Origin of the sequence: Actinomyces sp. HMT897, from assembly GCF_016626125.1 — a bacterium.
In the GTDB taxonomy this organism is placed as follows: Bacteria; Actinomycetota; Actinomycetes; order Actinomycetales; family Actinomycetaceae; genus Actinomyces.
Genome location: NZ_CP067336.1, coordinates 1,378,908 through 1,436,578 on the forward strand (window position 1 = coordinate 1,378,908; position 57,671 = coordinate 1,436,578).

Genomic DNA, 57,671 nt, shown 5'->3' on the forward strand with positions numbered 1-57,671 from the left:
CAGGTCCCGGCGCCCACCAGCACCCCCACCCCGGTACCCGCCCGCCCAGGGGCCGCGCCCGCGGACCAGCCGACCGGCCCCAGCCCAACCGGACCCGCCCCCAGCCCCAGCGGTCCCGGCCCGGCCAGCCCAGGCGGCTCAGGCCCCGCTAACACCAGCCCGACCGGCCCCGACCCAGACGGCGCCACGGCTACCGGCCCGGTACCTCAGCGCGTCGAGGAGTGGAAGCAGAGCCTCCTCGACCTGAGCACATACAACCCTCTTATACATATTCCATCATACAATAACAATATTCCATCTGCCGGCAATATACCCAAGGACGTCGTCGAGCTCCTCATGCCCGGGCACCTCGTCAGCCAGCTGGAGGACCGGGTCAACGCCAAGGACCTCATCGCCCTGGTCCCGGCCGACTCGGACGTCCGGCAGGGCACCCCCCAGGCAGACGCCCTGGCCACCACCCTGCTCACCGAGCACAGGACGGTGCAGGTCAACCTGGCCACCAGGCACTACCAGCCCGTCCTCGCCTCCCTCACGGACCGTTCCCAGAGCTCCATGAGCGAGACCGGGGCCAGCAACCTCTACCTGGCTATCGGGACCCTGAGGTGGCAGACGTCCGAGAAGCAGGTGCGCTCACCGCTCATCCTCATCCCGGTCACCCTCGGCCTCACCGATGAAGGCTACGTCCTGACCCCTGACGAGACGGTGGTCTCCACCCCGAACTACTCCCTGGTCACCCGCTTCAAGGCCGACACCGGCATCGAGCTCACCGAGCTGGTCAACCCGCAGCGGGACAGGCACGGCATTGACGTGGACGCCACCATGAAGGCGATCCGCCTCAGGCTCCACCAGGCGCACAAGGACAAGGAGGTCACCCTCGCCCCCACCGTCCACCTCGGGCTGTTCCGCTTCTCCCCCTACCGGATGTGGCAGGACCTGGAGGACTCCTGGCGCACCCTCGCCGCCAACCCACTGGTGTCCCACCTCATTGAGGCCCCCGGGCACGACTTCGCCGACCCGGCAGGAGTACCCGCCAGCGAGCCCGGCCTCGACGCCGTCGTCGAGGACCTGCCCCTGACCGCCGACGCCACCCAGGCCCGGGTCGTGGCCGAGGCCGTGACCGGGCACAGCCTCGTGGTGGAGGGGCCGCCGGGGACGGGCAAGTCCCAGACGGTCGCCAACCTTATCTTCCGGGCCCTGGCCACCGGTAAGACCATTATGTTCGTGGCGGAGAAGCAGTCGGCGCTCGACGTCGTCGCCCGCCGCCTGCGCCAGGAGACCGGCATCGGCCCGCTCCTGCTCAACCTCCACGACAACAGCGTCAGGTCCGCCGAGGTGCGCGACACCCTGCGCACGGCCTACAGCCTGGACCCCGGGACCGTGGACGCGGCCCGCCTGGCAGCCGACCGCGAGCGCCTCCGAGCACTGCGCTCCCAGCTGGAGCGCTACCGGACCGCCCTGCACAGGCCCAACGGGTCGGTGCGCTCCTACTACGACGCCCGCGCCCGGCTGGTGGCCCCCCGCGCGGACGGCCCCCAGGACGAGGCGTTGAGGCTCTTCAAGGAGCTCTCCCACCGCACCGGGCTCGACGCCTTCGACCCGGCCGCGCACCGCGACCTGGTGGAGGACTACCGTCAGGCGCAGGCCCGGGTGCGCGCCGCCCTGAGCCAGGAGGCCCTGGCCGCCGTGGTCCGGCGTCGCGACAAGGTGCTGACCGAGGCGGGTCGCAGGGCCCAGGAGCTGCGCCAGGAGATCCTCCACCGCAAGGGCATGAGCATCCAGGAGCTCATGGGCACCTACGGGGACCTGGTCACCGCGCTGACGCCCTGCATCCTGGCCTCCCCCGACTCGGTGGCCCACTTCCTGCCCGCCCGGCGCCGGTACGTGGACATTGTCGTCTTCGACGAGGCGTCCCAGATCCGGGTGGCCGCCGCCGTGGGGGCCATAGGGCGGGGGCGCTCGGCGGTCATTGTGGGCGACCCCCGGCAGATGCCGCCCACGGCCACCGCCAGGCCCCGCGCCGCTGGCGGGGAGGTGGCGGACGAGACCTCGGTCCTCACCCGGTGCCTGGACGGTGGGGTGGCCAGCTACCGGCTCGGCTGGCACTACCGCAGCCGGGTGGAGTCGCTCATCGCCTTCTCCAACCAGCGCTACTACGACGGGACCCTGGCCTCCTTCCCCAGCCCGCTGGCCATGGCCGCCCGGCCCGACGACTCCCCGGACGGGTACGGGATCTCGCTGCGCCGCGTCCAGGGCACCTATATCAGCCCCGAGGAGCGCCACCACCACCCCCAGGCGCGCCCGCGGACCAACCCCCGTGAGGCCCGGGAGATCGTCAACGAGATGCTCCTGCGCCTGAGGGCCTCAGAGCGCACCCCCTCCCTGGGCGTCATCACCTTCAACGCCGCGCAGAGGGACCTTATTGAGCGCTTCCTGCGGGAGGGGCCCGACGCCGACCGGGTGGCCAGGGCCCTGGAGGAGCCCGACGGGCTGTTCGTGAAGAACCTGGAGAACGTGCAGGGTGAGGAGCGGGACACGATCCTGTTCTCGGTGACCTTCTCGGCCGACTCCAGCGGCAGGGTGCCCCTGAGCCTGGGCCCCCTGTCCCAGGCCGGAGGGGAGCGCCGCCTCAATGTGGCCGTCACCCGGGCGCGGCGGCAGGTCCTGGTCTTCTCCAGCTTTGACCCCGAGGACCTGCACGCTGAGCGCTCCAGGCACCAAGGCCTCAAGGACCTGCGCGCCTACCTGGAGCTGGCGCGCGACGGCGGGGTGCCGCCCTGCCTGTCCTCCCCGGCCTTCGCGCTGCCCGTGGACTGGCACCGCCACGAGATCGCCGAGGCGCTGCGCTCGCGGGGGCTGACGGTCCACGTCGGGGTCGGGCACTCGTCCTTCGCGGTCGACCTCGTGCTGGCCCGTCCTGACCAGCCCGACCGGCCGCGGGTGGCGGTGCTCCTGGACGGGCACGAGTGGAACCAGCGCGGCACGGTCACGGACCGCGACCTGCTCCCGGTCGACGTGCTGCGGCAGATGGGGTGGGAGCGGGTCGAACGGATCTGGATGCCGGAGTGGGTCAGGGACAGCCGGGCCGTCACCGACCGGCTCCTGGCGGCGGTCGGGTGGGACGGGGGCGCCGGGGCGGGCGACGCTACCGGGGCCGGCACCGCTACCGGGGCCGCTCCGGCCGCCCCACCGGCCGGGGCGGGCAGCGCCGTCGGCACCACCCCGGCTACTGCTGGCCCCGACGCCCTCGGTCCTGCCTCTGCCCACGCGGCACCGGCTGGCCGGGTGCCGGAGTACGTGGCGTGGAGGCGCACCCAGGTACGGCCCCGGAAGGTCCTGGACCGCGCCGAGGCGGGGCCGGGTCAGGACCCCCAGGCCCGTGCCGAGGTGATCAGGGTGGCCAAGGAGATCTGCGCCGTCGAGTCGCCGCTGAGCTACCCCCGCCTGGTACGCAAGATCTGCTGGGCCTTTGACCTGTCGCCGGTATTCGCCTCCCGCGAGCGGAAGGTGCGTCGGATCCTGGGCAGCGCCTTCGCCTACGTCGACGAGGAGGACTTCGTGTGGGCCAGCATGGACAGTGTGCGCACGGCACCGCCCTGGCGGCGCAACGCCCTGGACCACGTGGAGCGGATCGAGAACATCCACCCCCGTGAGCTGATGGCCCTCATGTCCCAGGTCCGCTCCGCCAGCCCCGCCTGGATCTCCAAGGACGACCTGTTCCTGGAGGTACTCAAACGTCTTAGCACCAAGAAACGCAAGCTTACTCCTAGCAGGCGCGAACATTTGGAAAACATATTGATACTACTTCAAAATGATGAGACGGAAATGAGTAGTATTGTTTAATATGACAACCAGGTAGGCGGCGTCCCGGGAGGAGGCCGGACGCCAGCAGGCCCCTGAGCGCGTTCTCGCACGACGTCGGCCCGGCCGATTAGGCTCGGGGCGTGACCACCGCCCTGTACCGCCGCTACCGCCCCGACACCTTCCAGGACGTGATCGGCCAGGAGCACGTGACCGCCCCGCTCATGGCGGCGCTGCGGGCCGACCGCGTTACCCACGCCTACCTCTTCTCCGGCCCGCGCGGCTGCGGCAAGACCACGAGCGCCCGCATCCTGGCGCGCTGCCTGAACTGCGAGCGCTTCCCCACCGACACCCCCTGCGGGCAGTGTCCGAGCTGCCGGGACCTGGCCACCGGCGGGCCGGGCAGCCTGGACGTGGTGGAGATCGACGCCGCGTCCCACAACGGCGTGGACGACGCCCGTGACCTGCGCGAGCGTGCCGCCTTCGCCCCGGCGCGGGACCGCTACAAGATCTTTATCCTCGACGAGGCCCACATGGTCACCGCCCAGGGCTTCAACGCCCTGCTCAAGCTGGTCGAGGAGCCCCCGGCGCACGTGAAGTTCGTCTTCGCCACCACCGAGCCGGAGAAGGTGATCGGCACCATCCGCTCACGCACCCACCACTACCCCTTCCGCCTGGTGCCGCCCGACGTCCTGGAGAGCTACCTGGACCACCTGTGCTCCGCCGAGGGCGTGAGCGTGGGGGCCGGGGTCTTCCCCCTGGTGGTGCGTGCCGGCGGTGGCAGCGTGCGCGACACCCTGTCGGTCATGGACCAGCTCATGGGCGGGGCGACGGAGGGCACCGTGGACTACGCGCGCGCCGTCGCCCTCCTGGGCTACACCGACGTCACCCTGCTGGACTCCTGCGTGGACGCCATTGCGGCGGCCGACGGGGCCGGGGTCTTCCGGGTGGTGGACCGGGTGGTCACCTCCGGGCACGACCCGCGCCGGTTCGTGGAGGACCTGCTGACGCGGCTGCGGGACCTGCTGGTCATCGCCCTGGCCGGGGAGGAGGCCGGGCCCGCCCTGGGCTCCCTGCCGCCCGGGGAGCTGGAGCGCATGGAGGTCCAGTCCCGCACCATCGGCGCCGCCGGCCTGTCCCGGGCGGCGGACATGACCGCCCAGGCCCTGGGGCAGATGGTGGGCGCCACCTCACCACGCCTCCAGCTGGAGCTGCTCATGGCCCGTCTGCTGGTCCCCGCCCAGCCCGCCCCGGCCCGGACAGCGGGCGCCCCGGCCGGCGGGGCTGCGGGGACACGCGGCACGCCCGCCAGGACCGGGACAGGCGCGGGCGGGGACGCAGGCCCCACCGGCACCTCCGGACGGGCGCGGGCGGCCCAGATCGCCCAGCGCTCCGCCAGCGCCACGGGACCGGCGACCTCCTGGCGGCCCGACGCCGCCCCTACCCGCATTGACTGGGACGCCGCCCCGGGGGCGGGCGATCAGCAGCGCGCGACCGGCCCGCAGGCGGCCCCCGGCGCCCAGGCCGCACAGGGAGCGCCCCCGGCACCCCCGCGGGGCCAGCAGTCCTCCCAGGAGGGGCGGCCCCCGGCGGCCACCTACCAGGACCGGCAGGGCCCGCGGACCCGGCCCCCGGCCCCTGGTGGGCCCCCGGCTGCCGGTGGGCCTCCAGCCTCCGGCGGGATTCCGACTGCTGGCGGGACCGCGACCTCTAGCGGGCTGCCAGCTGCTAGCGGTCCCGCGGACCCGGCCCTCCGGCGGGGCGAGCACCAGGGGCAGCGCACAGCGCCCGCGCAGGGGCCGACCGGCCCAGGCGCCGCTGACGCCGAGATGCTGCGCGCCCGCTGGGAGGAGGTGCTGGACTCCGCCAGACGGAGCCGCCGCGCCACCTGGGCCCTGGTCAAGCCCAACGCCCAGCCGGGCCCCCTCCGCGAGGGTGTCCTCACCGTCCTGTTCACCGCCCCCGGGCTGGTCAACGCCTTTGAGAACGGCGGCCACGGCCCGATCCTCGCGGCAGCGATCCACCAGGCCCTCGGCCTGAGGGTGGAGGTCCACGCCGTCCTGGCCGGAGGGGACGGACCGGCAGGCCCCAGTGGGCCCGGCGGGAGGTCTCCGGGTGACGGCCCCGGCCGCTTCCGCGGTCCCGGAGGTAGTGGCCCCGGAGGCGGGGGTATCAGTGGAGGCGGCGGCCCCCGCCCCGAGCCCGGGGCCGCTGGCGAGGAGGCCGACCCCTTCGCCCACTACGAGGAGCAGCCGCCAGCCGCTGTCGCGAGTCCTGCGGGGCTGGCGAGCCAGCCTGTCCCCACGGGCCCTCCAGCCCCTCCCCCGGCCTCACCCGCGGCCCTCCAAACAGCCTCACCCGCGGCCCCTCCAGCACCTCACCCGGAGGCAACCTCACCAGCCCCTCCCCCGGAGGCGGCCTCACCGACCTCCTCCTGGGAGGCCACTCCAGCACCTCCAGCGGCGGCCCAGGCGGTCTCACCGGCAGCAGCATCCCAGGAGGACCCTCCGACGACCCCCCAGGAGGACGGCTGGGGGCCGGTGGCCGTCCCTGGCCAAGGCCCCGCCACCACCGGGCATGACGCTACCAGGCACAACACTACAGAACATGCGCCATCGGTACATACCGATGCTTCTGAGGCACCATCCCTGTCTCAACCTATTAAATCACCCGCATCTGCATCTCCAGCACCTCCTCCTGCCTCAGCGCACACCCCCTCCGCAGCACACGCCGTCACCCCGGCGGCCCCTTCCACCTCGGCGCACGCCGCCTCGGCTGCCACCCCACCACCGGGGTCAACCGCCCCGGCCCCAGGCCCCAGGCCCGGCTCCTGGTCACCCCACACCTCACCCCAGCGCGCCGCCGTCGCCTGGGATCCGGGGCCTGCCGTCGAGCAGGCACCCCCCGAGCCGGCCACCCAGCAGGAGCCGCACCTGGCCACCGTCCACCGGCTGCACCCCCTGCCCCCCCTGCCCGCTCCCGACCCGGCCCCGGGTCCCGTGCGCCGTCTGGCCCCGGTCTCCTGGGACGGCCCGGACGCCTCCCCGGACCTAGGCGCCCCCCAGCAGGCCGACTCGGGCCGCCCTGACGAGGACGCCCCCGCCAGCCTCCCCGACGGCGTGCCCGAGCCCGGCAGGACCGAGGGACCGGCGCCGGAGGCGGGCACATCCCCGCCGAGCGCGCACATGAGCGCCGCCGAGCGCGCCGCCCGGGCCGCGCGCCAGTCACGCCCCGGCCGGCGGGGGGCGCGCTCCGTCGTCGCCCTCGAGGACGACGTGCCCAGTGAGGACGACGAGGACGCCGAGGAGGCGGGCGCCGTCGGGCTGGACGTGGTCATCCGCCTCCTGGGGGCCACGGTCATTGAGAACGTCACCGTGACGCAGGAAGGACGCTAATGCCAGTCATCTACGAGGGGGCCGTGCAGGATCTCATTGACGAGTTCGGCGAGCTGCCCGGGATCGGCCCCAAGACCGCCCAGCGCCTGGCCTTCCACGTCCTGTCCTCCGACTCCGCGGCCGTGGAGCGGCTGGTGGACGCCCTGCACGCGGTCAAGGCCCGGGTGCGATTCTGCGAGCAGTGCGGCAATATCGCCGAGGACACCCTGTGCGCCGTCTGCAAGGACCCGCGCCGGGACGCCTCGGTCATCTGCGTGGTGGAGGAGCCCAAGGACGTTGTCGCCATTGAGCGCACCCAGGAGTACCGGGGGCTCTACCACGTGCTGGGAGGGGCTATTGACCCCATTAACGGCGTGGGGCCCGACGACCTGAGGGTGCGGGAGCTCCTGACACGCCTGGGCAGCGGGAACGTCGTCGAGGTGATCCTGGCCACGGACCCGAACGTGGTGGGTGAGGCGACGGCGGCCTACCTGACCCGCATGCTGCGCACCCTGGAGGTGCCGGTGAGCCGGCTGGCCTCCGGTCTGCCCGTGGGCGCGGATCTGGAGTACGCCGACGAGGTGACCCTGGGACGCGCCTTCGAGGGACGCCGTCGCGTGGAGTGAGCACGCCCAGCGGCCGCCGACCACCGTCCTGCTTGACCCTCACGCGGCGTGAGGCCCCATGGTCCCGCCTATGAGAGACGCTGGGACCGTGAGCAGGACAGACCACCCACGCACCGACGCCCGTCCGGAGGCACCCGACGCCGTCGCCTGGGGGCAGGACGCCGCCAGCACAGGGGAGGCTCCTGACCTCACCGTGGGGGCGGTCGCCGCCCTCGTGGGAGTGAGCGTGCGCACACTCCACTACTGGGACACCATCGGGCTGGTCCGCCCCTCCCAGCGCTCCTGGTCGGGCTACCGGCTCTACTCCCCGGCCGACGTCACCCGCCTCCACCAGGTGCTCGTCTACCGTGAGACCGGACTGCCCCTGGCCTGCATCGGCGAGCTCCTGGACGACCCGGGGACGGACGCGCTGGCCCACCTCAGGCGCCAGCGCGACCTCCTGACCGAGCAGCTCTCACGCACCATGCGGATGGTCCGCGCCGTCGACACCCTTATTAACAGGACGCTGAGCACCGTAGGCACCTCACCGCGGTCCGGGCCCTTAAGCCCTGCCGAGCAGGCCGAGATCCTGGGGACGGACTGGAGCCCGCAGTACGTCGCGGAGGCCCAGGAGCGCTGGGGGGACACCCCGGAGTGGGCTGAGGCCACCGCCCGGCAGGCCGCCATGACCCGTGAGGACTGGGAGCAGGTCAAGGCCCGGACGCTGGCCCTGGAGGCCGACCTCGTCGCGGCCATGGCCCGTGGCGTGGAGCCGGGCAGCCAGGAGGCCAACGCCCTGGCCGAGCGCCACCGCGCCGACCTGGGCCAGTGGTTCACGGTGACCTACCCCAAGCAGGTCCTCATTGCCCGCGGCTACACCGCCGACCCGCGCTTCGCCGCGCACTACGACCGCCAGGCACCCGGCCTGGCCGCCTGGCTCCAGCAGGTGGTCAACGCCAACGCCACCGCCCACGGCGTGGACGTGGAGCACGCCACCTGGTGCTGAGCGGTCCCGCACTCCCTGCAGGTTCTCGCGCCCCGTCGTCGGCACCACTGTCCGGAGCCAGGCAGGGAAGGCGGCGGTGCAGGGTGGGGCCGCGCAGCAGGGCCGCGACCAGCCCCCGGCGGCGTCGCTCAGGCCAGGCGCACCCCCTGGGGCAGCTGTCCTACCGGGACGTCCAGGCGGCGGGAGGCGGTCCACACGCCCCCGGCCCCAATGCCCAGGAGCACCAGCAGGCTCACGGGCCAGAAGGCCAGGTGCTGCAGCTCGTCGCGGCTACGTCGGTCGGACTCATTCTTATTCTTACTTGATTCCTCGCAGTACCTGATGACAATCTCTCTCGGCTCAGGCGTACGCATTGCGTCCATAGCCCACCCCGAGGCCTCGAGGAAGGACTTCCCTCCGTACCTGTACTCGCTCTTCGGCAGGGGGGCGCGCGCTGAGACGTCACTGAGGATAATGTAGGGGTTGGGCGCGAGCATCCACCAGATCCACTCGCCGTGGACGATCTCCCGGCTGTCGATATCAGGCTTTTCCTTGCACACCCTGCTGTTGTTGTTGGACTTGTCGTAGTCTATATGGTAGACAACGCGGGTCTGGGTCGTCGTCACCGAGTTGGAGGCTATGAGCGCGCACAGGGGCGTCCCGATAGTCAGCATGACGACCACGAGGTAGGACAGGACCGCCGACGCCGAGGTCCGCGCCGTCATGGCGGACAGGCCCAGCCCGACGCCGCACACCGAGCCCAGGGTGACGACGAGCACCAGGACGTGCCCCAGGAAGGCGAGCCACGAGGCGCCACCCGCCAGGGTCAGTACGAGCAGGAAGGGCAGCGCCACCGCCAGGAAGGCCACGGCCGCCACCCAGGCGGCCAGGAGCTTGCCGACGGCGATCTCCCGGCTGCGCAGCATGGTGGCCTGCAGCAGGGCCAGGGTGGCGTCCGCCCGGTCGCCGTTGACCGACATGGCCGACAGGGTGGGGGCCACAATGAGACCGATCCCCAGGACGAAGCACAGGATGAAGTTGTACAGGGCCTCCGAGGCGTAGTCGTAGCCGTCACCGGGGTTGAGCAGCGACGTCAGCCCGAGACACACCAGGACCAGGACCAGCGCCCAGATCCCCAGCATGACCTTCCAGCGGGTGGCCCTCACCCGCTGACGCAGCTCCAGCACCATGACCGTGCGGATCCCTGACCAGCTCATCGGCGCTCCTCCTCCATTGACAGGTAGGTCTCCTCCAGCAGCCCGGTCACCGGAGCGAAGGAGACCACCTTGACTCCGGCCTGTACCGCCTCACCCAGGATCGCGCAGGCCGAGGCCTGGTCAGGGACCGTCAGCCGGAAGGACTCGGGGTCCTCCTCCTTCAGGGGCGTCCGGTCGCCCTGGCTCCAGGCCCTCATGGCGGCGTGGGAGTCCTCACCGGGCAGGATCCTCATGCGCCAGACGGTGCGCACCGAGGTCGGCCGCACCGGGACCACGGTCGGTACGGGCGGCACCCCGGTCGCAGGGAGGCCGGGCTGGCCCAGGGACGCGCCCTCTGAGGCCGAGCCTGCCGACGGCTCCGCGGGAGCGGTGCCGGGTGGGGCCGACCCGGCAGCGTCCGGCGAGGAGGACGAGGCTCCCGACCCCTGGCCCAGGCCGTAGGGGGCTGTGCGGGAGGGGGCCTCGGCCTCCTCGCCAGTGCGCAGCGCCTGACCCCTGGAGACGAAGACGGCGCCGTCGATCATCTCCTCCAGCTCGCCCAGGACGTGGCTGGAGATGAGCACGGTGACGCCCCCGTCGGCCAGCGAGCGCAGGAGCTGGCGCAGGTCGGCCCGTGAGCGCGGGTCCATCCCGGCGGCAGGCTCGTCGAGCAGGAGGACGCTGGGGTAGTGGATGAGCGCGCGGGCCAGGCCCAGGCGCTGCTTCTGGCCCCGGGACAGGACCCGAGCGGGGGCGGCCGCCATGTCCTCCAGGTGGACGACGGCCAGCATCTGGGCGGCGCGCCCGGCCGCCTCCTGGGTCTCAACCCCCTGGGCGACGGCGAAGGTCTGGAGGATCTCGGTGCAGGTCAGGGAGTCCCAGGTGCCGAAGCTGTCCGGCATCCACCCGACGACGCGGTGGACCTCCCGGGGCTGGGTGACCGGGTCGAGGCCGTTGACGCGGATGGTCCCGGTGTCGGGGCGCAGGAGGGCTGCGAGCATGAGCAGCAGCGTGGTCTTGCCAGCGCCGTTGGGACCCACCAGGCCCGTGACGGCGCCGCTGGGTACGGACACGCTCAGGCCCCGAACCGCAGGGGCGCCGCGGAAGGTACGGGTCACGTTGATGACCTCAACACTCATAGAAAGATGCTACCGGAGAGAACAGGTTACGTACAGGACCCGTCCGCAGGTGTCGTAGGGGTTCTGCGTTGCGTCTGCCCTGGGCTCGTCGAGCGGGCGTGTCGTAGGGGCCGGGGACGAGGCTCGGCCGTGCCGGGGCCAGCCGCGCAGGCGTCGTAGGGCTGGCGGCGGGACCGTCCATGTCGGGGCCGACGGCCGCCCTCCTGTTCACCGGCACCGTCATCTGGGCGGTCCTCGTTCATGCCGGGGCAGCGGCGGGGCCGCGCACCCGGCGCCACGAATTACATAAGGCTCACCTCAGTAAGAGTGGGAGACTGACCCCATGACTGGCCCCATGACACCGCCCTCCCCGACCGCCGTCTCCACCGCCCACGTCAAGACGGACAGGCCCGCCCGCTACGGCCGCCAGCTGACCAGCCACATGGGACGGAAGATCTCGGCCGCCTGGGACGAGGCGTCGTCCACCGGGAGCCTGGACATGAACCGGGGCGGGACCTCCACCGGGGTCTGCGACCTGTCCTGCCAGCCCGGGACACTGGTGCTGAGGCTGAGCTCGGACGAGGAGCACCTGGCCCACCTGGAGGAGGTCATCGGCATCCACCTGGCCCGGTTCGGGAGCAAGGACGCCCTGCGTGTCTCCTGGGTGCGAGCGGACGGCTCCGCCGGCACCACGCAGGGCCCGCTGACCGCCGAGGACCTAGCCGCCCGCGCCCGGCGCCGCGAGACCGCCTAGACCTGCCCGCCCTGGGCACCGCGAGACCGCCTAGGCGCGTCGCGTGAGGCCACTAGTGCCCTCACGGCCTGCCCCGGGGACCGCGAGACCGCCTAGACCTGCCCGGGGCCGCCCCCGACCATCTCCGGACAGGTTGGTAGGAACACGCACCTAGCCCTGCCCCCGGGCCCGCCCCTCCTGCCTGCCCTGGGGACCGCCCGCTTGGGTACTGATCAGCCCTGGCCCAGGTGAACGCGCTCTCGTGTAAGTAAACACGCTCTGGCCCTGGTGGACGCGCTTCCACGCATATGGACGCCACTTAAGGCGACGTTCACATACGCTAAATGGCGTTCACACGCACGAAACGGCGTTCGTATACGCGAGGGCGCGTCCAGCCCCAGGCCGGTAACGCCCAGGCTCAGGCCGCCCGGCCCGCCAGCAAGTGGGCGAACTCGGTAAGAGCCTGTTAGCCACGGTCCTGGCCGCACCCGGTCCCACCAGCACCGCTCCACGGCGTCCGGGACCACCTGGGCCCGTTCACCGGCCTCGGCCAGGGCACTGTGGACCGCCTGCCCGCAGAGACCGTTGGCTGCCAGCCCGGCCCCGGACGAGGCGGTGAACCACCTGCCCGCAGGCCATTGACCACCAGGCGCTCGCGTATCCCGGGACCAGGGCGCTCTCCTCCAGACCCCCAGGGCCGCGACAGCCTCACGTGTGACGCTGCGAGGCGTCAGGACGCACCCAGGTCCAGGAGGAGTCGGTGTACTCCTCCTCGGTAGGCTCCAGGAGGTCCAGGACCATGGCGAGCGCCTCCGGGCCGCCTAGACACGCCTGCATATCAGGGCGGTTGCCAAGAGCACCCAGGAGCCGCTCCAGCTGCCGGCAGGAGACCGGCAGGTACCACACAGAGAACTGCACCGGCCCACGACCCTGGGACTCAATGCGCACACGCCCCGAGACCACCGTCACCCGTGGTTCCCGGCCCCAGGGGAGGAAGTCGCCGGAGGAGTCGGTGCGCGTGACCTGCACCCCCATGGGGCTCAGGAGGATCCCCGGTCGTACCGGGCCACCACGGTAGATGATCCTCACCAGGTAGAAGGCCGCCTCCAGGCCGAGGACCCCGATCAGACCCCCGGCCAGGACCGGCACATGGTCACCAGCCAGGAGCGCCGCAAGCACGGTCAGCGGCACCAGGGCTGCTATGAGCCTCAAGGCCAGGCCCTAGGCAACGAGCTCACGGGAGCCCAGCATCCTCACGCCCTCAGGCGACGCCGTCCAGGCCGTACGCCCTCGGGCGCGGCAGCGGCGCAGGCGCACCATGCTCAGCAGGTAGGTCCCGCAGAGGCAGCCGAGCCAGACCACCACCGCGACCAGGAGCACGCCCGCACCAGCCCACCAGGCCAGGGCCGCACCCATGGCGGCCGCCAGGGACAGCAGCGCGAAGACCCACATCGTCCGGTGCTGGCGGCGGTCCTCCCACGTGCACCCGGCCGACGGGACGTGTGGCGGGGCAGGGGGCAGGCCGTACAGGGCGGACATAGTGACGATAGTACGTTCCCGGTCAGCTGCCTGACGCACCCGAGTCCCTCCGAGCGCCAGGCTCGGCGCGCCCGGCTCGGTGGGGCCCCAGGTCCTGACCACCCAGGCCCTGGGCCCGGCTCGCGGTGTACCCGGTGCTCGCGGCGCCCCGGTTCGGTACCCCGGATCTTGGTGTACCCAGCTCGGTGCCCCGGCTAGGCGTCTCGCGCCCCGTCCCATGAGGACAGCGGAGGCTTACGCCATGCCGTCCGCTCAGAACCGCCTCTGGGCCTCGGGCCCGGAGGTGGGGTCCCCGCAGGGCCTGGCGGGTCTCAGCTGACCTGCTCGGGGGTGACCCCGGGGCAGTCGGGATCCCTGCAGCGCCTGGCGGGCCTCAGCTGGCGTCTCCGCCGTCGACGTCGTCCTGCCGGAGCCGGGCCTCGACCCGCTCGACCTTGGCGCTCAGCTGTCCCGTCCAGCCGGGGCGGATGTCGGCCTTGAGGACGAGGGCCACGCGGGGGCTCACCTCGGCCACGGCCTGGCAGGCGGCCTTGACTACCGCCATGCACTCGTCCCACTCCCCCTCAATGGTGGTGAACATGGAGGTGGTCTCACTGGGCAGGCCGGAGCTGCGCACCACGCGCACGGCTCGGGCCACCGCCTCGGACACCGAGCCGTCAGGCGCGTCGGTAGTGGCGGGGGACACGGAGAAGGCGACGAGCATGCCCTCAGGTTAGCCGGACCAGCCGAGCTGGTGTTGGCTGGCCGACCAACCGAGTTGGCCGACCAACCAGACTAACCAGAGCAACCGGGCTGGCCCGGCGCGCCCTGCCACGTACTGCGGCAGCTCGAAAAGGCAGCCGGGCTGGCGCAGGGCGCACCCCGCCCCCACGACCAAGGGGACCAGCATTGATCTCAGCGCGAATGGGCACTCTCATTCACCCCTGCTCCCACGGATGAGGGGACCAGCATACGGAGCACTACGGAGAACTGCGTGTAGGGGAACATTCTGTGCACAGGAGAACATTTTGTACAGAGAGTAACCGATTGCGCACAAAGTAACCAATCCAGGTCACTTTGTGCGCAAAACGTCCCGCTCTGCACAAAATGTTCCCCTGTGCGTGGTAGCCGCCAGAGGACTAGGTCCCGGCCTGTTCGAGCCCTTTGAGCTGGTCACCGTGGTCCGCCCGTGAGGTGGTGAGCTGGTGACGCAAAAGTGCGGGGTGGCCCCTGACCGCCCGTGCCCGCGCGTGGATGCGCCGGGCCGGGGGGTCTTAATGCACCTAGCGGTGCGGGGTGCTCCCTGACAAGAGGAAGAGGAGAGCTAGAGGTGTCTCGCACCCAGGTCTTAATGCACCTAGCGGTGCGGGGTGCTCCCTGACTTTCAGGAGATGAAATGTCTTCTCACGGCATTTTGTCTTAATGCACCTAGCGGTGCAGGGTGCTCCCTGACCCTGCCCCTGGGAGCCGCGTGGTTGCAACGTTTCCAGGGGCTGGATCGCCACCGGCCTGTGGAGGCCCTTCCGGAGGTGGCCGGAACGGGTCCATTTTTACCACCTTTCGCTGGTATGACGCCACTCGCCACCGACGGCCCCGGGAGCAGATCCGGCGCCGGCTTTGGACGAGACCATGCGGAAAAGTGGCGGTCGGGAGGGGTGTCCTGCACCACATCGATGGTGACCAAGACCACAGATTCGGTCAGCCTCAACCGTGGCTCTCAACCCCGCGAGCACCCGCACGTGCGCCCTCTCCCCTAGATCCCCCCGGCACAGACCCCGTCGTCGAGCGCGGGCGCCGTGCCGTAGACCTCCATCCGTCCCGCACAGGACGTGCACAACAGACAGAGATGGACCACGTCGTCGGACTCCTTAATAATATTCCCGATCCTACCACGCAGGATCTCAAGACTCGCAGCTCTAAACCCGCCTCCGAAAGATCGATTGCACTATATACCAGTGGAGCCGTTCTGGCCGCGTGCGCCCTGGCATCACCCACGCCTCGGCCTTCATGCGCCGCCCTGCGAGGCTTCAGGGCGCGCCCAGGTCCAGGAGGAGTTGGCACGCTCCTCCTCGGTGGGCTCCAGGACGTCCAGGACCGTCCGAAGAGCGTATGGTCCGTCAAGCCGGTGACGCTTTGAGACGCTGCGAGAAAAGGTGTCCAGCAGACGCTGGAACTGACGGCATGACACTGGAAGGAGAGACATGGGGAACCGCATCTCATCAACTCTTCCTTTTGTGTTAATAAGCAGGTCCCCGCCGTTTACGTGCGAGGCCGAGGGCTTCTGCGACCAGGGAATGAAACTGTTTTGTCCCGTGATTCGGGTAAGCCGAATGCCCTCGCCTGTAACGAGGATGCGCTCTCTCGCAGGCAGACTCCTCCAGAAACAACGTATAGCGCCCACGGAAGACAGTACGAACGCGACGCCAAGGAAAGATCCTGGAAGATAATCGCTGCAAATCATTTCGAGTGCGCCAGAGAAAGCAAATGACAAATACAGCACCCACGGCGCCAGGTCAAGCACTATCAGTTCCCGTGGCACCTCCATGATGACTCCACTTTCAGTTGTCGACCACAGAGAGCGGCCCGCCCTCATATAGTGTCTCAAACGGATCAGCGACACCGCGTAGATCGTGAACAGCCCGCCCAGGGGAAGATAAGCCAAGAGTATTACTGGATCCTCTAGCACGGCCAGCAGAAGAAGCGGGGACGATAACGCCGCACCCCCGGAGAATATAATTGTATTCTTACGTCGCCCTCGATCCGCCTCGGCGCAGGTCCCAATGCGTCTGCTCCTCAGCCAAAAAGGCCACATAAGTTCATATTCTTCTAACATTAAGATTCCTCAGGAACCCCACGACAGTGCGGTCGAATTACCTTCCAATGTTCCCCGCAGGCCGCACTGGGCCTGCCTGGCCGCGTGAACCCTGGCATCACTTCCTCTTCCTGTCGCCCAGATTCTGAGGGCCTCGCCTGGCGGCCGCGTGTGACCCCTGGCATTACCCACGCCCCGGCCTCCATGCGCCGCCCTGCGAGACCTCAGGACGCGCCCAGGTCCAGGAGGAGTCGGAGTACTCCTCCTCGGTGGGCTCCAGAACATCCAGGACCGTCTGAAGAGCGTGCGGCCCGTCAAGCCGACGTCGCCACTGCCTCGAGGAACGGGGCGAGAAGGCATCCACCAGACGCTGGATCTGACGGCTCGACACCGGCACATAGGCCATAGGGAACTGCCAACCCTCATATAGGTCGCTTGTCCCGATAAAAAGGGACGGCCCTCTGCCTCCCTGGACGACCGGCTCCTGGGACCAGTCAAAGGACACCTGCTCGCCATTGATCCGGGTAAAACTGATCCTCTTACCGTCAAGGAGGATACGCTCAGCCTCCTGCCCCCCTTCCCAGAACATAAGCACAAGATATACTGACCCGCAGATCCCGGCACCGCCGACAGCTCCTCCGGCAACAGCGGGAGCCCCTAGGGCATGAACCAGGGCCGCCCCTGGAAGACCGAGCACCATGAGCCCCCACGGAACCAGTTCCCAGACAATGATCTCCCGGGGAACCACCATGGTCACACCACGATCGGTGCCACGCCAGAGGCATCGGCCTTCACGTATGTACGACCTGATCCGGGCAAATGAGATGCTGTAGACCAGGAAGATGGTGCCGATCCACAGGAGGACAATCATTATCCCGTACGCCCCGAACACTGACAGGATCGCGCCCAGAAAACACGAAGCCGTCATGACGCGCAATATCGTCAAAGTATTGACGCGCTTACGGTCATACTTATCGCAGGTCCACAGCTCATCATCTTTCTTCAACAACACAGGCTCCCATCGCTGCAGGGCGAGCGCACCGCCTCGGCGCAGCTGCCACCAGATCCCCGGCCATAACCTCACCACCACTTTATCTCCCCAATATTACGCACGGTGCCGCGAGGCGTCAGGAGGCGCCCAGGTCCAGGAGGAGTCGGAGTACTCCTCCTCGGTGGGCTCCAGGACGTCCAGGACTGTCCGAAGAGCGTACGGCCCGTCAAGCCGGTGACGCTTTGAGACACTGTGAGAGAAGGTGCCTAGCAGACGCTGGAACTGACGGCACGACACCGGAAGGAGAAATATGGGGAACCGCATACCGCCAACCTTTCCTTTTGTGTTAATAAGCAGTTCACCACCGTTTACGTGCGAGGCCGAGGGCTTCTGCGACCAGGGAATGAAACTGTTTTGCCTCGTGATTCGGGTAAGCCGAATGCCCTCACCTGTAACGAGGATGCGCTCCCTCGCAGGCAGACCTCTCCAAAAACAACATATAGCACCCACGAGAGACAGTGCGCCCACGATGCCAAGGAAAAATCCTGGAAGATCATCACTAAAAATCATTTCGAGCGCGCCAGAGAAAGTAAATGACAAATACAGCACCCACGGCGCCAGATCAAGTACTATCAGTTCTCGTGGCACCTCCATGATGACTCCACTTTCAGTTGTCGACCACAGAGAGCGCCCCGTCCTCATATAGTGTCTCAAACGGATCAACGACACCGCGTAGATCGCGAACAGCGCGCCCAGGGGAAGATAAACCAAGAGTATCGATGGAGCCCCTAGTTCGACCAACAGAAGAAGCGGGACCGATAACGCCGCGAGCCCGGAGCACATCACTGTATTCCTACGTCGTCCTCGATCCACCTCGGCGCAGGTCCCAATGCGCCTGCTCCTCAGCCAAAAAGGCCATGCGGGCCCTTCTGTCATGAAGATTCCTCCAGCACCCCACGACAGTGTGGCTGGACTACCTTCCAATGTTCCTCGCAGGGCGCACTGGGCCCGCCTGGCCGCGTGAGCCCTGGCATCACTTCCTCTTCCTGTCGCCCAGATTCTGAGGGTCTCGCCTGGCGGCCGCGTGTGAGCCCTGGCATCACCCACACCCCGACCTCACGCGCCACCCTGCGAGACCTCAGGACGCGCCCAGGTCCAGGAGGAGTCGGAGTACTCCTCCTCGGTAGGCTCCAGGACGTCCAGGACCGCGGTGAGGGCCTCCGGACTGCGCAAAGACGCCTGCAGTCCAGGGTCGTTGCTGAAGGCGTCCAGCAGCCGCTGGAGCTGACGGCACGACACCGGCACATAGCCCATGGGGAACTCCAATCGTCCGGGGTAGTATGCTGCCTCGATAAGAGCACCTTGCCAGCTGGCACCAATGACCGCTGGCCTCTGCAGCCAGCTAATGGATACGTGCCCGCCGGTGGACCAGGTAAAACGGACGCCTTCATCGTGAAGGAGAATCCGTTCTACCTCCATGCCTCCGTTCCAGAGAATGCGCACAATGTGCATGGAACCGTAGATCCCAGCACCAGCAAAAAAGCCTACGGCAACCGCATTCCCTCCCAACGCACGCACCAAGACCGCCCCGGGAATACCGAGCGTCATAAGCACCCACTCGACCAGCTCCCACATAACGAGATCGCGAGGAACCTCCATGACCACGCCCAGGTCATTAGCATGCCAGAGACGCCTGCCTCCAAGCAGGCACGACCTGACTCGGGCCAGCGACACGCTGCCGGACAAAAAGGCTATGCTGGCCCATAAGCTGATAACCATTATGTAGTACACGCCCAGCGCGAACAGGCAGGCAGCCAGAAAACTGAGAGCCGCCATAACACGACATGACATTAGCCCTCTTCTGCGCCTGCGATCAAACTCGCCACAGGTTAACACCTTATTCGTTTTCTTCTTCAGCACGACCTCCTCCCGACACCCAGCCCACATACGGGCGGGACAATGGTCTGCGGCCTCTCAGAGGATCTTCCTGCGGGAGCCGGGCGGGAGGCGTCATAGCCGGGTCGGGGAACCATACGCAGAGCCTACTCCTCCCGCCCTCGGTGGGGAACACCCTTTTATGTACCCGTTTTGTGCGCCCAATTCCCTGCGTCGGACACACCGCCGCCATACGGGCGCACCGCACCGGCACCTTGCCGCGCCACCCGCCTGCCCCGACGACCTCTGGAGCCACACCCGGAAGGACGTCCCGCGCTTGTCGCCCAGCTGAGCCCCCGGGTCACGTCTGGAGCCGCGCCCGGAAGGACGTCCCAGGCTAGGTGGGTTGGGAGCGACAGGGGCTTTCTCGGGGGCTGGGTGGTGGGCATGCCGACCGCCCGCGCCACGGGCCCGGGAAGGCCAGGGCCCGTACCACCGGCCGCTGGCCGTTTACCCCGTCTCATACAGGCTCCTCGCTTCGCCACCGCCCCCGCGGATCCGTATGCTGGGCGGCGATGTCACGCCGGTGTGGGCCGCCGCCAGCCAGGCGACGCCCCGGTGCGGCACCGCAGCCGGGGCCTTAGACCCCCAGAACCGCAATGAGGAGAGCCTATGGCCCTGGTCGTGCAGAAGTACGGCGGTAGCTCCGTCAGTGACATTGAGGCGATGCGCCGCGTCGCCAGGCGGGTGGTGGCCACGCGCCAGGCCGGTAACACGGTCGTGGTGGTGGTCTCCGCCATGGGTGACACCACCGACGAGCTGCTCGACATGGCCGACGCCCTGACCGACGCCGCCCCCGCCCGCGAGATGGACATCCTCCTGAGCGCCGGGGAGCGCATCTCCATGGCGCTGCTGGCCATGGCGGTCAGCCAGCTCGGCGTCCCCGCCCGCGCCTACACCGGCGCCCAGGCCGGGGTCCTGACCGACTCCAGGTACGGGCGGGCCTCCATCGTGGGCGTCATCCCCGAGCGAGTGGCCCGCACCATCCAGATGGGGGCCGTGGCCATCGTGGCCGGCTTCCAGGGGATCAACGAGGTCGAGGACGTCACCACCCTGGGCCGCGGCGGCTCGGACACCACCGCCGTCGCCCTGGCCGCCGCCCTGAACGCCGACGTCTGCGAGATCTACACCGACGTGGACGGCCTGTTCACCGCCGACCCGCGCATTGTGCCCACCGCCCGCCGCGTCGAGATCCTCTCCAGCGAGGAGACCCTGGAGATGGCGGCCCACGGCGCCAAGATCCTCCACCTGCGCGCCGTGGAGTACGCCCGCCGCTTCGGGGTGCCCCTGCACGTGCGCTCCTCCTTCTCCGACAAGACCGGCACCTGGATCTACGACGGCCGTCGCAGCGGCCCCTTCGTCCCCCCCTACATCCCGGCCGCCGATGACGACGACGTCGCCTCCACGCCCCTAGCCCCCTCCCTGGGAACGGGCGGGGCCGGGGCGGCGGCCGGCGCCAGCACGCCTGCCGCCGCCCCCACCACTAGCACGCGCCCCGCCTCCAGCGCCCCAGCTACCAGCACCCCGGCCACAGGCACGACCCCCGCCTCCGGCTCCACCACCCCGGCCACAGGCACCAGTGTCCCGGCCTCCGCTGCCCCCACCCCCGACTCCCATGCGGACCCCGCCGTCCGGCCGCGAGTCGACGCGGTCACCGGGCGGGTGGTGGCCCCCCAGGGCACGGCCGCGCCGACGGGCCCCTCGGTGCACCACTCCCACATGTCCGCCATCAGCCACCGCGCCCGCTCGCGCCCCCGCCCCACCTCCAAGGAGGAACACGTGGAAGCCCCTGTCATCACCGGAATCGCGCACGACCGCAGCCAGGACAAGATCACCCTCGTGGGCGTCCCCGACGTCCCCGGCGCCGCCGCCCGCATCTTCGCGATCGTGGCCGGACAGGACACGAATATCGACATGATCGTCCAGGACGTCTCCGCCGAGGGCACGGGACTGACCAATATCTCCTTCACCTGTCCCGACGGCGACTCCGCGGCCGCCATGGAGGCCCTGGAGAAGGCGCGCGGCGAGCTCGGCTTCCGCTCCCTGCACTTCAACCCCGCCATCGGCATCCTCTCCCTGGTGGGCGCGGGCATGCGCTCCCACCCGGGGGTGTCCGCCCGACTCTTCGGCGCCCTGAGCGACGCCGGGGTCAATATCCACATGATCTCCACCTCCGAGATCCGCATCTCGGTGGTGGTGGACGACGCCGTACTCGACGAGGCCGTACGCGCCGTCCACACCGCCTTCGGCCTCGATGCCGCCTCCGCGGAGGCGGTCGTGTACGGAGGGACCGGACGATGAGCAACACCGTCAACACGTTCACCGGGCAGGCCGACGGCGTCACCGTCGCCGTCGTGGGCGCCACAGGACAGGTGGGCCGCGTCATGCGGACCATGCTGGCCGAGCGCGGGTTCCCGGCGCGCGCCGTGCGCCTCCTGGCCTCGTCCCGCAGCGCCGGGACGGTCGTGGACTTCCGCGGCGCCCGCATCGAGGTCGAGGACGTGGCCACCGCCGACCTGGACGGCATTGACGTCGCCGTCTTCTCCGCCGGGGCCACGGCCTCGCGTGAGTACGCACCCCGCTTCGCGGCGGCCGGCGCCGTGGTGGTGGACAACTCCTCGGCCTGGCGTCGGGACCCGCAGGTCCCCCTGGTGGTGGCCGAGGTCAACCCCGAGGCCCTGGCCGAGCGCCCCAAGGGGATTATCGCCAACCCTAACTGCACCACCATGGCCGCCATGCCCGCCCTCAAGGTCCTCCACGACGAGGCCGGGCTGGTCCGCCTCATTGTCTCCACCTACCAGGCCGTCTCCGGCTCCGGGCGCGCCGGGGTGACCGAGCTGGCCACCCAGGTGCGTGCCGCCGCCGATCAGGACATGGAGGGCCTCGCCCTGGACGGTCGCGCCGTCACCTTCCCCGCGCCGCAGGTCTACGTGGACACCATCGCCTTCAACGCCGTCGCCTGGGCCGGTTCCGACGCCGGGGACGGCAGCGGGGAGACCGACGAGGAGCAGAAGCTGCGCAACGAGTCCCGCAAGATCCTGGGGATCCCCGACCTGGCGGTCTCCGGCACCTGCGTTAGGATCCCGGTGTTCTCCGGCCACGGCCTGAGCGTGAGCGCCGAGTTCGACCGGGAGATCAGCGTGGAGCGGGCCCGCGAGCTGCTGGCCGCCGCCCCCGGAGTCACCTACGCCGACGTGCCCAGCCCCCTGAAGGGCACGGGGCGCGACGGGACCTTCGTGGGCCGCCTGCGCGCCGACCAGGCCTACGCCCCCGGTCACGGCCTGTCCATGTTCGTGGTGGGCGACAACCTGCGCAAGGGCGCGGCCCTCAACGCCGTCCAGCTCGCCGAGCTGGTGGCCGCCGAGCTCCGTTCCTGAGCGCCCGCTGGCAGGACCTCGCGTTCTGCTCAGTAGGGACCTCGCGTTCTGCTCAGTAGAAGGGGTCTGCCTACCGTAGACTGGCCCCATGTCCTACCTTCGTCGGGCGCTGGACGACGTCCTTGACGACCTCTTCCCCGCGGCCCGCGCCGTCGCCGTTGACGGCGCGAGGGCCGTGGGCAAGACCGAGACGGCACAGCGACGGGTCCGCCGGGTCGTCCGCCTCGACGACCCGGCAGTGGCCGCCGCGGTCGCCGCCGGCCCCGGCGAGTACCTGGACGGCGCCCCCACCGTCCTCCCCCTGGCCCTTCTCGGCTGACCCAGGCGCCGCCCGGTTTTTCCAGACGTCGGCCGCACTTGCTAGGGTGCCCCCATGGACTTCGCGGAGGTATGGACGGTGAGCTACCGGCTCAGTGGCGCACGGCCCGACCTGCTCAACGACCTGCCCACCGTGCGACGGGCCCTCCAGGACTCCGCCCAGGCCGCCGGGCTGCACGTCCTGTCCTGCGCCCACCACACGTTCACGCCCCAGGGGGTCAGCCTGGCCCTCATCCTCTCGGAGTCCCACCTGGCCGCCCACACCTGGCCGGAGGCGGGTGGCGCCTACGTCACGGCGACCAGCTGCTCACCCGCCAGCAAGGAGGCCGTCACGGCGGTCGCGGACGTCCTCACCAGGGCCTTTGACGCCCAGGAGGTCACGAGCACGGTGGTGTCGCTGTGAGCGGGTCCCCGACCAGGGCCAAGATCGCGATCGGTGACGTGCTGGGCGGCGCCGAGCCGGGACTGCGCGTCCAGGCGTGCCTGCTGTACCGGGTGCTGGACGAGGACGAGGAGTTCAACCGAGCGGCCAGGCTCCACGCGCAGAGTCAGGACGAGGACGAGGAGGACGAGGAGCCCAGCCTGTCCGACTACTGGGAGTGGTGGGAGCTGGTGGGCCCCGACCGCCACGACTACTGGGTGGAGGTGGACCACGGCTCCTGGCGGACCAGCGTCTACGAGCCCCTGCCCGCGACGGACGTCATTGACCCGACCGGGCTCCAGGTGGGGCAGCACGTCACGCTCACCGGCACCATGGCGGGCCAGCAGGCCGTGGTCACCGAGCGCAGACTCGGCCGGGTCTCGCAGGTGACGGGACAACCCACCTACCCGGCAGCCCCCGACAAGCCCGTGACCTACGTGACCGTCAGGACCACGGGCGGGGACAAGGTGAGCCTCACCTTCAGATCCTGCCCGGGACGCCCGCTGCGCGCCTACCGCAGGCAGGTCCTCTCCCCCCGGAAGCAGAAGCGCCGGTTCGGCCGGGTCCTCTTCTCAAACACCTTCTTCAATATCATTGACATAGTCTTCGAGTCCGTCGCGCGGGTCATCAAGATCCTCCTGTGGTTCATCAGGTAGACATCCATGAGTACACCGGATACAAAGGCCAACCTCAAGATCGGCGACGTGCTGGACGGCGCCGAGCCGGGACTGCGCGCCCAGGCGTGCCTGCTGTACAAGGAGTGGGACGAGGAGGACGGCGAGCTCTACTACTGGGAGGAGTGGGAGCTGGTCGGCCCCAACCGGTACGAGTACTGGGTGGAGGTGGACCACGACTCCGGGCAGACCAGCCTCTACGAGCTCCTGCCCGCAACGGACGTCATTGACCCGGTCGGGCTCCAGGTGGGGCAGTACGTCACACTCACCGGCACCATGGCGGGCCAGCAGGCCGTGGTCACCGAGCGCGGGCTCGGCTACATCGAGAAGGTCATGGGCCGGACCACCTACCCCGCCTCCCCCGGTGAGTCCATGATCTACGTGACCGTCAGGACCAAGGGGCAGGGCAGTACGGAGATCACCTTCGAGAACTGCCCGGGACGCCCGCTGCGCGCCTACCGCAAGCGAGCCGTCTCCTCCGCCGAGCAGAGGCGCCGGTTCGGCCGGGTCATCCACGCGAGCGGCTCCGCCAGGGCCTGGTACCTGCTCCTGTGGGTCGTCGTGATCGCCGTCGTCATCTCGGTCATGGCCACCTGCGCCACAAGAGGCAATCGCTGCGACCCCACCAAGGAGGACTGCAGCAGTAGCAGCTACCGCCACCGCGGCCCCTACGGCGGCGGCGGGGGCGGCGTCGGAAAGTAAAGGAGCCCGCATGCGCCCACTCACTGCTCCCACCCAGTCCGCGGACATTGCGGGCCTGGCCTGGCAGCCGCTCCTGAGCACCGTGGTCTACGCGGTAATAGGGGTGGTGCTGCTCATGCTCTTTGCCTGGGTCGTGAACGTGGTCTTCAAGCTGGACCTGCGCCGCGAGCTCATTGAGGACCAGAACCCCGGTCTGGGCCTGGCGTTCGCCGGCACGGTGATCGCCATCGCCATTATTATTGCCGGGACGATTATCAGTTGACCGCCTCAGCCACGACCCCGGGGGCGTCGGCCGTGCGTACCGCCCACGGCACCCCTGGCCCCGTCACGCCCCCTCACGGCGCCTGCGAGGAGGCGGGCCCCTGCCGTGCCCGCCCCGCCCGCCCCGGCACGCCCCTGCCGGGAGGTCGCCCGTGAGCCGCGCCGGGGCCCGTCGGCGTGAGGACGCCACGCTGTTCGCGGCCGCGGCCCTGGTGGCCGTGGGCGGGCTCATCTACGAGCTCATCCTGGGTACGGCCGCCTCCTACCTCGTCGGGGACTCCGTCCTCAGCTTCTCCCTGGCCACAGGCGTCACCCTGTTCGGTATGGGGCTTGGCTCCCTGCTGGTGAACCACCTGGGCTGGGAGCCCGCCACCAGCTTCGCCGTCAACGAGGTGCTGCTGGGGCTGGTGGGCGGCAACTCGGTGCTCGTCCTGTACCTGGCCTTCGGCTACACCCGGCTGCACTGGGTGGTGTTCTGCGCCATGAGCCTGGTCATCGGGGTGCTCATCGGCCTGGAGATACCCCTGCTGGTCAAGACCTTCGCCGCCTTCGGGCGGGGCTCCTCGGTGGAGCTGTTCAGCCGGGTTCTCGCCATTGACTACTTCGGGGCCCTGGTGGCCTCCCTGGTGTTCCCGCTACTCCTGCTGCCCCAGCTGGGTCTTATGCGGGGCGCCTACCTGGTGGGGGCCGTCAACACGCTCGTGGCCGTGCTCATGCTCGTCCAGCTGCGCAGCTCCCGCAAGGCGCTGGCGGCCGCCGTCGCCGCCCTGGTGGCGCTCACCGGCCTGTTCCTGGGGGCCAACCAGCTGGAGCACTCAGTGGGCGCGGCCACCTACCGCGACCCGGTCATCTACTACGACCAGTCCGCCTACCAGAAGATCGTCATCACCAAGTACGGCGCCGACCTGCGGCTCTACCTGGACAACCAGCTGCAGTTCTCCTCCCTGGACGAGAGGCGCTACCACGAGACCCTGGCCGGCAGCGCACTGACCTCCGTGGAGGGGCCCGCCCACGTGCTCATCCTGGGGGGCGGGGACGGGCTCCTGGCGCGCGAGGTCCTGCGCTACCCCAGCGTCCAGGACATTACCCTGGTGGACATCGACCCCGCCGTGACCACACTGGCACGCGACAACCACCTGCTGCGGGAGGTCAACGACGGCTCCCTGTCCAGCCCCCGGGTGCACGTGGTCAACGGGGACGCCTTCCAGTACGTCTTCGACACCACCGCACGCTACGACGCCGTCCTCGTCGACCTGGTGGACCCCTCCAACGAGAGGCTGGCCAAGCTCTACTCCCAGGAGTTCTACACCCAGGCGGAGAAGGTCCTCACCGACAAGGGGGTCATGGTCACGCAGGCGACCTCCTCCTACTTCTCACCGTCGGCCTTCGCCACGGTGGCGAGCACGGTGCGCGCCGCCCAGCCGGGGCGCACCGTGGTCCCCTTCAGCGTCAACGTACCCTCCTTCGGTGAGTGGGGCTTCGTGCTGTCCACGACGGCGCCCGAGGCCCTGGCCAGCCAGCCGCTGCCCGCGGGCCTGGACTACCAGAACCACAGGCTCCTGGACTTCATCCTGGTGCAGGACCCGGCGCGGACCCCGGAGGTGGAGCCCTCGACCCTCCTGCACCCGCGCATCGTGGAGCGCTACAACAGCGACATGCGGCAGTGGCGCTACTACTGAGCGGAGTCGCAGGCGGACCGAGGGGTGGTCCCGGGGACGGCGCGACGGCCCCCGCGCCCCACCCGGGCCCGCGCGTCAGGCGAGCTCGCCGTAGGCCGGCTGCCACATGGCGTCCTGCACCGCCTGGACGAGGTTGTCGTGGCTGGCGGTGGCCACGCCGTCGGCCTGGGCCTGGCGCGCCACGGCCACCGCGACGGTCGCCGAGGAGGCCCGCAGGTTCTCCACCGGCGGCAGCAGCGAGGCGCCGGGCTCGGTGGGGTCCACCTGGCTGGCCACGGCCTGCGCGGCGGCCAGCAGCATCCCGTCGGTGACCCGCGAGGCCCCCGAGACAATGACGCCCAGCCCCAGGCCCGGGTAGAGCAGGGCGTTGTTGCCCTGGCCGATGGTGAAGGTCGTGCCCTCGTAGTCGAAGGGGGCCACCGGGATGCCCGTGGCCACCAGGGCCTTCCCTCTTGACCAGGCGATGACGTCCTCGGGCATGGCCTCAATGCGCTCGGTGGGGTTGGACAGCGGCAGGATAATGGGACGCTCCACGCCGGCGCTCACGGCCTCGACGACCTCGCGGGTGAAGGCGCCGTGGTTGGTGGAGGTACCAATGAGGACGGTGGGGCGGGCGCGGCGCACCACCTCCAGGAGCTCGACGGCGCCGCGGGAGGAGCGCTGCCAGTCGGCGACCTCGGCGGCGGGGCGGGCGTAGGCGCGCTGGTAGTCGGGCAGGTCGGTCATGTCGTCGGTGACCAGGCCCGCCCGGTCCACGAGCCAGATGCGGGCGGTCGCCTCCTCGGGGGAGAGGCCGTCGCGCACCATGCCGGCGTGGATCTGGTCGGCCATACCGGTGCCCGCGGTCCCGGCCCCGTAGACCACCAGGCGCTGGTCGGCGAAGGTCTGGCCGGTGACCCGCATACCGGAGACGACGGCGGCCATGACAATGGCGCCGGTGCCCTGCATGTCGTCGTTGAAGACGCGGTACCTCTCGCGGTTGGCCTGGAGGATGCGGCGGGCGTTGGCCGGCCCGAAGTCCTCGAAGTGCAGCAGCGCGTTGGGGAAGAGCTCACTGGCCACCGCCAGGTACTCGTCGATGAGGGCGTCGTAGCGCGCCCCGCGCACGCGCGCGTGGCGGTTGCCCAGGTAGGCGGGGTCGTTGAGGAGGAGCTCGTTGTCGGTGCCGCAGTCCAGGTTGACGGCGACGGCCCGCTCGGGGTGGATGCCGGCGGCCGCCGTGTAGACGGCGAGCTTGCCCACCGAGATGTCCGTGCCGTTGACCCCCCAGTCCCCGATGCCCAGGATCTCCTCAGCGTCGGAGACCACGAGCAGGTCGACGTCGTCGGGGCCCAGGCCGAGCCCCTCGAAGGAGGGGCGCACGTCCTCGATACGGTCGACGGACAGGTAGACGGCCCGGGAGCGACGGTAGTCCCGGCTCCACTTCCTAATGGCCTCCCCCACGGTGGGGTCGTAGACGATCGGGAGCAGCTCGACCAGGTGGTCGGTCAGGAGCCGGTAGTAGAGCACCTCGTTGCGGTTGTGGAGCTGGTCGAGGAAGACGTACTTGTCCAGGTCGGTGGTAAAGGAGCGCAGCTGGGCGTAGGAGCGGGCGGCCTGCTGGTCCAGGGTCTCCACGGCCGCGGGGAAGCGGCCGACCAGGCCCAGGCGACGGCGCTCCTCGAGCGTGAAGGCGGTACCGCGGTTGGTCAGGGGGTTGGTAATGACGGACGGCTTGGCGCGCATGTGCTCTCCCGGGGTGGTGCTGGTGACATCAGGAGCGTCAGTCAACTGACGCCCACTGCCTGATACCTCGAGAGAAGTTACTTCCGGTACCTGGGCGGAACCTGGGTGCCCGCCGGGCCGGTCAGCACGTGATGTAGCCGCCCAGGGCGGTGAAGACCTCCTCGACCGCCGCCGCCCGCCGCAGCTCGGGGTGCACGGCGGCCACGGAGTCCAGCAGCGCCTCCAGCACCACGAGCGTGCCGACCCGGGTGCGGAACATGGCGTCCTGGCCGGTGGAGGGGGTGACCAGCAGGACGTCGGCCAGGGGCGGCAGCGGGCCGACCCGCCGGTTCGTCAGCAGCACCGAGGTGGCGCCCCGCTCGCGCGCCAGGCGCAGGAGGGCGGCGACCGGCGCCGGGCTGCGGTCGAAGGCGGCCGCCAGGACCACGGCCCGCGCGTCCAGGCCGGCCAGGGCGTGGGCCCAGCGGTCCGTGCCGTCCAGGACGGTGACCCCGCCGCGCAGGTAGGACAGCAGGAGCCCGAAGTAGTGCAGCAGAGGCTGACCCGAGGCCACCGCACCGAGGTACAGGGGACGGTCGGCGTCGGCCACGAGGGCGCCCACGCGCCCAAGGACCTCATCGTCCACGCAGGCCAGGACCCCGGAGACGGCCTCCTGGGCCAGGGCGGCCCGGTGGCCCAGCACCGCCCGCCCGGGCTCCCCGCCGTCACCGAGCCGCCGGAGCCGCTCCACCGGCAGGGAGAGGTCGTGGCGGACGCGCGTACGCAGGCTGCGGGTCATGTCCCGGAAGTCGGCGTAGCCGAGCTTGCGCGCGAACCTGGCTACCGTGGCCGAGGAGACGCCGACGCCCTGGCAGACCTCCTCCAGGTTGAGCAGCGCGGCCCCGGGCAGACGGTCCTCGTAGAAGCAGGCGACGTCGCGCTCGCGGGCCGTGAGGTCGGCCGACGCGAGCCGGTCCAGGAAGGGGGTCTCAGAGGGCGTGTCCGCAGGCTCCACGGCGCCAATCTAGCTGACGCGGCGAGGCGGAGCCGGCAGGGTGTCACACGCTCTGGGCACCACCGGCTGCCTTGGAGTCAGGCAGGACGAGGCGGGGACGGCGCCGGGTGACCAGCATGACCGTAAGGAACACCAGGGCGTCGACCACGGCCATGGTCGAGGATGTCGCCAGGTCCGCCTGGAGCGCCACCCAGAAGCCCAGCAGCGCCGAGAGCGCCGCGATGACCAGGCTCAGGAGGACCGCCCCGGGCAGGGTGCGGGCCAGCAGCAGCGCCGTGGCCGGGGGGATCGTCATGAGGGCCACCACCAGGATCGCCCCGGCCGCGTCAAAGGCGACCACCACCGTCAGGGACACCAGTGCCATGAGCCCCAGGTCCGTGCTGCGCACCGGCAGCCCCATGGTGCGGGCGGTGACGCGGTCGAAGGTGGAGAGCTTGAGGGTGCGGAAGCAGACCAGCACGTAGACGGCGGTGATGGCGAGCACACCGAGCAGCCGCCACATGGTGCGCGGCCCCAGGTCGACGGCGCCGTCCGCGACGAGCACGTGCTCGGGGGCCAGCGCCATGAGGTTGAGATCCCCGGTCAGGACCGTGTCCTCGCTAATGTGGACCTCGGACAGGGTGGTGGACAGCAGGATGACCCCCAGGGCGAACAGCGCCGGGAACACCAGCCCCTGGTCGGCGTCGCCGGCTACCAGGCCGCTGGACCGCAGGCGCTCGGCCCCCAGGACCACGAGCAGCCCCATGGCGGAGGCCGCCACCACCATCAGGGGCGAGTGGGTGGTGCCCGACAGGATGGCCCCGATGACGATCCCGGGCAGGACCGCGTGCGACATGGCCTCCACGAGCATCGCCTGGTGGCGCAGCACCAGGAAGGTACCGGGAAGGGCGCAGGTGACGGCGGTGACGACGGCCAGGAGCGCGACGGCGACAATGAACGGCATCAGGACTCCTCCCCCTTCGCCTGGGCCAGGAGCCGACGGCGCTGGGCGCGCAGAGCCCGACGCCGCTGCAGCACGGAGCGCTCCGGGGCGGCCAGCAGCGAGACGACGAGCACAACGGTCAGGACCAGGACCACCACGGGCCCGGTGGGCACCTTGCCGAGGTTGACCGCCAGGCCGGAGCCCACGGCCCCGGACAGGGCGCCGATGACGCCGGACAGGGTCACCATGGACCACAGCCGGTGCGTCCACTGGCGGGCCGCGGCGGCGGGCATAATGGCGAAGGCGATCATGAGGATGAGCCCCACGGCCTTGATCCCGATGACCACGGCGACCGTGGCGGTGCCCAGGAGCAGGGGGCCGAGGACGGTGGGGGAGAACCCCATGGTGCGGCACAGGACCGGGTCGAAGGTGAAGACCTTGAACTCCTTCCAGGCCAGGAGGACGACCAGCAGGGCCGCGGTGCCGAAGCCGCCTATGGTCACCAGGTCGGCACTGGTGAGGGTGGAGGCGTTGCCGAACATGTAGTGGCTGATCCCGCCCCGGTTGGGCAGGGAGGAGTGGACGATGACGCGCAGCAGCACCATGCCCGAGCCGTAGAACAGTGCCAGGCAGATGGTCATGGCGGCGTCCATGCCCACCCGCGAGTGGCGGGCGATCCAGTTTGCCAGCAGGACGGCGCAGGTCGAGGCGATGATCGAGCCAATGGTCAGCACCAGCATGGAGCGTCCGTCCACACCGATCACGGCGGTGGCCAGGATGAAGGACCCGGCAACCCCCAGGGTGGCGGCGTGCCCGATAATGTCGGAGACCAGGGACTGCTTGTGCAGGTACAGGAAGGAGCCCAGGAGGCCTGCCGCGCCCCCGACGGCGGCCGTCCCCAGGAGCATGGTGCGGAAGGTGTAGCTGGCCAGCAGCTGACCGGGCCCGACCAGCTCGGGAAGTGCCGCGAGCACGCTCACCGCTCCTCCTGGGGGTGCAGGGCCTCGTCGACCAGCCCGTAGGCCCGGTGCAGGTGCTCGGGGGTGAAGGCCTCCTCCAGGGTCCCGACGCTGACGACGTCCCCCTCGGACAGGAGCAGGGCGTGGGTGCACAGGCGCCGCACCGTGGACAGGTCGTGGTGGATGATCACAATGGTCTTCCCGTCCTGTCGCAGGGAGTCCAGCACGCTGGCGATGGCCCGCTCCGAGGCGACGTCCACCCCGGCGAAGGGCTCGTCCATGAGGTAGACGTCAGGCTCCTGGGCGAGGGTGCGCGCCACGAAGGTGCGCTGCTTCTGCCCCCCGGAGAGCTGGGAGATCTGCCGCCCGGCCAGGTCGGAGATGCCAGCCGCCTCCAGGGCCGCCTCGACGACGGCGCGCTGGGCCGCCCCGGGACGACGCCACCACCCCAGGTGCCCGTAGGTGCCCATGGTGACCACGTCGCGCACCGTGGTGGGGAAGTCCCAGTCGACCTCCGCGGTCTGGGGCATGTAGGCCACACGGCTGCGGGAACGGGCAAGATCCTGCCCGAAGAATCGCACCCTCCCTGTCAGGGTGGGGACGAGCCGCATCATGGCCTTCAGGAGGGTGGACTTCCCGGCGCCGTTGGGCCCCAGGACCGCCATGACCGCACCGGGCGGCACGTCGAGGGTGACGTTCCTGAGGGCCAGGCGGTCGTGGTAGGCCACGCTCAGGCCGGTCACCTGGCAGGGGGTAGTGACGTCGTGCACGGGTCTGCTCGCGGTACGCGGGTGGCCCACCGACGTCACTTCGTGGCCAGGGCGGCCACGATGGCGTCGGCGTTGTAGGCGAAGACACCCAGGTAGGTGTCCACGGGAGCCTGCTCGCCCAGGGAGTCGGCGTAGAGCGGCTTGTCGGAGACCTCAACGCTCCAGCCCTTGGCGACCACAGCCTCCTTGAGGTGGTTAATGGCCTCAGGGTTCTTCAGGTTGTCCTGGAAAATGGTAGGAACCTTCTTGTCCGCGATAAGCGTGGCGAGCTCCTCGATCTGGGTGGCGGAGATCTCGGACTCGGAGGAGACGAAGTCGGTGGCGTGAATCTCGATGTTGTAGGTCTTGCCCAGGTAGTTGAAGGCGTCGTGGCCGGTGACCAGGACGCGCCGCTCCTGGGGGATGGTGTCGAACTTGGTCTGGGCCTCGGCCTTGGCCTGGTCGATCTTGGCGTTGTAGGCCTCGCCGTTGGCCTTGTAGGTAGCGGCGTTGTCCGGGTCGATCTGGGCGATCTTCTCCGCGCAGGCGGTGACGACGTACTTCCAGTTGTCGGGGGAGTTCCACACGTGCGGGTCGTGCCCCTCGATCTTGCCGTCCTCCTCCCAGGGCAGGAGCATGTCCTCGGGGATGGCCTCGGCGGCGGCGACCTGCTTGTCGCCGAGCTTCTCGAGCTGGCCCATCATCTTGTGCTCCATGTCGTGGCTGGTCCACAGCACGACGTCGGCCTGCTCAATGGCCTGGGTGTCCTTGGTGGTCAGCTCCTGGGTGTGGGGGTCCCCTCCGGGACCGACGAGCACGGTGACGGTGGCGTCGGGGGCGATATTCCTCGCGGCGTCCCCGAGGTAGCCGGTGGTGGCCACGATCGTCAGTCCGGTGGAGCCGGTGGAGCCGGCGGTCCCCTTCTCGGAGCTGGTCTTGTCCGTGGCGCAGGCGGCGAGGGCGGCCCCGGCCAGGACGGTGGCCGAGACGAGGGCAGAACGGCGGGAGATAAGCACGGGGGTCTCCAAGGTTAGGTAGATGAGGCTAACTTCAGGGGCACAGGGATGATAACGACAACCTCTGTCAGTTGCAAGGACGGGTCGTCCGCGACGGGGCCCGGTTTGCCGCGGGCGGGCAGGGCGTCCGACGCCGCCGGGCGCAGGCGGGCCCGGGGCCTCGTCCGCCCCGGGCGGGCAGGAGTCGCGACCTTCCGGCCCCGCGCCGTCGGGCACGCCACAGCCCCGCCCCTGAGACACCCGGAATAGGACCTGGGTCCCGGTGGTTGTGCCTGGCGCACAGAACGAGCCGCTACCGACTCTCCTGGAAAGGACCCTCATGGCCGCCATCAACATCACCGGCGAGGACTTCAACAAGACCGTCCGCGGCGAGGGCATCACCCTCGTGGACTTCTGGGCCTCCTGGTGCGGTCCCTGCATGCGCTTCAAGCCGGTCTTCGAGAAGGCCGCCGAGGCCAACCCGGACATCACCTTCGCCAAGGTGGACACCGAGGCCGAGCAGGGTCTGGCCAGCGCCCTGGGCATCTCCTCCATCCCGACCCTCATGGTCTTCCGCGACGACGTCCTGGTCTACCGGGAGGCCGGCGCCCTGCCCGCCTCGGCGCTGAACTCCCTCATTGAGCAGGTCCGCGGCCTGGACATGGCCGAGGTCAAGGCCAAGATCGCCGCCGAGGAGGCCGAGGGGGCAAAGTAGGGCGAACGGGTCAGCCCGGGCCTTAGGTAAGTCATTTCAAACCACGTCACAACTGTTGACAACACCACAAACATTAGACCTTTAAGCCATCTAGCACTAAGGTAGAGCACATGAGCAAGAAGTACACCGCCCCGGTCCTGCCGACCTTCACCGCTGGCCCCGAGCTGGTCGCCGACCTGCAGCGCGCGCTGACGGACATTACCGCCCTGTCCCTGGTGGGTAAGCAGATCCACTGGAACGTCGTCGGCGCCGGCTTCCGCGACCTGCACCTCAACCTTGACGAGGTCGTGGACATCGCCCGCGAGGGCTCCGACGAGCTGGCCGAGCGCCTGCGCGCCGTCAACGCCGTCCCCGACGGCCGCCCCGCCACCGTGTCCGCGCAGACCACGCTCCCCGAGGCCCCCGCCGAGCTGGTCCTGGTGCCCGACGCCGTGGACTACATTGTCTCCGCCATCAACGCCGTCGTGACCACCCTGCGCGACATCCACGACGCCGTGGACGAGGCCGACCCCTCCTCCTCCGGCATCCTGGAGGACTACACCAGCCGCCTGGAGCAGCAGGCCTGGTTCCTGGCCTCCCAGAACTACCGCGCCGTCTGAGCGCCGCACATTCTTTTTACAATCCACGATCATAAAGTGGCGGGATCGCGCGGATCCTTGTGATGACGCAGACCCAGGAAGCAGGATGAATGTGCAACGACGACCGCGTTGCACATTCATCCTCTTTCTGTACCTCGCGCAGTTTCGCGGATCCGCATGATCCCGCGGTTTACTGATCGACGACTGTAAAAAGAATGTGCAACTCGCGCCACGGTTCCCGAGGGCGGCCCGAGGCGACCCGGCTCGCGTACCGGCGGCACCTTGGCGCCGGAGCGAGCCGAGGTGCCCGGGCTGGCCCCGTGGCAGAGCTGCCTTAAGACCGGGCCAGCACCGTCAGTCGAACCGGGTCACCCCGTCACCAAGCCAGTCCTGGGCCACGGCCAGGCGCCGCCGGGTGGTGCGGGTCAGGGGCTCGGGCAGGCGGTCCAGGGCGAACCAGCCCACGGCGGTGGACTCCTCGTCCCCCACGCCCGCGGCGGCCACCTGGCTGGCGTCAGCCCGCGCCACGAAGCAGATGTCCATAAAGACAGCCCGGTCCCCGTTGGCAAAGGCGAGGGGCTCCTCGGCATGGACCTGGGCCACACCCAGGATCCTGGGACGCACCCGGGTCTCCTCGACGCACTCGCGCAGGGCCGCCTCCCCCGGCTGCTCCCCCGGCTCAGGGATGCCCGAGACCACGGCCCACATCCCGTTGTCGCTGCGGCGCCCCAGGAGCGTCCGGTCGGCGTCGTCCAGGACCACGAGGCTGACCCCCGGCAGCCACAACTGCTCGTGACCGATCTTGGCACGCAGGGACAGGATGAAGTCAGGTGTCGCCATGACCTGAGCCTACGCGCGCCGGGGGCGGCCTCCCCATCATGCGGGCCAGCCTGGCCGATAGTGCCTGAGCCTACGCGCCGGGAGCGGCCGGGTGCCCGGCCAGCCCGTAGCGGCGTCCGCCTACGCGCCGCGCGCCGGGAGCGGCGCTCTTGGCCCACCTGCACCGCTGATGGGGCGGGCCTACGCGCGCCGGGAGCAGCACTCATAAGCTTCCGCCCCCTGTAGACCGTCTACGTCCTTGGCGCCAGCCTCCGTGGGCCGCTCCTAAGACGAGCCGACAGGATCAGGGTGATTTCAGGGTGGTCCCTGATACCCGGGCCGGTCCCGGCTCGGCACACTGGCCTCATGACACAGCAGTACCCCGGCGGCCCGTCCCTCTCCGAGCGCACCGAGTCCTGGCGCATGAACCTCCCGCGCCGCTCCCGCAACCGTCTCCTGGCTGGCGTGTGCGGCGGACTGGCGCAGTCGTGGGACATGAGCCCCACCCTCGTGCGCCTGGGCTACCTGGCCCTGTCCCTGCTCCCGGGCCCCATGTGGGTGGCCTACGCCGCAGCCTGGATCCTCATGCCCGACGCCGACGAGTAGAGGCAGGAGGCCACGAGGTCTCGCCTGACTACGAGGCCCTGCCAACCACGAGGCCCCGCCTGACTACGGGGCCTGCCTGAGTCCCGCTTCCGCGTGCACGCCCCTGTGCCAGGTCCGTCCGCAGCCACAGCTGGCTGCGACGCCCACGACCCGGCACAGGGGCGTGCACGTCTACCCCCTTGCCCCGAGCTAAACGCTCGTATAACATGTTGGTCGTGCATTCAACACCGTTACCCCGGGACTCCGACCTCACGACCGCCGCCCGCATCCGCAACGCCGCCATCGCGCGGTTCGCCCGCGACGGCTTCGGGGTGAGCCTGCGCGCCATCGCGGCCGACGTCGGGGTGACGGCCGGGCTCATCACCCACCACTTCGGCTCCAAGGACGGTCTGCGCCGAGCCTGCGACGCCGAGGTGCTGCGCCTGACTGAGGAGGTCAAGCGCTCCTCGGCCTACTTCGGCGGGCCCACGGACCTCATGACCCAGATGTCGCAGGTCAAGGAGTACATCCCGGCTACGGCCTACGCCATGCGCTCCCTCATGGAGGGAGGCGGACTCGCCACGGCCCTAATGGACCTCTTCGTGGGGGACACCGTCTCCTACATGTCCGACGCCGTGAAGGCGGGCGCCGTGACGCCCTCCCACGACGAGGAGGCCCGCGCCCGGTACCTGCTCTATGCCGGGTTCGGCGCGATCCTGCTCTTCCTGCGCTACGAGGCCTCCGAGCCCGGCGACATCGAGTCGGCCATCCGGGAGTTCATGGAACGCTACGGCCCCGTCACCGCCGAGCTCTACTCCCGCCCCCTGTTCACCGACCCCGGGCTCTACACCGACTACGTCCAGGCCACGTCAGCCGACCCCGACGCCGCGACCTCTCCCACCGGGGACGCCAGGGCCAGCCCCGACGTCCCCGGCCCGTCGCACGACCCCCACTCCTTCCCGTCCGACCTTCCTTAAGGAGGAATCATGGAACCCCTTGCGGTACCGCGGGCCAGCCAGCCCAGGCAGACCCGTCCCAACAGCCCTGCCCCCGTCATCGACGTCAGGGGCCTGGTCAAGATCTTCGGCCGGGGCGCCAGCGCTACCCGCGCCCTGAACGGCCTGGACCTGAGCGTCGCCCCCGGTGAGGTGGCTGGCTTCCTCGGCCCCAACGGCGCGGGCAAGTCCACCACCCTGCGCATCCTGCTGGGCATGATCCGCGCCGACGGCGGCCGGGCCCGCCTCTTCGGCGCCGACCCCTGGGACGACGCCGTCGCCCTCCACGAGCGCCTGGCCTACGTGCCCGGCGACGTCGCCCTGTGGCCCTCTCTCACCGGGAGCCAGACCCTGGAGGCCCTCGCCTCGCTCCGACGGCGCCCTGGGGCCCAGGGCAGGGAGGTCGCCCGACGTCGCGCTACGCTCATTGAGCGCTTCGACCTGGACCCGAGCAAGAAGGTGCGCGCCTACTCCAAGGGCAACCGGCAGAAGGTCGCCCTTATCGCCGCCCTGAGCGAGCCGGTGGACCTCCTCGTCCTCGACGAGCCCACCTCCGGCCTGGACCCCCTCATGGAGGAGATCTTCCGCCAGTGCGTGGTCGAGGCCACAGAACAGGGCACCACCGTCCTGCTCTCCAGCCACATCCTGTCCGAGGTGGAGACCCTCTGCGACACCGTCACCATTATCCGTGCCGGACGCACCGTGGAGCACGGCTCCCTGCACCACATCCGTTCCCTGCTGCGCACCCGCGTCCACGCCGTCGTCGAGCACGACCCGCACGCCCTGACCACCCTGGCAGGTGTCCACGACCTGACCTCCAGCCCCCTTGGAGCCCGGAACGAGGGCAGGGACGGGGACGCCCACCGCGACGTCTGGAAGGTGGACCTGAGCCTGGACCCCGCCTGCAGCCCGCAGGTCATGAGCGCCCTGACCGCCCTGAGCGTACGTTCCCTGACCGCCACCCCGCCGAGCCTGGAGGAGCTCTTCCTGCGTCACTACGAGGAGGACCTGAGCGAGCCTGAGGCGACCATAGGTCGCAGGGAGGACACGGCAGACGCCACCAGCACGGAGGCGGAGTCATGAGCGCGGCCCCGAGCCTCTCCGTCACGACGGGTCACCGGATGACCGTGCTCTCCCCCCTGACCCGCCTGACCCTGCGACGCGAGCGGCGCAGCGTCCTCGCCTGGGCCCTCGGGACGGGACTGCTGTCCCTGTACTGCGTGGCGGCCTTCACCAGCATGTACACCACACCCCAGGAGCGCGCCACCGCCGCGCTGACGTACACCACCCCCGCCAGTATCGTCTTTACCGGACCCGGCTACGGGCTGGAGGCCCCCGACCCCACGCTCGGCGCCCTCTTCGCCTGCGCGGTCCTGGGCTACCTGGCCACGGTGACCTGCCTCATGGGGACGCTCATGAGCGTGGCGCGCACCCGCGGGGACGAGGAGGACGGTCCCGGTGAGCTCCTGCACGCCGCACCCGTCAGGCACGGGGAGAACGCCCGCGCCGCCGCGACCTGCGTCACCCTGACCTCCCTGGCCGCCGGGCTGCTCCCCGCCCTGGCCGCGCTCGGCGGAGGCCTTGAGGTGGCCGACTCCCTGGTCATGGGACTGACCCTGGTCCTGACCGGGTTGGTATCCGGGGGTGCCGGCCTCGTCCTGGCAGCCCTGGCACCCTCCGCGCGCGCCGCCCGTGGCAGCGGGTGCCTGCTCGCGGTCGTCTGGTTCCTGCTGCGTGGCATCGGCGACGCAGACAGCTCGGTAGGCTTCCTGTCCTGGCTCACCCCCGTCGGCCTGGTCCAGCAGACCCGCCCCTACACCGGTATGCGCTGGGAGCCCGTGGCCCTCCTGGCCCTGGCCGCGGCGGTCCTCGTAGGCACCGGGCTGCACCTGCACACCCGACGCGAGCTGGGCCAGGGGCTGCTGGCCGGACGCCGCGGCAACGGGCGCCACCGCCCCGGCCCGCACGGTGTCGTCGCCCTGGCCCTGCGCACCTGCGCACCCACACGGTGGTGGTGGACGCTCGGCGGTGGGATCTTCGGTGTCTGCTACGGGATGTTCGCCCCCAGTATCGAGGACACCTTCGCCGAGATGTTCCAGACCAACCCCCTCATGAAGGACTTCGTGGGCGGTGAGCTCACCGTGCAGACCTACCTGTCCCTCCTCATCGGCTACGGGGGTCTCCTGACCGGGGCCTGCGCCGTCGCGCTCGCGACCGGCAGCGTGACCGAGGAGGACAGGGGACGGACCGCGACCGTCCTGGCTGCTCCTGTCTCCCGGCTACGGTGGCTGGCAGGCCGGGTGGTCGTGGTGGTCACCGGTACCGGGACCATGCTCGCAGCAGTAGGCGCCGCCCTGTCCGCCAGCGCCGTACCCGGGCTCGTCGCGCACGGCTCCCCGGCCGCGGACGCGCCCTGGCACCTGGTGGGTGCGGTAGCCGTGGGCGCCCTGTCCGCGTGGCCGGCCGGGCTGCTCACGGGGGCAGTCGTCCTGGCCGTGGGCGCCCTGGCGCCCCGCCTGGCCCGCCCAGCCGGGTGGGGGCTGTTCCTGCTGGTCACCGTCCTCCAGGTGCTCGGCCCCCTGGCCCGGGCCCCTCGGTGGCTGCTCAACCTCTCGCCGTTCACGCACAGGCCCGACCTACCCGGTCAGACGGGCCTGTGGGGGCGGGCCGACGCCTGGGTGGGCCCGGGTGTGTGCCTGCTGGTCGCGCTGGCCCTGGTGGTGGTAGCCGCTGGTGCCCTGCGCCGTCGGGACCTGCAGGGGTGAGCTGCGCTTGTGCTGACAAGGGCGCGCCACCGGGGAACCATCGCGGTTCAGGCGGCCGAACGTCCCCTGGTCCGGCCTGGTGCACATGACCTGTCAGCGGGGGGCGCCGCGGATAATGAGCCAGCCGCGGCCCAGGGGACGCTCCAGGACGATATCCGCGTCCCCGAAGCCTGTCGACCAGGGGCGCGTGATATTATCGGCGCCAATCTCGACCAGATCCTCGTCATCCGGCCTCGTCACGGGACTGTTGTCAATAAGTTTACCAGAGGCGATCGTGTTCCTGGTGACGTAGTCGCGTATGGCCTCCTCGGTGGCGGTAAAGGCTATAACGTACCCCCAGCCGCCGGGGAAGTCTGCCGCGAAGTTGAGAGCCGGGGCGACCGAGACCACCTGGGCCCCCTCGGGTAGCTCCTGCCCCTTCCGCCCGTGGGGGCCCCTACCGACGGTCAGGATCTGGTCCAGGTGCTCCATGTCAGCCGGATAGGGGGCGCCCTCCTGCACGGTAGACGTCCCCACCGGGGTCGCCGGCACACCAACCAGACGGGACAGGGAACAGGCCGCCAGGCAGGTACAGGCCAGCACGACCACCACCACACGCCAGGCCACTAGGAACCTCCTACACACACTCTACCCCTCCCCGCTCATAACCGACGACGTACCAGTTACGTCGTACTCCTGAGCCAGTCCAGTCTGGTATGTCTCTGATCCGTCAGCGGGGGGCGCCGCGGATAATGAGCCAGCCGCGACCCAGGGGGCGCTCCAGGAGGAGAACCACGTCCCAGAATCCTGCTGACCAGGGGTTCTGAATAGCACTGAGGTCGACGTCCTCAAACCTGTTGCTCTCCGGATTCGCCGCCGGACTGTTGTCAATGTACTTGCCGTTGAAGCCGGTGTTCCTGGTGACGTAGTCGCGTATGGCTTCCTCGGTGGCGGTAAAGGCTATGACGTACCCCCAGCCGCCGGGGAAGTCTGCCGCGAATTTGAGGGCCGGGGCGACCGAGACCACCTGGGCACCCTCAGGTAGCTCCTGCCCCTTCCGCCCGTGGGGGCCCCTACCGACGGTGAGGATCTGGTCCAGGTGCTCCATGTCAGCCGGATAGGGGGCGCCCTCCTGCACGGTAGACGTCCCCACCGGGGTCGCCGGCACACCAACCAGACGGGACAGGGAACAGGCCGTCAGGCAGGCACAGGCCAGCACGACCACCACCACACGCCAGGCCACTAGGAACCTCCTATACACGCTCTACCCCTCCCCGCTCATAACCGACGACATACCTACCAGGTCGTACTCCTGGGCCAGTCCGGCCTGGTGCAGGGCCTGCATCTGGGAGTCGTCGATCTTCATATTCCCGACCTTCGTGGTCTTCCCCTCGTCCCAGTTGTAGCGGTCGGCCACGTGGACGCGGTAGTTGTACTTGTAGGTCCAGTCGGGTCTGCCATTGGCCGGGTCGGGTGGGTAGACGGTGACGGTGCCGTCCGTGCAGGCCTGGTAGCCTCCCAGGGCCAGGAACCAGTTCATGCTCCCGCTCTGACTGGCGTACTCCGGCTCCCACGGGGTGGTGAAGGGGTAGGTCACCGGGCCGGTAGCCCCTGAGGTCTTAGCGGCCTCCACCGCATCCGCGGCCATTTTCTCGGCGGCATTCTTGGCGTTAACAGGTAGGTCGGGAAGGTCCGTGAGCATACGGTCCACGTTGACGCCCTGCGGGGTGCCGGTGTTGTCGAGGTAGTGGGTCAGGTTCTTCGAGGCGTCCGGCAGGGTGAAGGTGAGCGCTTTAGCGATCCTAAGAGCGCACCCGTGAACGAAGTGGTCCACCGGGTCAGAAGGACGCTGCGCATAGGGGCCCGACCCCTCGTACTCGGAGTCGCCCTGGTAGTCCCAGGCGTCAACGCCGGGCATATTCGCGTGCTCACCAGGGACCGGCTTGCCGAGCCCCGGGCCCCCGAAACTCTTCCGCCCGGGCCTCCTGTGCCCTCTAAGAATAAGAGGATGTTTAGGAAATATGTCCACGTACTTGAGCAGGGGTAAGAACGCGGGCCCGAGGCCCAGAAGAAATATCGTGACGAAATAGGCCGTGGTCGGGCGGCCGGGACTGGGTGGTGGTGGCGGTGGGGCTGCTGCTGCAATGTTGGTCAGGGCGTTTGTGAGGTCATTGTCGACCTGGTCGGCGTAGGCGGTGGTGTCGCGGACCATGAGGGCCAGCTCCTGGGCCTGGGCGGCGGCCTGGGCCGCCTCCAGGGCAGCCCGACCGGGTAGGCCGCCCGGCCCGGGCCCCGCCGCGGTGCCGTCCTGCGGGCTGAGCGTGACGGCGCCGTCGGGGCAGAGGGTGACCAGGGGGTGGGAGGCGGCGTAGTCCTGGCAGGCCAGGACACGGCGCCGGACCTCGGCCACGCCCTGGGCGGCCTCGTCCACCCCCCGGGCCAGGGACCGCAGCGCCTCCACCAGGTCCGCGCAGGAGTCGTTGCACTCCCTCAAGGCACCCCGGGCGGCCTCCACGCCCTGGCCCTCGGACAGGACCTGGCGCTCAGCCGACTGGGCGTCACCCAGGGCCTGGTCCACCTTACGGGTCAGGGACCGCAGGTCGTAGAACGCCTCCTCCAGCACCCCCGCGTCCCACAGGCACACGTCAGACCACGCGACCACCGCATCTCACCCCAGCCTCTGACGCAGCCGCTCAAAGGCCTCGGACACCCCGGGGGAGTCCTCCACCGCGCCAGGAGCCTGCCCGGGGGCGAGACCACCGGTAGGACCGCCCTCCCCCACGCCGGTACCGCCCAGGGCGGCTCCCGCGCCCAGGCCCGCTCCCGCCCGGGCCAGGGCCCCGGCCTGGGCGTCGTCATCGGCCCGGTAGGCAGCCGCCATGGCCCGCACCCCGGCCGACACGGCCCCGTACCGGCCCTCCAGGCCGCTCAGCCAGTCCCCCACCGCACCGGAGGCCGCAGCACAGGCCCCGCAGGCACGCGCACCGGGCACACCCGAGGCGACACGCCCCACCACACCCGCCTCCAGGCCACCCAGGTCCTCCCCGACCCAGCCCACCTGGTCACGTAACCTCTCCAGGTCACCGTCGACAATATGCAGATCCACCACCAGCAACCTCCAAGAGATTAGGAAACGAGGAAAGAGAAGACAAACAGGAAACAGACCACCAAGCGACCCACTACATAAAGTAGCCCAGAACACACACCCTGTCAACGGATTCGACGGACCCGGTAGATGTGATCTAAGGCACTACAAGGGTGTCAACCTCGACACCCCACCGCCGCACCCTGCCCGGGCCGTCATGACAGGGACCTGGGCGGCCATGTAGTCGGCAAGATCCGCACGTGCCCGGGTCGTCATTGACCCCGGACGCCCAGGTGCGGGGGTCCCCAGCAAGATCCGCACGTGCCCGGGCCGCCAGCACTCATTGCGCGTTCGGACAGCCGGTGCGCAGCAAGTGGGCCGCCAGCACCGGAATACTGTAGGGACGAGCACGCGCCCGTCTCAGGGCCGCAGGACCGAGCCGTCCTCGCTGACCCGGCTCACGGCCACCGCGTGACGCAGGGCGATGGTCTCCGCGGTCGCCACGGCCCTGGCGGCGCCGTCCCAGGAGACACTGACATAGACGTGGTTGGGGCCAAAGCTGTAGTCCGTGGCCGGCAGGTCGCCCAGCACCTCCTCATCGACCCGGTCCGGGCCGTTAACCGGGGGGAAGATCTGGTGCATGTCCTCATAGAAGGCCCGCAGCGCCGGCGTCGTGACCGCCGGGTCGCAGGAGTTGCCGTCGACCCCCTCCACCTGCTCGGTCAGCCATGCCGACAGCCCGTCATCGCTGACCGCTGAAGGGGTGAAGACGAGGATGTCATAACTCATAGGTGCAGGCTACCGTCATCATATGGACATGCACGACGCGCCGCCGCAGAGCACCCCGAGCCAGCCCGCCCGGCAGGCAGCCGCGCGCCGTTTCATGACCTGGGAGGTGGGTGTGGCCAGGGTCGAGCACGACCGCTCCTCCGTGAGCCCGCAGCGGGTCGCCGACGAGCTGCGTAACCAGCTGACCCACCCCGGCTACCTCGACGGCCAACGGCGCTTCTCCCTGGGGGCACGGGCCCTGGCCGACGACGTCATGGACCTGGCCCAGGAGGACCCCGACGACCTGGCCACCTCCAACTACATGCAGTGCGCCGGGTCAGCCACGGCCATGACCGTCGAGGTCCGGGTCTCCAGCCCTACCGGCTTCAACCACTACGCCGTCAGCCGGATCCCCGTTGCCGACGCCGACGCCTGGAACGAGCTGTCCGTGGACAACGGACGCATTACCCTGCGCCTCCACCCCGAGGAGGTCCTCAGCGGCCAGGAGGCTGCCGAGATCTTCCGCGCCTACGTCGTTGACGGCACCCTGCCACCCGCTGAGCTCCTGCGCGACCTGCAGCTCTGAGCCCCTCGGCCACGCCACGCCCGTTGGCCGCCACGCCCCTCGGCCGCCACGCCCGTCCGGCCGCGCCTGACGCATACCGCAGGCGGGGCGGCAGCACCCGGGCCCTACTCGGTGACCGCCTTGCGCCGCGTGGCGTAGGCCTGCCCCTCCAGCTCGGTCCCCGCGGGCGCGGAGGCCGGGGAGGCCTGCTCCAGGATGGTGCCCCGCAGGCGGGAGATCCAGCGCATGACGTGGTAGACCACGATCGCCGCGCCGCTGCCCAGGGCGATCCCCTCAAAGCTCATCCGCCCCCACACCAGGGTGTAGTTGGCGACCGCCACCACCATGGACACGGCAGCGGTATTGAGGTTGACCGGGTCGGAGAAGTCCACCCGGTTCTGCACCCAGATACGCACACCCAGCATGCCGATCATGCCGTACAGGACCGTGGCGGCCCCACCCAGCACCCCCGCCGGGATAGTGGCAATGACCTGCCCGAACTTGGGCAGCATGGACAGGCCCAGGGCAGCCAGGGCGGCCACCACGTAGGCGGCCGTGGAGTAGACGCGGGTAGCCGCCATGACCCCGATGTTCTCCGCGTAGGTCGTGGTGCCCGAGCCGCCCCCGGAACCCGCCAGGACGGTGGACACGCCGTCAGCCAGGAGGGCGCGGCCGGTGACGTCGTCGAGGTTCTCCCCGGTCATGGCCGACACGGACTTCACGTGCCCCACGTTCTCGGCGACGAGCACCAGGACCACCGGCACGAACAGCCCCAGCAGGCTCACGTCAAAGGCGGGGGCCCTCAAGGTCGGGACACCCACCCACCCGGCGTGGGAGATGGCGGAGAAGTCAATCTCACCGCGCACCCAGGCGGTCACGTAGCCCACCAGGACACCCAGCAGAATGGCCAGACGCCCCACAATCCCCTTGAACAGCACCGTAATGAGCAGGATCGCCACAATAGTGACGACCGCCGTCACCGGCGCGCTCCTGACATTGGTCCAGGCGGCCGGAGCCAGGTTGAAGCCGATAAGGGACACAATGGCGCCGGTGACCACCGGGGGCATGAGCCGGTCGATCCAGCTGGCACCCACCAGGGTCACCACCAGGCCGATAGCCGCCAGTGTGGCACCCGCGGCAATAATCCCGCCCTGGGCCAGGGACGCCTTGGCCGCGTCCAGGGTGCCGCCGCCCCCGGACACGTAGCCGGTCACCGCGCCAATAGGGGCGATGAGCGCGAAGGAGCTGCCCAGGTAGGAGGGCAGACGCCCGGAGGTGACCCCCAGGAACAGCAGGGTGCCCAGGCCCGTGAAGAACAGGGTGGTGGCCGGGTCGAAGCCGGTCAGCAGCGGCACCAGGAAGGTCGCGCCGAACATGGCGACCACGTGCTGGACGCCGATACCGATCGTGCGCGGCCAGGTCAGGCGCTCACCAGGGGCCACGACCTCCCCGGGGGCGATGGAACGGCCGTCGCCGTGAAGACGCCACCCCCGAGATCGGCTCCTGGACGGCGTGGTAGGTGCAGGCACAGCGGTCTCCTGTCGTGCTCGGGGAAGGCGGGAACGACGTCGTCCGCCCCTGGGCCCGGCGACGGCGCTCACCGCGACAGGAACTGGCACTCCTGCCAGGTGGCCAGTGTAGCGGGCTCCGGGTACCGCCCCTGACCAGGAGGGATCCGTCCACCGGAAGGCGTGGTCCGCACCGGGTGCTGCCAGGAGGCACCGGTCCCGCCAGAGGCCGGGGGCGAGCCCGGCCGAAGGGCCCGTCGCACCGCCTGGGCCCGGTCGGGCCTGTCGGACGGCCAGGCGGTTACAGCCGTGGCAGCACGGGACGCCGGGGCCCGGGCAGGCCTGCTCCTGTGCAGTCCGCCACCCCGTGGACCCCTCGGGCCTGCCTACAGGCGCGTCAGGCCCCCAGCTCCTCGGCCACGAGCGCCATCTCCTCGTCGGCCCGCCGACGCAGCTCACGGTGGCGCGTCACCGAGGCCATGGACGCCTCCAGCACGGAGTTGACCACCATGAGGGAGCCGACGACCACCATGCCCACGGGGAGCTCACCCGTACGCGCCCGCCGACGCAGGGCCCGGTTAATGAGCAGGCCACCGAGCCCGACCCCGGCCAGGGCACCCAGGCGCACCAGCCAGGGCATCTCGGTGACGGTACGCACATAGCCGCGCACGTAGGCCGAGCCGGGGGTCGCCGGGTCACGCAGCATCATGCCCACACTGCGGCCCACCGCGTTGGACAGGCCCCTGGGCTCGTGGACGACGGCACCGGGGACCTCGTCGGGGGCCAGGCGCCCGGAGAGCACGGCCTCGACCCAGGCGGGCAGGCCCAGGGCCTCCACCATGGCACGCAGGCCGTCCTCACCGGGGGTGGCCAGGGCCTCGGCCGCCGCCTGGGCGTCCGCCCCGGGGACGGCGGCGGCAATGGCGGAGGCGTCGGTGACGTCGGCGAGGAACTCCTCGGCCCGGGCGCGCAGGGCCGGTCCGGGCTGCTCGACGCCGCCCCAGACGTAGCGCGACCGCATGCCCCAGGAGTAGACGGCGTCGTCGTCCGGGTCCCCGGTGGTCACGGCGCGCACCCGCAGGTCCCCGTCCTGGGACTCCAGGACCAGGGCCGGCAGGGACTCCTCGTCCCAGCCCAGGGCACCCAGGTCCAGTCCCTCACCGGTGTACATGACCACGCGCCGGTCCAGGGCGGGCAGGCTGACCACCGCCAGGGGCCGCTCCAGGAGCGTGGACTGCAGGGGGACGGTGTAGGCGCTCAACGGGGAGACGACCACGGCGCGCAGGGTGGCCGGGTCAGGCTCCCGGACGGCGTCGTGGGTGGCCTCACGCGGCAGGTCGTGGAAGGAGGCGGGGCCGATGACGGCGTCGGCGTGGAAGTGCCGGGCCAGGCGTTCCGTCAGCTCGGAGACCCCCAGGCCCGCGACGACACCACCACGCGCGGGCGGGGTGACGGCCACCCGGCCCTCGGCGTCGGTCAGGAGCGTCAGGGACAGGAGGTGCTCCGTAGCCGGATACCACTCCAGGCGGGCGAGGACCCGCTCCTGGTCCAGGACGGCCGCGACCTCCTCGGAGGTGGTCCCGGGTGCAATGAGAACACCCTCAGTACGGTTCCAGCGCTGGTTGGCCTCGGTGGCGGACATGCACGCCCTCCTGTCTGTCAGGTAACTGGGCCTATTGTGTCAGGTTCTACGCCACTTCGGCAGCCCACGCGCCCCGAGCGCCGTCCCAGGGGGCCGACGCCGGGAGCCCACCGCCCCCGCCAGGCTGCTGGCACAGGTCTGGGACGACCACTTACGGCCGGTAACGGGAGCCCGTTGGTGCTGGGAGGCTGCCGGTACCATGCGCGCCGGCACCGGGCCAGTACCGCGAAGCCCGCCAGTGCCGGGGTCCTGTCAGGAGCGGTCCCGGGCTGAGGCTGGCTCACGCCAGTGCGGCCCCGCGCGAAGTTGCACATTCATCCCGGGGGCGCTGGCAGGGCACTGGCGTGATTCCAACGTTCTACGCCCCTGGGCGGAGGTCGGGAGCAGAATGAATGTGCAACTCGGTCGCTGTTGCACATTCATCACTGTCCCCGGCACCCGCACCGTCAGGCAAATCCGCGTGATCACGCCGTTTTATGATCGCCGAATGTAAAAAGAATGTGCAACTCGGCCCCAGGGCGGGCCACTAGCTCCCGGCCTGCGCGGCCCGGCGCAGGCGGTCCACCTCGTACAGGGCGATACCCGTGGCCACGGCCGCGTTGAGGGACTCCACCTTGGTCGCAATGGGGATGGAGGCAATGACGTCGCAGGTCTGACGCACCAGGCGGGACAGGCCCGTCCCCTCGGCCCCGGTGACCACCACCAGCGGGGCGTCGGCCAGGGTGAGCTCTTCCACGAGGGTCTCGCCCCCGCCGTCGAGCCCGACCACGAAGCAGCCCTCCTTCTTGAGACGCTCCAGGGTGCGTACCAGGTTGGTCTCACGGGCCACGCGCACGCGGGCGGCGGCCCCGGCGGATACCTTCCACGCCGTCGCGCTCACCCCGGCGCTGCGCCGCTCGGGGATAATGACGCCGTCGGCCCCGAAAGCCCCGGCACTGCGCAGCACGGCCCCCAGGTTGTGGGGGTCGGTGACCTGGTCCAGGGCCACGAGCAGCGGGGTGTGACCCAGGGCCCGGGCGCGCTCCAGCAGCAGGTCGGCGTCGGTGTACTCGTAGGCGGGGATCTCAATGGCCACGCCCTGGTGGGCGGCGCCCTCGGTCAGCGCCTCCAGGTCCAGCCTGGTGGTCTCCAGGACAGGGGCCCCCACGAGGACGGCGCGGCGCACCACCGCCCCCAGGCGGTCGTCGGACTCGGCGGACACGGCCATAAAGACCCGGGAGATGGGCACACCGGCGCGGGCGGCCTCGGCGGCGGCGTTGCGTCCGCAGACGATCTCGTGGTCCTCGGGCACGCCGAAGCGGCGCCTGATCTTCTCCAGCTGCCTGGCCCGTGTGGGCTGGGCGGCACGGGCCTCGGCGCGGGCCCTCGCCCGGGCCTTGGGGTGGCCCACGCGGTCCTCGGCACGCGGGGTGGGGCCCTTGCCCTCCAGGCCCTGGCGACGGTTGCCTCCCGAGCCCTTGGTAGGGCCCTTCTTGCTCCCGGGCCTGCGTCGGGCACCGTGCGGGCGGTCGTTTCCTGGCATTGCTGATCTCCTTGTCGTGGCTGGTTGGTGACGCCCCGGGGCGTCGGAGCCTCAGGCCAGGTGCCAGCGGGCCCCGGCGGGCGAGTCCTCCACCACGACGCCAGCAGCCGCGAGCCTGCTGCGCAGGGCGTCGGCCCGTGCCCAGTCCTTGGCGGCACGGGCCTGGGCACGCTCGTCCAGGTCGTGCTGGACGAGCTGGCCCAGGGCCTTGAGCGCGGCGTCCTGCCCCTTCCGGGAGTCCGGGCCCAGGACGGTGGCGCGCCAGGGGGCGGACAGGGGGTCCAGGCCCAGGACGTCGAGCATGGAGCGCAGGTCCAGGGCCCGCTCACGCACCAGGTCGCCCACGGTGGTGACCTCCGTGCGCTGCGTGCCCAGGGCCTCCAGCTCGTCCCTGGTCAGGGGCCTGGCCGCGTCGTCCCCCGGGGTGAAGGCCGTGTTGAGCCGCTTGAGGGCGGCGTGGACCTCCGCCATGGCCCCGGCGAGGCCCAGGTCCTCGTCCATGGCCGCGGTAAAGGCCCTTGGCAGCGGGCGCTCGCGCAGGGCGGCGGCCGGGACGTCAACAGCGTGCGTGCCGTCGTAGTCCAGGGCCCGCACGACCGCTGAGGACAGGCGCCTCCACAGGGCCGCGGCGTCGGCGAGGGTCTCCTCGGAGAACTCCACGGTGGAACGGTGGTGGACGGTGCCCAGGGCCAGGCGCAGCACGGCGGCGTCGTAGGTTCTCAGCAGCTCGGCCACGATCAGGGAGTTGCCCAGCGACTTGCTCATCTTCTCGCCCTTGACGGTGACCCAGGCGTTGTGGACCCAGTGGCGGGCGAACCCCCAGCCAGCGCCGTGGGACTGGGCCTGCTCGTTCTCGTGGTGGGGGAAACGCAGGTCGATGCCGCCACCGTGGATGTCGAACTCGTCACCCAGGTAGCGGCGGGACATGGCCGAGCACTCCAGGTGCCAGCCGGGCCGGCCCCGCCCCCAGGGGGAGTCCCAGGAGGCGTCGGCCGGCTCGGTGGGCTTGGCGGCCTTCCACAGGGCGAAGTCGCGCGGGTCCCGCTTGTCGGCCTCGACGTCGTCGTCTATCTGGGACTCGTCCTCGGTGGTGGCCAGGTCCTCCAGGCGCTGGTTGGTCAGCGAGCCGTAGTCGGGCAGGGAAGCCACCGAGAAGTAGACGTTGCCACGCTCGCCGATGTAGGCGTGGCCGGCGTCGAGCAGACGCCGCACCAGGTCGATCATCTCCGGGACGTGCCCGGTGGCGCGCGGCTCGTAGGTGGGCGGGGCCACACCGAGCGCCCGGTAGGCGGCGTCGAACTCGCGCTCGTGGCGCTGGGCCCAGGCCCACCAGGGCACGGGGGGCTCGGCCGCCGCGGACCTGGCCAGGATCTTGTCGTCAATGTCGGTGACGTTACGGATGAGGCGTACCTCCTGGCCGCAGCGCTCCAGCCAGCGGCGCAGCACGTCAAAGGCGATGGCGCTGCGCATGTGCCCAATGTGCGGGGAGCCCTGGACGGTGGCACCACACAGGTAGATCGTGACCATTCCGGGCGTGACGGTGGGCGCCAGGGGGACGACGGCGCGGGCGGCCGAGTCGTACAGGCGCAGGGACGGCATGCCAGGCTGGAGATCACTCACGGCCCAAACATACCCGCCCCCCGCGGCCCGGTCCCGGGGCAGGTGCGGGGCCGCGCGCACCCGGGTGTGGGCGGTAGACAGCGCCATGTGCCCGGTCCCTGGGCGGGTGCGGGGACCACGACCGGCGGCTTTATGACCGGCTTCTTCCCCACCGGTCCCGGGGCGGGTGCGGGGGCCACACCAACTCCGTGATCCGCGCCAGCGACGAGATGCCGGTCCCGGGGCGGGTGCGGGGCCGCCTATCCCGGGTAGACCAGGGCGGTGGCGACCGCCAGGAGCCCCTCCCCGCGCCCCAGGAACCCGAGGTGGTCGGTGGTGGTGGCGGAGAAGGACACCGGGGCGCCCACCGCCCGGCTCAGGGCCGCACCGGCCTCGGCGGCGCGGCCGGACACCCGGGGCCGCTCACCCACGAGCTGGACCGCGACATTGCCGATCTCAAAACCGGCCTCGCGCACCCGTCGTGCCGCCTCGGCCAGGAGGACCGCCCCGGCAGCCCCCTTCCACCGGGGCTCGGAGGTGCCGAAGTTGCTCCCCAGGTCCCCCAGCCCGGCGGCCGAGAAGAGGGCGTCGGCACAGGCGTGGGCCACCACGTCGCCGTCGGAGTGCCCCGACAGCCCCACCTCACCGGGCCACTCGAGGCACGCCAGGCGCAGGGGCGTCCCCGAGTCCGGCGCGGCGAAGGCGTGGACGTCCGTCCCGATGCCCGTGCGCGGCAGGACGACCGGGCCGTCGGCCGCGGCCGGGCCCGTCCGGACGTCGTCGGGCACGGCGGAGGGGTCAGATAGTGTGATAATGAGCTCACTCATGACCCCAGTCTGCCCTCTTTCACGGGCGGGAGGCGCGCTCAGTACCTGGTCACCTGCCGAATGAGCCCATTCGCCCCCCATCTCCCAGCAGCTTCCCAGGCATATATAGGGTCTTCTCACAGGCAGGAGGCGTTGTATTGTTCTTGCCGCCGGACGGAACGGGTCGCGAGGGTTGGGGAACCCGACGACCTACCCTGACCGAGCACTGTACGGGTCCAAGGGAGCCCGCACGGAGCGTTCTGGCGAAGGAGGGAGCTCCCCCAGGAATGGGAACCCGGGAGCGAGCCCCTCGACGACGAAGGCCCGCGGGCCGAGGTAGACCTCGGACGCGGGCCTCGTCATATTCTCCGGCGGGCGCAGGTTCTCCGGCGGGTGCAGGCGCGTACCCACCTGGACACAGGTGTGTACCCACTGCCTCGACCCGGATCGACCATAAAGGCCAGAAAGCCTCACTACAATAATATAGAAATATCACACCCACATAAAATGGTCCATAAATCCCAGAAAACGCCGGACGACTCCACCGAGGAGGACAGCCTCCCCACAATCACACAGCAGGATACTGCCGCCCAGGTCGCCTGCGAAGCACCTCCGGGCCACCGCTCTGGGGCCTGGGCTCGGCCGGGGTTTTCTGGGTCGGTTGGGGCGGTCGCGGCGGCGTCCGCCCCCACAGACCTATAAGTGATATTTGTCACATGAGTTCGGTGAGGGTTGTGTCCGCCCCCGCGCCGGACGCCGTTGGCAGCCTCGCACAACCGGTACGCAGCCCAGGAAGACAGGAGACACATGGGACGCCCACCACGCCCGACGACGGGCCGTGCCCGCTCGGCCCCCTCCCGACGGGTCCTCTCCCGACGGGCGCCCTCACGGACGGCCTGCTCCCTGCACGACGCCGGGGCCTGCCGCTCCTGCCCGGACCTGGCGCGCCCCCTCCCCGAGCAGCTGGCCGCCAAGCAGGCGCAGGTGGCCGGTCTCCTGGCCGACGGACCCGCCCCGGTCCCTCGTGACGCCTGGCTCCCGCCAGCTGGCAGCGCCCCGACCGGTTTCCGCAACAAGGCCAAGATGGCGGTCTCCGGGAGCGTGTCCGCCCCCGTCCTGGGGCTGGCCGACCGCTTCGGGGGCAGTCTGGACCTGCGCGGCTGCCCGCTCCACGTGGACGCGATCCAGGAGTCGCTGCCGGTCCTGGGCCAGCTCGTTACCGGGCTCGGCCTGGCGCCCTACCACATTGCGACCGACCGGGGGGAGCTGAAGTACCTCCTCCTGACCGCCTCGCCGACGGGGGCGCTCATGGTCCGCTGGGTCCTGCGCTCCCACCGGCACGTGGGGACGCTGCGTCGGGCGCTGCCGCGGATCCGCCGGGCCCTGCCGCAGCTTGAGGTCATGAGCGCCAATATCCAGCCGGTCCGCCAGGCCGTGCTGGAGGGTGAGGAGGAGATCCTCCTGGGGCTGGCGGAGGGGATGTCCGACCGCCTCCAGATGGACCTGCTCCTACCAGCGCAGGACGTTCCCGGACGGCCGGGGGGCAGGAAGGCAGAGGAGACGGTGCTGCCCCTGCTGCTGCCCACCCGCTCCTTCTTCCAGACGAACACCGCCGTGGCCGAGGAGCTCTACGCCACTGCCCGCCAGTGGGCGGCCCAGTGGGCGTCGAGGCGGCGGGCCGACGCCGGGTGGGCCGACGCCGGACGGGCTGGTACCGGGTGGATGGCAGGCGGGCGGGCCGGGGCCGACGCTGGGCGGGCCGGTGCCGGCAGCGAGCGGGGCGCCGTCCCTTTGCACCTGTGGGACCTCTTCTGCGGAGTCGGCGGTTTCGCCCTGGCGCTGGCCTCGCACCCGGCCCTGCACGGCGCGCAGGTACGCGGCGTGGAGCTCTCGGCGTCGGCCATCCACGGGGCCCAGGCCTCCGCCCGCCTCATGGGCCTGGACCCGCGACGGGTGTGGTTCGAGGCCGGTGACGCCCGGGTCCTGGACCCGAGGTCCGGGGACGTGCCGGACCTGCTCGTGGTCAACCCTCCCCGGCGCGGGATCGGGCCCGACCTGGCGCAGCGTATCGAGGCCAGCGGGGTGAGGCGGGTCCTCTACTCCTCCTGCAACCCGTCATCCCTGGTCAGCGACCTGGCGGCCATGCCCTCGCTGCGGGTGAGACGGGCACGGTTGTTTGACATGTTCCCCCATACCGGCCACGCCGAGGTCCTGGTCGAGCTGGGCCGGTCCGGGAGCGGTGGTGGCCGCGACGGGCGGTCCCGTGGCCTGAGAGCCGGGTGGCCTGAGAGTTAGGCGGCCTGAGCCGGGCGGGACCACCTCGGCCCCCAAAGGCGCGGCCACGCGGTCCGGGGCGAGTGAGGCAGGGGTCCTGAACAAGTACCGTTCTCACGGCAAACAAGTACCGTTCTCGCGAGCAATAAGTACCGTTCTCGCGGGGAGGGGCTGGGCGGCCTCAGAGCTCGGCCAGCGCCTCGCGTACCTGGCGCAGCCTCTCCCGGAGGTCCTCGGCCTCGTAGGGGACCGCCAGGTCGCGCACGGCACCGGCCAGGTCGGCCAGGTCGAGCGCCTCGGGGAAGCCGTCATCGAGCAGGGCCCGGGCGGCGTCCACGCTCTGGCACCTCCCGGCACCGGCCCGCGCGGCCGTCTCCAGGAGGTCCAGCAGCGGGGCGTGGGTGGCAGTCAGGGCCTGTGCGACGGCGTCGAGGTCACCCCCGACCAGCTCGCGGCGGGCATCGAGCAGGGCGAGCCGGTCGGTCAGGCTGGCGGCGCCGTCGGACAGGGCCGAGACGAGCTCCGCCAGGGAGCCCACCGCGTCGTTCTCCTCCAGCGCGTCCTGCCCGTCCAGGATCTGGAGGGCGAAGAACCCTGCCGCCAGGTTGTGCAGGCGGGTCAGGGCGATGCCGAAGCGGACGGAGTCCACGTCCCCACGCAGCTCGGTGATCTGCCCGGCCAGGGGGCGCAGCTCCTCAAAGCACTCCAGGACGAGGGAGTCGACCTGCCGGTAGCGCAGACGGACGGCGTCAGCCTCCCCTGGGGCCAGGCGCCCCACGTCGGCGACGACACCGCGCAGGCTCTCGCGCAAGCGGCCCAGGCGGTCGGACAGGGCGGTGACCGCGCTGGCACGACGCCCCAGGAGCCCCACGAGACGGGCGAGCACGTCCAGGAGGGAGACCATCCCCGCGGTGCCCTCCTCGATCCCGTCCATCTGGGCCAGGATGGTGGCGACCGGCCCGGTGGCGTCAGGGCGGCGGGGGATATTGACCCCCGAGGCGACCAGGGCGGCGACCTCGGCGGGCAGGGTCTGACGGGTGAAGTCCACGGTGCCGCGGTAGCCCAGGGCGCCCAGCTCGGCCAGGAGGGCGGCCTGCCCGGCGGCGGCGACCTCCCGGCGGGTGGAGCCGGAGGCGGCGGAGGCGGCCTCTACCTCGCGGACGCGGGTGTAGGCGGCCTCGACGGCGTCGCGCAGACCGGTGAGCATGGGCAGGGTGCGCACCGAGAGGTAGCCGTCCCCGCTGGGGACGATGGTGGCGAAGACCCGGTAGCGCCCGCGGTCTGAGGAGCGGTTGGTGATGTAGGCGCTGGCGGCGTTCCCGGCCTCCAGGTCCTCCCAGATGGAGCGGAAGGCCCCGGCGGGCATGTCGGGGTGACGCACCACGTTGTGGGCGCGCCCCACCAGCGCCCCCCGCGGGTAGCCGGACAGGCGCATAAAGATCGCGTTGGCGCGACGGATACGGCCAGCGGAGTCCGTGGTGGAGAAGAAGAGCTCGTCGGCGGTGTAGGTGTGCTCGTCGGGCAGGACGGTGGGCGCCCCGCTGGGGACCGGCGCGGGGACGGGCACAGCCGGGGTGGCGGGTACGGGCCGGACCTCGGTGAGGGTCGGCACGGGCGGGAGGGAGGTGGCTGGAGCGGCTGGTGCGTGGGTAGCCGGTGTGGGGGTAGCAAGTGCAGGGGCGGCTGACGTGGGGGTGGCCCGTGCGAGGGCCGCCGGTGCGGGAGTGGCTGGCGCGGTGTGGTCGGGTGTGACAGAGGCGGCGTCGGTCATGGTTGCCTTCCTTGGCGAAGTTGGGACGTTCGGCCTGCCCCACAGGGTACTCGACGCTCCCCGGGCGGCCGTCACCGGCACCTGCACATTCATCCTGGAGCCGGTGGCGAGCCAGTGGCGTCATTCCAACGGTTTCCCGGCCCGGGAGGCGGAGGTGGGCAGGATGAATGTGCAACTTGGGCGCCGTTGCACATTCATCCTGGTTTCCGGGCCCCGAGCTGCCTGATGAATCCACGCGATTAAGCCGTTTACTGATCGCTGATTGTAAAAAGAATGTGCAACTCGGCCCGGGGCGCCCACCAGGGGCCAGCTCCGGGCGCTCTCAGGGGTGGGCAACCAGGGTAGTGGGCGACTAGACCCCGAAAAGCCAGCTCCCAGCGCTCCCAAGGGTGGGGGCCCAGGGGCGATGCCCCTACCGAGGGCCCGGCCAGCTCCCGGCGCTCTCGGGGATGGGACGGAGTCCTCGGTGGGCGTGGCCGAGGTCGGCCAGCTCCGGGTGCCCAGGTGGGGGGTCACGGGAGAGGACGTGCGGGCAGACCCCCACGCGCCAGCTCCGGGTGCCCAGGTGGGGGTGTAGCCTCCGGCTATGAGACTGCGCACACGTCTGCTCCCGCCGCCCGTCATTTGGGAAGAGACGCGTCCCCGTCGCTCCCGTCCCTCGGTGGAGGCCTGCCCGCGTCTGCCGCCAGCACCAGGGGTGCCCCTGACCTCTGCTGTGGCGCGTGAAACCGTGTCCCTGGACAGCGTACGCACCTCCCTGGCCGACGTCGTGGCCGCCTGCGACGATCTGGGGGCTCAGCTCCTGGGCCACCTCATGGCCGAGGCTCCTGGGACCAACATCCTAGTCTGTCCCCTGGGCCTGGCCCTGGCGCTGGCCCTGGTGGCCGACGGCGCCACGAACGCCGCCACCCAGGGCTACGACCGCCTCCTGGGAGCAGGAGGGCGGGACCGGGACCGGGCCTGGTCGGCCGTCCAGACCGCCCTGGGACGCTACGACCGCTCCCTGGACGGCTTCGACCCCGGCAAGCCCCCTGAGACGCCCCTGGTGCACGTGGCCAACCACGTGGTCGTGGTCGACCGTGAGGAGGTGGCGGTCAGCCAGGCCTACCTGGACACAGTCCTGCGCTGGTTCTCCGCCCAGGTCGAGAAGGTCCCCGTAGGCGACCTGACAGCCAACCTCAGCGCCTGGGCCCAGGAGCACACGGCCGGGCTGATCAAGAAGACCGGCATCGAGGTCACCGGCGACACCGCCCTGGTCCTCCAGAACGCCCTGCTCTTCGCCGCCCGCTGGAGCACGCCCTTCAATGCCGAGGGCACCGCGGAGGACACCTTCACCCGGGCCGACGGCTCCACCACCCGGGCACAGTTCATGAACGACACCCGCACCATCCCCTACGCCCGCGGCCGGGACTGGGCCGCCGTACGCCTGGACTACCAGGACGGGCAGGGCGGAGGGTGGCCCCGTGGGCAGGGCCTGGCCATGGACGTCGTCCTGCCCCGACGGCGGACCAGCCCCGCCGACCTGCCCCCTGCCACCTGGGCCCAGGCCTCCGCCGCCCTGGACCGGGCAGCCGGGCTGGACCGGGCAGTTGAGGTGGGTCGGGTGGAGGTGGCTGGGCTGGACCAGGCCACGAGTCCAGGTCGGGCGGAGGTGGCCGGGCCGGGGATGAAGGGCCCGGACTACCGCAGGGTCAGGATCGCCCTGCCCGTGCTGGACCTGGTCTCCGGGCCCGTCGAGCTCCTGGAGATGCTCAAGGCGCTGGGCCTGGACGCCTCCAGCCTGGACGGGATCGCCCTCGGGCTGTCTATTAGCCAGGTGGTCCAGCAGGTACGCCTCCTGGTGGACGAGGAGGGCACCGTCGCCGCGGCCCTGACGGAGGCGGCAATCATGGATGGGTGCGCGCCTGTCCAGGACGATCCCACCGACTTCATCGTCAACCGCCCCTACGTGCTGCGCCTGCGCGACCTGGCCACCGGGACCACCTTGGTTCAGGCCGCCGTCATGGACCCCACCACCTCCTGACACACCCAGGTTGGTCCCGCGCCCCCGTTCTCGCGAGCAATAAGTACCGTTCTCACGGCAAACAAGTACCGTTCTCACGACGAATAAGTACCGTTCTCGCGGAAGGGGGCGGAAGGGGGCGGGAGGGGAAGAACGGGGAGGGCAGGCCCGGGGTGGTACGTACCAGTGACACCAGTCTCCTGATAGCCTCTTAGTATGAGTCCGCACACACGCCAGCCGAGTCGTCGTTCCCTCCTGGCCCTGGCCGCGCTGGCCCCGACGGCGAGCGCCCTCCTCGCCTCGTGCTCCTCCTCGGCCACGGGCACGCCCCTGACCTCCACGGTCACCCGTGAGACCGTGTCCCTGGACAGTGTACGCACCTCCCTGGCCGACGCCGTGACCGCCTGCGACGAGCTGGGGGCGCAGCTCCTGAACCACCTGCTGACCCAGAGCCCCGGCACCAACGCCCTGGCCTCCCCGCTCAGCCTGGCCCTGGCGCTGGCCCTGGTGGCCGACGGCGCCACGGACGCCACCACCCAGGGCTACGACAAGCTCCTGGGAGTCAGCGGTCAGGAACGCGACCAGACCTGGTCGGCCGTCCAGACCGCCCTGAACCGCAACGACCGCTCCCTGGACGGCTTCGACCCCGGCAAGCCCCCTGAGACGCCCCTGGTGCACGTGGCCAACCACGTGGTCGTGGTCGACCGTAAGGACCTTACCGTCAGCCAGACCTACCTGGACACCGTCCTGCGCTGGTTCTCCGCCCAGATCGAGAAGGTCCCCCTAGGCGACCTGGCGGACAACCTCAGTAAGTGGGCCGACAAGAACACCGCCGGGCTGATCAAGAAGACC

The 57,671-nt window shown here is 70.4% G+C and carries 48 protein-coding genes and 1 CRISPR repeat array (2 of these 49 cut by a window edge); of the genes, 23 read left to right on the plus strand and 25 right to left on the minus strand.

Features of this window, described 5'->3' with window-relative positions; translation table 11 throughout:
* The 4 genes from JJJ15_RS13430 to JJJ15_RS05585 form a co-directional block, all read left to right on the plus strand.
* A protein-coding gene (locus tag JJJ15_RS13430) for a DUF4011 domain-containing protein (protein ID WP_200511720.1) crosses the window boundary here: on the plus strand, window positions 1–3,840 show its 3' portion. Its footprint begins 1,869 nt before the window's first position; the window shows 3,840 of its 5,709 coding nt (coding positions 1,870–5,709); the start codon falls outside the window, past its left edge; its stop codon occupies window positions 3,838–3,840.
* Between the two features lie 101 nt (window positions 3,841–3,941).
* Window positions 3,942–7,193, plus strand: a complete 3,252-nt coding sequence (locus JJJ15_RS05575) for a DNA polymerase III subunit gamma and tau (RefSeq protein WP_200511721.1) — start codon at window positions 3,942–3,944, stop codon at window positions 7,191–7,193.
* Between the two features lie 8 nt (window positions 7,194–7,201).
* Window positions 7,202–7,798 (plus strand): recombination mediator RecR, encoded by a 597-nt coding sequence (recR, locus tag JJJ15_RS05580; RefSeq protein ID WP_174714810.1) that lies wholly within the window; start codon window positions 7,202–7,204, stop codon window positions 7,796–7,798.
* Window positions 7,799–7,886: 88 nt separating this feature from the next.
* The gene (locus tag JJJ15_RS05585) at window positions 7,887–8,783 is read left to right on the plus strand and encodes a MerR family transcriptional regulator (protein WP_246742171.1); all 897 of its coding nucleotides are present in this window, start codon (window positions 7,887–7,889) and stop codon (window positions 8,781–8,783) included.
* Window positions 8,784–8,911: 128 nt separating this feature from the next.
* On the opposite strand, the gene JJJ15_RS05590 is transcribed toward JJJ15_RS05585, so the two are convergent.
* Together JJJ15_RS05590 and JJJ15_RS05595 are read right to left on the minus strand one after the other, a co-directional pair.
* Window positions 8,912–9,979, minus strand: coding sequence for an ABC transporter permease subunit (locus JJJ15_RS05590; protein ID WP_200511723.1), 1,068 nt, complete (start codon window positions 9,977–9,979; stop codon window positions 8,912–8,914).
* Entirely contained in the window at window positions 9,976–11,097 is a 1,122-nt protein-coding gene (locus JJJ15_RS05595; protein WP_200511724.1) for an ABC transporter ATP-binding protein, read from the minus strand. The genes JJJ15_RS05590 and JJJ15_RS05595 overlap by 4 nt, the downstream gene beginning before the upstream one ends.
* 322 nt (window positions 11,098–11,419) lie before the next feature.
* On the opposite strand from JJJ15_RS05595, the gene JJJ15_RS05600 reads away from it, so the two are divergent.
* Window positions 11,420–11,830, plus strand: coding sequence for a DUF2218 domain-containing protein (locus tag JJJ15_RS05600; protein ID WP_246742172.1), 411 nt, complete (start codon window positions 11,420–11,422; stop codon window positions 11,828–11,830).
* Between the two features lie 687 nt (window positions 11,831–12,517).
* Here JJJ15_RS05600 and JJJ15_RS13005 read toward each other — a convergent pair.
* The 5 genes from JJJ15_RS13005 to JJJ15_RS05625 form a co-directional block, all read right to left on the minus strand.
* A complete protein-coding gene (locus tag JJJ15_RS13005; RefSeq protein ID WP_246742173.1) occupies window positions 12,518–13,021 on the minus strand; it encodes a hypothetical protein in 504 nt (167 codons plus the stop codon).
* A 9-nt stretch (window positions 13,022–13,030) separates the two neighbouring features.
* On the minus strand, window positions 13,031–13,348 hold the full coding sequence (locus tag JJJ15_RS05610; RefSeq protein WP_200511725.1) for a hypothetical protein: 318 nt from the start codon (window positions 13,346–13,348) through the stop codon (window positions 13,031–13,033).
* Between the two features lie 373 nt (window positions 13,349–13,721).
* Window positions 13,722–14,051, minus strand: a complete 330-nt coding sequence (locus JJJ15_RS05615; protein WP_200511726.1) for a thiamine-binding protein — start codon at window positions 14,049–14,051, stop codon at window positions 13,722–13,724.
* A 546-nt stretch (window positions 14,052–14,597) separates the two neighbouring features.
* Window positions 14,598–14,780: a CRISPR direct-repeat array (repeat unit 22 nt; unit sequence GTCTTAATGCACCTAGCGGTGC).
* 1,543 nt (window positions 14,781–16,323) lie between these two features.
* Window positions 16,324–17,145 (minus strand): hypothetical protein, encoded by an 822-nt coding sequence (locus JJJ15_RS13010; RefSeq protein ID WP_246742174.1) that lies wholly within the window; start codon window positions 17,143–17,145, stop codon window positions 16,324–16,326.
* A gap of 1,101 nt (window positions 17,146–18,246) precedes the next feature.
* Entirely contained in the window at window positions 18,247–18,444 is a 198-nt protein-coding gene (locus tag JJJ15_RS05625; RefSeq protein WP_200511727.1) for a hypothetical protein, read from the minus strand.
* A gap of 1,233 nt (window positions 18,445–19,677) precedes the next feature.
* Here JJJ15_RS05625 and JJJ15_RS05630 point away from each other — a divergent pair.
* The 8 genes from JJJ15_RS05630 (at window position 19,678) to JJJ15_RS05665 (ending at window position 26,497) form a co-directional block, all read left to right on the plus strand.
* Window positions 19,678–21,366: an aspartate kinase gene (locus JJJ15_RS05630; RefSeq protein ID WP_200511728.1), complete on the plus strand. Its 1,689-nt coding sequence runs from the start codon at window positions 19,678–19,680 to the stop codon at window positions 21,364–21,366.
* Window positions 21,363–22,442 carry an aspartate-semialdehyde dehydrogenase gene (locus JJJ15_RS05635; RefSeq protein ID WP_200511729.1) on the plus strand — a complete coding sequence of 360 codons (1,080 nt, stop codon included), beginning with the start codon at window positions 21,363–21,365 and terminating at the stop codon, window positions 22,440–22,442. Before JJJ15_RS05630 ends, JJJ15_RS05635 begins: the two co-directional genes overlap by 4 nt.
* A gap of 88 nt (window positions 22,443–22,530) precedes the next feature.
* Window positions 22,531–22,761 carry a hypothetical protein gene (locus JJJ15_RS05640; RefSeq protein WP_165271607.1) on the plus strand — a complete coding sequence of 77 codons (231 nt, stop codon included), beginning with the start codon at window positions 22,531–22,533 and terminating at the stop codon, window positions 22,759–22,761.
* Between the two features lie 54 nt (window positions 22,762–22,815).
* Window positions 22,816–23,163 carry an S-adenosylmethionine decarboxylase gene (locus JJJ15_RS05645; RefSeq protein WP_200511730.1) on the plus strand — a complete coding sequence of 116 codons (348 nt, stop codon included), beginning with the start codon at window positions 22,816–22,818 and terminating at the stop codon, window positions 23,161–23,163.
* The gene (locus JJJ15_RS05650; protein WP_200511731.1) at window positions 23,160–23,837 is read left to right on the plus strand and encodes a hypothetical protein; all 678 of its coding nucleotides are present in this window, start codon (window positions 23,160–23,162) and stop codon (window positions 23,835–23,837) included. Before JJJ15_RS05645 ends, JJJ15_RS05650 begins: the two co-directional genes overlap by 4 nt.
* A gap of 6 nt (window positions 23,838–23,843) precedes the next feature.
* Window positions 23,844–24,557: a hypothetical protein gene (locus JJJ15_RS05655; RefSeq protein ID WP_200511732.1), complete on the plus strand. Its 714-nt coding sequence runs from the start codon at window positions 23,844–23,846 to the stop codon at window positions 24,555–24,557.
* A 10-nt stretch (window positions 24,558–24,567) separates the two neighbouring features.
* Complete coding sequence (locus tag JJJ15_RS05660) at window positions 24,568–24,819, plus strand: DUF350 domain-containing protein (RefSeq protein WP_106109837.1); 252 nt, start codon at window positions 24,568–24,570, stop codon at window positions 24,817–24,819.
* Between the two features lie 151 nt (window positions 24,820–24,970).
* Entirely contained in the window at window positions 24,971–26,497 is a 1,527-nt protein-coding gene (locus tag JJJ15_RS05665; protein ID WP_200511733.1) for a polyamine aminopropyltransferase, read from the plus strand.
* A 75-nt stretch (window positions 26,498–26,572) separates the two neighbouring features.
* Here JJJ15_RS05665 and JJJ15_RS05670 read toward each other — a convergent pair whose 3' ends face one another.
* From JJJ15_RS05670 to JJJ15_RS05695, 6 genes are all read right to left on the minus strand, one after another.
* Window positions 26,573–28,222 (minus strand): NAD-dependent malic enzyme, encoded by a 1,650-nt coding sequence (locus JJJ15_RS05670; protein WP_200511734.1) that lies wholly within the window; start codon window positions 28,220–28,222, stop codon window positions 26,573–26,575.
* Between the two features lie 121 nt (window positions 28,223–28,343).
* Window positions 28,344–29,216 (minus strand): MurR/RpiR family transcriptional regulator, encoded by an 873-nt coding sequence (locus JJJ15_RS05675; RefSeq protein ID WP_106109840.1) that lies wholly within the window; start codon window positions 29,214–29,216, stop codon window positions 28,344–28,346.
* A gap of 43 nt (window positions 29,217–29,259) precedes the next feature.
* A complete protein-coding gene (locus JJJ15_RS05680) occupies window positions 29,260–30,159 on the minus strand; it encodes a metal ABC transporter permease (protein ID WP_200511735.1) in 900 nt (299 codons plus the stop codon).
* The gene (locus tag JJJ15_RS05685; RefSeq protein WP_246742175.1) at window positions 30,159–31,112 is read right to left on the minus strand and encodes a metal ABC transporter permease; all 954 of its coding nucleotides are present in this window, start codon (window positions 31,110–31,112) and stop codon (window positions 30,159–30,161) included. Before JJJ15_RS05685 ends, JJJ15_RS05680 begins: the two co-directional genes overlap by 1 nt.
* Window positions 31,113–31,114: 2 nt before the next feature.
* Window positions 31,115–31,867: an ABC transporter ATP-binding protein gene (locus JJJ15_RS05690; RefSeq protein ID WP_200511736.1), complete on the minus strand. Its 753-nt coding sequence runs from the start codon at window positions 31,865–31,867 to the stop codon at window positions 31,115–31,117.
* Between the two features lie 35 nt (window positions 31,868–31,902).
* Entirely contained in the window at window positions 31,903–32,862 is a 960-nt protein-coding gene (locus tag JJJ15_RS05695) for a metal ABC transporter substrate-binding protein (protein ID WP_246742176.1), read from the minus strand.
* A gap of 319 nt (window positions 32,863–33,181) precedes the next feature.
* On the opposite strand from JJJ15_RS05695, the gene trxA reads away from it, so the two are divergent.
* Window positions 33,182–33,556 (plus strand): thioredoxin, encoded by a 375-nt coding sequence (gene trxA, locus JJJ15_RS05700; RefSeq protein ID WP_200511738.1) that lies wholly within the window; start codon window positions 33,182–33,184, stop codon window positions 33,554–33,556.
* Between the two features lie 110 nt (window positions 33,557–33,666).
* Window positions 33,667–34,155, plus strand: coding sequence for a DNA starvation/stationary phase protection protein (locus tag JJJ15_RS05705; RefSeq protein WP_200511739.1), 489 nt, complete (start codon window positions 33,667–33,669; stop codon window positions 34,153–34,155).
* A gap of 333 nt (window positions 34,156–34,488) precedes the next feature.
* On the opposite strand, the gene JJJ15_RS05710 is transcribed toward JJJ15_RS05705, so the two are convergent.
* A complete protein-coding gene (locus JJJ15_RS05710; RefSeq protein WP_200511740.1) occupies window positions 34,489–34,974 on the minus strand; it encodes an NUDIX domain-containing protein in 486 nt (161 codons plus the stop codon).
* 345 nt (window positions 34,975–35,319) lie between these two features.
* Here JJJ15_RS05710 and JJJ15_RS05715 point away from each other — a divergent pair, with 345 nt between their 5' ends.
* The 4 genes from JJJ15_RS05715 (at window position 35,320) to JJJ15_RS05730 (ending at window position 39,298) form a co-directional block, all read left to right on the plus strand.
* Entirely contained in the window at window positions 35,320–35,559 is a 240-nt protein-coding gene (locus tag JJJ15_RS05715; protein WP_200511741.1) for a PspC domain-containing protein, read from the plus strand.
* 206 nt (window positions 35,560–35,765) lie between these two features.
* Complete coding sequence (locus JJJ15_RS05720) at window positions 35,766–36,515, plus strand: TetR family transcriptional regulator (RefSeq protein ID WP_200511743.1); 750 nt, start codon at window positions 35,766–35,768, stop codon at window positions 36,513–36,515.
* A gap of 9 nt (window positions 36,516–36,524) precedes the next feature.
* Window positions 36,525–37,616 carry an ABC transporter ATP-binding protein gene (locus JJJ15_RS05725; protein WP_200511744.1) on the plus strand — a complete coding sequence of 364 codons (1,092 nt, stop codon included), beginning with the start codon at window positions 36,525–36,527 and terminating at the stop codon, window positions 37,614–37,616.
* Window positions 37,613–39,298 (plus strand): hypothetical protein, encoded by a 1,686-nt coding sequence (locus tag JJJ15_RS05730; protein ID WP_246742177.1) that lies wholly within the window; start codon window positions 37,613–37,615, stop codon window positions 39,296–39,298. Before JJJ15_RS05725 ends, JJJ15_RS05730 begins: the two co-directional genes overlap by 4 nt.
* A gap of 93 nt (window positions 39,299–39,391) precedes the next feature.
* Here the strand turns inward: JJJ15_RS05730 and JJJ15_RS05735 are convergent, their stop codons facing one another.
* From JJJ15_RS05735 to JJJ15_RS05755, 5 genes are all read right to left on the minus strand, one after another.
* The gene (locus tag JJJ15_RS05735) at window positions 39,392–39,904 is read right to left on the minus strand and encodes a hypothetical protein (RefSeq protein WP_246742178.1); all 513 of its coding nucleotides are present in this window, start codon (window positions 39,902–39,904) and stop codon (window positions 39,392–39,394) included.
* A gap of 103 nt (window positions 39,905–40,007) precedes the next feature.
* Entirely contained in the window at window positions 40,008–40,520 is a 513-nt protein-coding gene (locus JJJ15_RS05740) for a hypothetical protein (RefSeq protein ID WP_246742179.1), read from the minus strand.
* A gap of 21 nt (window positions 40,521–40,541) precedes the next feature.
* Entirely contained in the window at window positions 40,542–41,939 is a 1,398-nt protein-coding gene (locus tag JJJ15_RS05745; RefSeq protein ID WP_246742180.1) for a hypothetical protein, read from the minus strand.
* Window positions 41,940–41,945: 6 nt separating this feature from the next.
* A complete protein-coding gene (locus JJJ15_RS05750) occupies window positions 41,946–42,383 on the minus strand; it encodes a hypothetical protein (RefSeq protein ID WP_200511745.1) in 438 nt (145 codons plus the stop codon).
* 399 nt (window positions 42,384–42,782) lie between these two features.
* Window positions 42,783–43,151, minus strand: a complete 369-nt coding sequence (locus tag JJJ15_RS05755; protein WP_200511746.1) for a hypothetical protein — start codon at window positions 43,149–43,151, stop codon at window positions 42,783–42,785.
* 22 nt (window positions 43,152–43,173) lie between these two features.
* On the opposite strand from JJJ15_RS05755, the gene JJJ15_RS05760 reads away from it, so the two are divergent.
* A complete protein-coding gene (locus JJJ15_RS05760; RefSeq protein WP_246742181.1) occupies window positions 43,174–43,716 on the plus strand; it encodes a hypothetical protein in 543 nt (180 codons plus the stop codon).
* Between the two features lie 104 nt (window positions 43,717–43,820).
* Here JJJ15_RS05760 and JJJ15_RS05765 read toward each other — a convergent pair whose 3' ends face one another.
* The 5 genes from JJJ15_RS05765 to ispF form a co-directional block, all read right to left on the minus strand.
* Window positions 43,821–45,224, minus strand: coding sequence for a solute carrier family 23 protein (locus JJJ15_RS05765; RefSeq protein WP_200511747.1), 1,404 nt, complete (start codon window positions 45,222–45,224; stop codon window positions 43,821–43,823).
* 376 nt (window positions 45,225–45,600) lie between these two features.
* The gene (locus tag JJJ15_RS05770) at window positions 45,601–46,845 is read right to left on the minus strand and encodes a hypothetical protein (RefSeq protein ID WP_106109854.1); all 1,245 of its coding nucleotides are present in this window, start codon (window positions 46,843–46,845) and stop codon (window positions 45,601–45,603) included.
* 526 nt (window positions 46,846–47,371) lie between these two features.
* Entirely contained in the window at window positions 47,372–48,367 is a 996-nt protein-coding gene (gene rlmB, locus JJJ15_RS05775) for a 23S rRNA (guanosine(2251)-2'-O)-methyltransferase RlmB (RefSeq protein ID WP_200511748.1), read from the minus strand.
* A 51-nt stretch (window positions 48,368–48,418) separates the two neighbouring features.
* Window positions 48,419–49,966 carry a cysteine--tRNA ligase gene (cysS, locus tag JJJ15_RS05780; RefSeq protein ID WP_200511955.1) on the minus strand — a complete coding sequence of 516 codons (1,548 nt, stop codon included), beginning with the start codon at window positions 49,964–49,966 and terminating at the stop codon, window positions 48,419–48,421.
* Window positions 49,967–50,226: 260 nt separating this feature from the next.
* Window positions 50,227–50,793 (minus strand): 2-C-methyl-D-erythritol 2,4-cyclodiphosphate synthase, encoded by a 567-nt coding sequence (ispF, locus tag JJJ15_RS05785; RefSeq protein ID WP_200511749.1) that lies wholly within the window; start codon window positions 50,791–50,793, stop codon window positions 50,227–50,229.
* 786 nt (window positions 50,794–51,579) lie between these two features.
* On the opposite strand from ispF, the gene JJJ15_RS05790 reads away from it, so the two are divergent.
* Window positions 51,580–53,067: a methyltransferase domain-containing protein gene (locus JJJ15_RS05790; RefSeq protein WP_200511750.1), complete on the plus strand. Its 1,488-nt coding sequence runs from the start codon at window positions 51,580–51,582 to the stop codon at window positions 53,065–53,067.
* A 160-nt stretch (window positions 53,068–53,227) separates the two neighbouring features.
* Here JJJ15_RS05790 and JJJ15_RS05795 read toward each other — a convergent pair whose 3' ends face one another.
* Window positions 53,228–54,571 carry a chemotaxis protein gene (locus JJJ15_RS05795; protein WP_200511956.1) on the minus strand — a complete coding sequence of 448 codons (1,344 nt, stop codon included), beginning with the start codon at window positions 54,569–54,571 and terminating at the stop codon, window positions 53,228–53,230.
* Between the two features lie 976 nt (window positions 54,572–55,547).
* On the opposite strand from JJJ15_RS05795, the gene JJJ15_RS05800 reads away from it, so the two are divergent.
* Entirely contained in the window at window positions 55,548–56,840 is a 1,293-nt protein-coding gene (locus tag JJJ15_RS05800; protein ID WP_200511751.1) for a serpin family protein, read from the plus strand.
* A gap of 195 nt (window positions 56,841–57,035) precedes the next feature.
* On the plus strand, window positions 57,036–57,671 hold the beginning of the coding sequence (locus tag JJJ15_RS05805; RefSeq protein WP_200511752.1) for a serpin family protein. It continues 687 nt past the right edge of the window; only the first 636 of its 1,323 coding nucleotides appear in the window; the start codon lies at window positions 57,036–57,038; the stop codon falls past the right edge of the window.

Bases quoted from the DNA above. Each gene is read 5' to 3' on its own strand.
- JJJ15_RS05590 (WP_200511723.1), bottom strand. From the start codon at position 9,979: ATGAGCTGGTCAGGGATCCGCACGGTCATGGTGCTGGAGCTGCGTCAG.
- JJJ15_RS05595 (WP_200511724.1), bottom strand. From the start codon at position 11,097: ATGAGTGTTGAGGTCATCAACGTGACCCGTACCTTCCGCGGCGCCCCT.
- JJJ15_RS05600 (WP_246742172.1), top strand. From the start codon at position 11,420: ATGACTGGCCCCATGACACCGCCCTCCCCGACCGCCGTCTCCACCGCC.
- JJJ15_RS05610 (WP_200511725.1), bottom strand. From the start codon at position 13,348: ATGTCCGCCCTGTACGGCCTGCCCCCTGCCCCGCCACACGTCCCGTCG.
- JJJ15_RS05615 (WP_200511726.1), bottom strand. From the start codon at position 14,051: ATGCTCGTCGCCTTCTCCGTGTCCCCCGCCACTACCGACGCGCCTGAC.
- JJJ15_RS05625 (WP_200511727.1), bottom strand. From the start codon at position 18,444: ATGGGCTATGTGCCGGTGTCGTGCCGTCAGCTCCAGCGGCTGCTGGAC.
- JJJ15_RS05630 (WP_200511728.1), top strand. From the start codon at position 19,678: ATGGCCCTGGTCGTGCAGAAGTACGGCGGTAGCTCCGTCAGTGACATT.
- JJJ15_RS05635 (WP_200511729.1), top strand. From the start codon at position 21,363: ATGAGCAACACCGTCAACACGTTCACCGGGCAGGCCGACGGCGTCACC.
- JJJ15_RS05640 (WP_165271607.1), top strand. From the start codon at position 22,531: ATGTCCTACCTTCGTCGGGCGCTGGACGACGTCCTTGACGACCTCTTC.
- JJJ15_RS05645 (WP_200511730.1), top strand. From the start codon at position 22,816: ATGGACTTCGCGGAGGTATGGACGGTGAGCTACCGGCTCAGTGGCGCA.
- JJJ15_RS05655 (WP_200511732.1), top strand. From the start codon at position 23,844: ATGAGTACACCGGATACAAAGGCCAACCTCAAGATCGGCGACGTGCTG.
- JJJ15_RS05660 (WP_106109837.1), top strand. From the start codon at position 24,568: ATGCGCCCACTCACTGCTCCCACCCAGTCCGCGGACATTGCGGGCCTG.
- JJJ15_RS05670 (WP_200511734.1), bottom strand. From the start codon at position 28,222: ATGCGCGCCAAGCCGTCCGTCATTACCAACCCCCTGACCAACCGCGGT.
- JJJ15_RS05680 (WP_200511735.1), bottom strand. From the start codon at position 30,159: ATGCCGTTCATTGTCGCCGTCGCGCTCCTGGCCGTCGTCACCGCCGTC.
- trxA (WP_200511738.1), top strand. From the start codon at position 33,182: ATGGCCGCCATCAACATCACCGGCGAGGACTTCAACAAGACCGTCCGC.
- JJJ15_RS05705 (WP_200511739.1), top strand. From the start codon at position 33,667: ATGAGCAAGAAGTACACCGCCCCGGTCCTGCCGACCTTCACCGCTGGC.
- JJJ15_RS05710 (WP_200511740.1), bottom strand. From the start codon at position 34,974: ATGGCGACACCTGACTTCATCCTGTCCCTGCGTGCCAAGATCGGTCAC.
- JJJ15_RS05715 (WP_200511741.1), top strand. From the start codon at position 35,320: ATGACACAGCAGTACCCCGGCGGCCCGTCCCTCTCCGAGCGCACCGAG.
- JJJ15_RS05720 (WP_200511743.1), top strand. From the start codon at position 35,766: ATGTTGGTCGTGCATTCAACACCGTTACCCCGGGACTCCGACCTCACG.
- JJJ15_RS05725 (WP_200511744.1), top strand. From the start codon at position 36,525: ATGGAACCCCTTGCGGTACCGCGGGCCAGCCAGCCCAGGCAGACCCGT.
- JJJ15_RS05730 (WP_246742177.1), top strand. From the start codon at position 37,613: ATGAGCGCGGCCCCGAGCCTCTCCGTCACGACGGGTCACCGGATGACC.
- JJJ15_RS05755 (WP_200511746.1), bottom strand. From the start codon at position 43,151: ATGAGTTATGACATCCTCGTCTTCACCCCTTCAGCGGTCAGCGATGAC.
- JJJ15_RS05760 (WP_246742181.1), top strand. From the start codon at position 43,174: ATGGACATGCACGACGCGCCGCCGCAGAGCACCCCGAGCCAGCCCGCC.
- JJJ15_RS05770 (WP_106109854.1), bottom strand. From the start codon at position 46,845: ATGTCCGCCACCGAGGCCAACCAGCGCTGGAACCGTACTGAGGGTGTT.
- rlmB (WP_200511748.1), bottom strand. From the start codon at position 48,367: ATGCCAGGAAACGACCGCCCGCACGGTGCCCGACGCAGGCCCGGGAGC.
- cysS (WP_200511955.1), bottom strand. From the start codon at position 49,966: ATGCCGTCCCTGCGCCTGTACGACTCGGCCGCCCGCGCCGTCGTCCCC.
- ispF (WP_200511749.1), bottom strand. From the start codon at position 50,793: ATGAGTGAGCTCATTATCACACTATCTGACCCCTCCGCCGTGCCCGAC.
- JJJ15_RS05790 (WP_200511750.1), top strand. From the start codon at position 51,580: ATGGGACGCCCACCACGCCCGACGACGGGCCGTGCCCGCTCGGCCCCC.